This window comes from Streptomyces sp. NPDC045022, from assembly GCF_056432605.1.
The window spans coordinates 1-57484 of sequence record NZ_JBWKIR010000020.1; the positions used below are offsets into that span (position 1 = coordinate 1).

The following is a 57484-nucleotide window of genomic DNA, read 5'->3' on the forward strand; positions in this document are numbered from 1 at the left end:
CATCGCTTTCCCGTGCGGAGGTTGATGCCGACGACCCTGGCCGCCTCCGTGTAACTCACGCCTTGCTGCATGAGCCGGAAGTATTCCTCCCGCTCACGGGTCAGCTTCCTGCGGCCCTGGGCCACCGTCCGGGTCTTGCGGATCTCGAACATCGCACCCCTTGAGCTGGGGTGTTGCGACGACCACTAGAACTCAAGGAGCGGCCGCGGGGCCCTTCTTCCAGTCAGCACCGGCGTCAGGGCGGCGCCGGTGCCGGGGTGCGGCGCCGGGGGGTCGCGCCGCTTGCTCGTGTTCCTCGTGGCGGACGGCCGCGCCCGCCGGCGGTCGGCCGGTGCACCCGACGCCGGGGCTCGCGCCGGGACTCGGGGCTGGTGCGCATCGTGCTGGAGGAACGCGTCATCCCCCGCCATGTGACCCGGCACCGGTGCATATGTGCATGTTCCGCCGGCCGGCCCCGGGCGTCCCCGGAGCCGACCGTTCTCTTGGGTGACCGGGCTGCTGTCCCCTGCCGTCCGGTCACTTCCCTGGAGCGAGGTCCCACGGCGTACGGCACGACCCGTACACCTCGTCGCTCCAGCAAGCCACGCGTGGTTCTGTCGGGCCCGCCCCTGGCTGGCACGGACACCCCCTCAACGAAGCGGTGCCCGAGCCGGTCACGCGCCGTACGGGTGAGAGCGGCACCGAACTCAGATGCGACCCCGGCTCAGCTCCAGCAGGGTCATGGCGAGAGCGGTGCCGGGCTTGCCGAGGGCGTCACGGTAACGGCCGAGGATCTCCATCTCGCGGGACAGGTTCACCCGGCGGCCGCCGGACGCGATCCGGGTCTGCTGGACGACGGCTGAGACGGCCATCCGCTCCTGGACGAGGCCGATGATCCGGTCGTCGAGCGCGTCGATGCGCTCCCGGGCGTCGGCGATGGTGGCTTCCGGGGTGGTGGTGGTCACGTCGGGCTCCTTGATCGGAAAGGTGGATGCCCTGGAGCGGCAGAACCCGGAAAACGACAGGCGCCCCGGGCCTTGTCGGCCCGGGGCGCCTGGGAAGTCGCTTGGCGTTTCGCTCAAGCAGCACGACCATGGCAGCCGGCGGGCCGGATGCCATAGGTAAAGAAGCGGGTCGTCTGCGTGAGCATGGGGCCAGTATGCCACGGCAGGTCAGGGGACCCCACCGGGCCGGGCCGTCCCGCCTTCCGTCCCACGGGCCGGGCGCGGGTGGGCGGCGGCGGGGGTCCGGGGCGGCCCCACGGGAGGACGACGAGGTCACCCACGGCCACCCCGGTAGAATCGGTCGTACAAGACCCCGCCCCACCGCCGGAAGGCATCCCGTGTCATCAGCGACTCAGTCTGCCGCCACCCCCGACACCGTCCTGGTCGTCGACTTCGGCGCGCAGTACGCCCAGCTCATCGCCCGTCGCGTCCGCGAGGCGCGGGTCTACAGCGAGATCGTGCCGAGCTCCATGCCGGTCCGGGAGATGCTCGCCAAGAACCCCGCGGCGATCATCCTCTCCGGAGGCCCCTCGTCGGTGTACGAGGAGGGTGCCCCCCGCCTCGACGGCGAGCTGTTCGACGCCGGCGTCCCCGTCTTCGGCATGTGCTACGGCTTCCAGCTCATGGCGCAGACCCTCGGCGGCACCGTCGACAACACCGGCGCCCGCGAGTACGGCCGTACCGACCTGCACGTCTCCAGGAACTCCTCCACTCTCTTCGAGGGCACCCCGGACGAGCAGCACGTGTGGATGTCGCACGGCGACGCCTGCTCCGCCGCCCCCGAGGGCTTCTCGGTCACCGCGTCCACGGACGTCGTCCCGGTCGCCGCGTTCGAGAACGACGCGAAGAAGCTGTACGGCGTCCAGTACCACCCCGAGGTCATGCACTCCACGCACGGCCAGCAGGTGCTGGAGCACTTCCTGTACCGCGGTGCCGGCCTGAAGCCGAACTGGACCACCGGCAACGTGATCGAGGAGCAGGTCGCCGCGATCCGCGAGCTGGTCGGGGACAAGCGGGCGATCTGCGGGCTGTCCGGCGGCGTGGACTCCGCCGTCGCCGCCGCCCTCGTCCAGAAGGCCATCGGCTCCCAGCTGACCTGCGTCTACGTCGACCACGGCCTGATGCGCAAGGGCGAGACCGAGCAGGTCGAGAAGGACTTCGTCGCGGCCACCGGCGTGCAGCTGAAGGTCGTCGACGCCGAGGAGCGCTTCCTCACCGCGCTCAAGGGCGTCTCCGACCCCGAGGAGAAGCGCAAGATCATCGGCCGTGAGTTCATCCGCGTCTTCGAGCAGGCGCAGGCCGAGATCATCGCCGACGAGGGCCCGGCCGTGGAGTTCCTGGTCCAGGGCACCCTGTACCCGGACGTCGTCGAATCCGGCGGCGGCACCGGCACCGCCAACATCAAGTCGCACCACAACGTCGGCGGCCTGCCCGAGGACCTCGAGTTCCAGCTGATCGAGCCGCTGCGCAAGCTGTTCAAGGACGAGGTCCGGATGGTCGGCCAGGAACTGGGCCTGCCGGAGGAGATCGTCCAGCGCCAGCCGTTCCCGGGCCCGGGCCTCGGCATCCGCATCGTCGGAGAGGTCACCAAGGAGCGCCTGGACCTGCTGCGCGACGCCGACGCCATCGCCCGCGAGGAGCTGAGCGCGGCCGGCCTGGACCGTGACATCTGGCAGTGCCCGGTGGTCCTGCTTGCGGACGTCCGATCCGTCGGCGTCCAGGGCGACGGCCGCACCTACGGCCACCCGATCGTCCTGCGCCCGGTCTCCTCCGAGGACGCCATGACCGCCGACTGGTCCCGGCTGCCGTACGACGTCCTCGCGAAGATCTCGACCCGGATCACCAACGAGGTCCGGGACGTCAACCGGGTCGTGCTCGACGTGACGTCGAAGCCGCCGGGCACCATCGAGTGGGAGTGAGCCCCACCCGGGCTCAGGTCCGGCGGAGCGTGCGCACCGGCTCCCCGGGCTTCCAGACCTGGACGACCAGGTACTTCTCGTCCTCGACGTAGGTCCGCACGACCTCCGTCAGCTCGGTGCGGAAGAGGTGGAACGGCTGCGGCGGTTCCACCTCTTCGATGTACGCCCCCTTCACGGCCGCATCGACGACCTCGAACGCCCGCCCGCTGATCCGGACGTCCCCACTGCCCAGGTCGTCGCCCGGATTGGCCTGGAGCGCGAAACGCGGGTCGCGGAGCAGGTCGCGGGCCTTGAGCGAGCCCGGCATCATGCCGAGCCACAGCCGCCCGCCCAGGAAACGGACCTCCAGACCGCTGGTGCGCGGCGAGCCGTCCTTGCGCAGGGTCGCGAGGATGTGATGCCGGTGGGCGCCGAACTGCTTCTCGGCGATCCTGGCCAGTTCGGGTGCGGCGGTGCTGAAGGCTTCCCAGTTCATACGCGCCAGCCTCGCGGCCAATCCAGACACCTTCTGTCGTGTATTTCGCGCGTACGTCAACTTCACAGAACTGCTCCGCCTGTTTGCTCTGCCCTTTTGCGCCGACCGGCGGTAACTTCCGGCCCGTACCGCACATCCCACGCTGGAGGATCTATGCACGGGCCCAACCCGCCCCTGCCGCTGCCCACCGACCAGCTGCAGTTCGCCATGCCACCGATGCACGAATCGGTCGAGGACGAACGCCGGCACCGCAAGGAGCGGCTCACCGGCGCCCTGCGGATCTTCGGGCGCAGCGGCTTCGAGGACGGGGTGTCCGGGCATATCACCGCCCGCGATCCCGAATTCACCGACTGCTTCTGGGTCAACCCGTTCGGGATGCCGTTCAGGCACGTCACCGTCAGCGATCTCGTGCTCGCCAACCAGGACGGGCAGGTCGTCGAGGGCCGCTACCACGTCAACCAGGCCGCGTTCACCGTGCACGCCCAGGTCCACGCCGCCCGTCCGGACGTCGTCGCCGTCGCCCACTGCCACTCGGTGCACGGCCGCGCCGTCGCCGCGCTCGGCGAGCTGATCGACCCCATCACCCAGGAGAGCTGCGCCTTCTACGAGGACGTGGCGCTCTACGACGCCTACAGCGGTGTCACCGTCGACGCCGAGGAGGGCCGCCGGATCGCGAACGCCCTCGGCTCCCGCAAGGCGCTCGTGCTGCGCAACCACGGGCTGCTGACCGTCGGCGACTCCGTGGACGCGGCCGCCTGGTGGTTCCTGTCCATGGAACGGTCCTGCCAGGTGCAGCTCATGGCCCGGGCGGCCGGGCGCCCGGTGCTCATCGACCACAAACAGGCCGTCGCCACCCGCGAACAGCTCGGCGGCGACCTGGTGGCCTGGATCAACTACCAGCCGATGTGGCAGGACATCAGCCGCAGCGAACCCGACCTGCTCAGCTGAACCCCCGGAGCACGGCCGCCTTCGTCATCGCGAACTCCTCGTCGGTGAGCACCCCTTCCCGGTGCAGCTCCCCCAGCTCCCGCAGCCGGCGCAGCAGCACGTCGTGCCGGCCGCCCCGCGCCGGTACGACGGCCCGCCGCCGGTACCGGCCGTCGTACGTACCGCCCGTGCGGGTGGAGGGATGCGGCAGCCGGGCGGTGACGGCCGCCGCGACCAGCGCGGTCAGCAGATCCCGCCGCACGCTGCCCCACAGGTCCAGGGTGTGGGGGTCCCGCTCGGGCGGCAGCTTGGAGAACACCGTCTCCGGGGTCACGAACCGCAGGAAACCGTCCTCGTGGCCGGTATTGGGCAGCCACTCCACCCGCACCAGATCGCCGAGGCCGATGATCCGCGGGCCGGTCGCGCGCTTGACCCGGTCGGAGGTGTCCGTCCAGTCGATGCGCACCTGGCTGCCGTCGAAGGAGACGGTGCCGTCGGAGGACCGCACCGACACCGGCACCGGGGGCCCCGGCAGCAGATAGGCGGTCGTGGGCTCCTGGGGAACCTCCTCGAGAAGCAGCGCCTGCCGGATCTCCTCGGCGACATACTCCGCGACCCCCGAGCGGTCCGCCTCCACCGTCAGCCGGTAGGGATCCGCCGCGTCCGGCAGCCGTCCGCCCGTGGCCTGCAGCAGCGGGTCGGCGCCCTCGCGCAGCCGCATCCGCAGCCGGCCACGTCTGCGCTCGGGTTCGTGGACGACGCCGGCCACCGCCTCCAGGGGGACGGAGATCTCCCCGTACGTCTGCCGGAACAGCGCCACGGAGCGGTGCAGCCCGGGGGTGATCCGGATCGTGCTGCCGTCGAAGGCCCAGGTCCCGTCCCGCTGGATGATCTCGGCCATACGGGAATTCTCGCAGCCGGGTCAACACGTCGGCCCCGGCTTCACCCGCGGTCACCCGGACCGGCGCCCCCAGAGGCCCTGGGGGTAGGGCACAATGCGCACTCGGCACAGGGGAGTTGCGCGGCCCCGGCACGCCCGTCGCGGGTGTCGGCGGCCGTGCCGGAGGGTCGTGGGGAAGGCGGGCGTCGGGCGTGGCGGTGCAGGAAGCGAGAGGGGGCACGGGCCCCGAGGGGACCCACGAGGGCGGCTGCACCTGCGGGGACTGCCCGCACGGCGCCCGGGCGGGACACCGGCGGGCCGTCGCCGCGTTCCTGCGCCGGCGCGACGAGTTCGCGGCCGGGCAGGGCCTGCCGGCGGCCGTGGCGCACTCGGCCTCGGCGTCCCGCCAGTGGGTCTCCGAGGAGCTGACCCAGTGCGCGGAGGCCGTCGCCGAACGCGGCCGCGCGGAGGGCGAGGCGTGGCTCGCGCGGCTGTGGCTGCGGACGGTGTGCGTGGTGTGGGGCTCGGTCACCGTCCTGCTGCTCACCGAGGCGCTCACCGCGATCGGACCGGGCTGGACCGACGCCCGCACCGCGGCCCTGCTCGCCGCGCTGGCCGTCGCCGGCGCGCTGACCGCCGCCTGCCGGCTCCACCGGGCGCGCGGCGGGGCACTCGCGCCGGTGATCGGCGAGGACAACCGGATGTCCACCTCCCGCACGGTGGCCGCCTGCTGGGTGCTGTTCGTCGCCTACGCGGTCCTGCTGCTGGCCGCCCGGCTCGCCGCCGCCTCCGACCACACCGAACGCGACGCGCTGATCTCGGGGCTCGATCTCGCGCGCGGCGCGGGCGTGGTGACCGTCCTCTCCGTGGTGTGCGGCATCGCCGTCCTGGTCCGCCGGGTGGTGGGCCTGCGTATCCTCGCCCAACGGCTGCAGAAGGTACCGGCCCACCGGCCGCGCGCCGCCGACCTGCTCACCGACGACTCCGGCCGGGGCACCTTCGCCGACATCCAGTACGTCGTCATCAGCGCCGTCGCCCTGCTGTTCGCCGCCGTACGGCTCGCCCGCCGCCCCGACCAGCTGCCCGACCTGCCCTGGGGACTGGGCGTGATCGTGCTGATCTCGGCCGCGACCTACCTGGCCGGCAAGTACGCCGAGGGCGGCCGCCCGGCCATCCTCTCCGTGGTCCGCGCCCGCGAACCCGGGGACCTGGACGGGCCGATCCGCACCGGCGACGACATCGAGATCCGCGGCACCGGCTTCGTCCCGCCCGGCGCGCAGAGTCCCGACCGGCTCTCGCGTACGGTCGTCCGCATCGGCTCGGTCGACGTCCATGTGCCGCTCGTCCCCGTCGCGGGCGGCTTCCGCAACCCCACGGACACCGTCCTGACCGTGCCCGTACCGGCCGATGTCGAGCCCGGCTCGGTGGAGGTACAGGTGGTGACCGCGGCCGGAGCGGCCACCAACCGGTGCGTCGTCGAGGTGACGGAGTGAACGACCGGGGAGACGGGGGAGCGGCAGCGGGCCCCCGTACCCCTCATGGCCGACGCAGTCGACGGCCGACGCAGTGGACAAGGACCCGCCCCGCCGTTCGCACCGGGATCCGAAATCCGGAAAATCATCCGGGACAGGATTGAACGGGCCGCCCGCGTCATACGTATCGTCAGGTGAGGGGGCGGCACGGGGGCGAGAGGCGGCTGACAGCGATGACTCACGGTATTCGGACGGACACACCCACCCCCCGGCTCGACGGCCGCCGCAGCCGACGGGACACCGCCACCCACTACGCCCTGCTGCCGCTGCGCATCTTCCTCGGGGTCACCTTCGTCTACGCCGGCCTGAACAAGCTCACGGACAGCGCCTTCATGAAGTCCGGGGGCACCGGATCCATCGGCGAGACCATCCGTGCGGCCCGTGGCTCCGCCGCCATCCCGGCCCTGGTCGACCTGGCCCTCAAGAACCCCGTCGGCTTCGGCTACGCCATCGCCCTCGGTGAGCTGGCCGTCGGCATCGGCACCCTGCTCGGTCTGTTCGGCCGGCTGGCCGCGCTCGGCGGCGCACTGATCTCGCTCAGCCTGTGGCTGACGGTCAGCTGGGCGACGACCCCCTACTACTACGGCAACGACCTCGCCTTCCTGATGGCCTGGCTGCCCCTCGTCCTCGCCGGCGCCCCCTACCTCTCCGTGGACGCGGCCTGGCGCGCACGACGCCGACAGCGATCCGGCGGCTATCGCTACTGAGCGCCCCGGAAAGCCCCACGGCCACCGCCCCGGAAAACCTCATGATTGCGGAGGGGGGCGTCCGGCGTCAGGGGCACGTCCCGGCCTCGCCCCTCAGGTTCCGTAGCCGCCCTCGGCGCCGCCCCGGCCGCGTATCCGGCGGGTCAGGGCGGCTGTGACCCCGGCCAGGCACAGGCCGCCCACGACGAGCGGGACGACCACGAACCACGGCGTCTCCCACAGGCCGCCCGCGTCCCCGGCGTAGACGGCACCGGCGGCGGTCAGGAAGAGCCCGGCGACCAGCTTCCCGGGCTGGAACTCATGACGCAGCACGGCTGACCTCCACCTGTCCCGCACCGACCTCGAGCGTGAGGTCCAGCGTGCCGGAGTCCCCGGCGCCCCTGGCCGGCGCCAGTGTCACGTCCTTGTGCCTGCCCGGCTGCACATCCACGTCCTTCCTGTTGTCCCCGGGCAACCGGATGTCGCCCACTCCCACGTCGATGCTCATCCGCACGGTCGCGTCCGCCGGCACGACCACCTTCAGCCGGCCCGCGCCCACATGGGCGCTCGTGGCGACCTTCTGCCCCCTGGCCGGATGCACCAGGGCCAGGTCCAGCGTGCCCCGCCCGGTGCCGAGCTCGTAGGCGGGCCGCACCTGCGCCGCCGCGGCGGGCTTCCAGGACGTGTTCCGCCAGTGCGTGGTGATGTCCTTCGGCAGGGCCGACGCCCCGGCGAGCAGTCCCGCCGTGACGATCGCCAGGAACACCGTCCCGGCCCCCGTACGGCCCAGGAAGGCACTGGCCGCGACGCCCAGGCCGAAGACCGCCAGCGCGCAGGCCAGGCCGGTCTGCAGGCTGGTGCCCAGCGGGTGCGTGTGCCAGGTCAGCCCGCTGCCCAGGCCGCCCGCAAGCAGGGCGAGCAGGAACACCCAGCCGCCGATCCAGCGCGGGCCGCGGGGTCTCGGTGGCGCGGCGCGCGGCGGCTGTACGGGGCCGTGGTGGGTCCACGGGAGGGCGACGCCGACGTCGGGGCCCGAGAGGAGGTCCCGCTCGCGGGCTTCGTCGGGACCCCACAGGTAGCCGGTGCCGCCGACATGGGTGCCGTCCTTGACGACGGGGTCCCGCCACCAGGACGGGTAGAAGGTGACGACCGGCGGCGCCTGGGCCTCCGGCGGCGCGTCGGCGGCGGCCTGCGCCGCGAGCGGGTCGGGATCGGCGGCGCCACGGCGGCGCGACCAGTACCCGGCCCCCGCGAGCAGCAGGGAGAGCACCACGGCGAACGTCAGCACCCCGCCGTTTCTCAGCATGGTCAGGAAGATTCCGCAGCCGACCAGGGCGAACAGCACGGCGGTCAGCGCCTGGCCGTCCACGCGGCCGGTCAGCAGTTTGCGGATCTCGTTCTCCTCGTCGTCCTCGTACGGCACCAGGAGCCAGGCGAAGCCGTAGAAGATCAGGCCGATGCCGCCGGTCGCCGACAGCACGGCCAGGGTGATACGGAAGATCACCGGGTCCATGTCGGTCTGCCGACCGAGACCCGCGCACACGCCCGCGATCATCTTGTGCCGGCGGTCGCGCCGGAACCGGGCGGGGGCCTCGGCGGTGTCGTGCTCCTGCTCGTGCTCCTTTTCCGGCTGCTGCCCTGGCCCGGCAGCGCCGGTGCTGCCGCCGACACCCGTTTCCGCGCCGGGGCGGGTGTTGCCGGCGGTGCGGGTGTCGGCGCTGGTGTCCGTGCCGGCCGCTCCCGCCCTTCCCGTCGCGGCGGGCGCGGCATCCGTCGGTCCGGTGCCCGGGGCCGGGCGCGGGCCGGTGCCGGGTCCCGGACCCGTCGCGGCGTGCTCGTGATCCGTCATGCGTCCATGGTGACGGCCCGGTCGCCGCGACGGCAGTCGGGACGACCCTGGGCGAACCCTGAAATCGGCCCTGAGGCGGGGCGGGGAAGCGTTCGAGGGGCAGCGGATCGCCTGGTGCGGCGCTCCCCGAGCCGGCCCCGCTGAAGATCAGGGGCGTCTCGGGGGCCGACCCTGATGCTCTGCCCCGCCGGCCATGTGACCATCGTTGCCATGCCGGAAGCCGCAAGCCTGCCACTCGACGACCCGCGGCCGCCGCGCAAGCTCTACCGCAGCAGCGACGGACGCTGGCTCGGCGGAGTGGCGCGGGGCCTCGCCGGGCATCTCGGGCTGCCCGTCGTCTGGGTGCGGCTGGTCTTCGTCGGCCTGTTCATGGCCGACGGACTCGGTGCGCTGCTGTACGCGGCGTTCTGGTTCTTCGTCCCCCTGGGCGTCGGCGGTGTCGGCGATCAGAAGCCGCCGACACTGGTCGGCACCGAGACCTCGCCGGAGGGCCGCCGCAGACTGGTGGCCCGCAAGCCGGACCGGGGACAGATCGTCGCGCTGCTCCTCATGGTCATCGTGTCCATGGTCTTCGTCGGCAGCGTCAACCTGGGCAGCGCGGCCAAGGCGTATCTGCTGCCCGCCGTGCTCGTCGCGGCCGGTGTCGCCCTGGTCTGGCGGCAGGCGGACAACGCCCGCCGGGCCCGCTGGGTCGAGGTCGGCCGGCGGCGCCGCACTCTCACTCTGCTGCGCGCGGCCGGTGGCGTCCTGCTCGTCACGGCCGGTGTCTCGGCCATCTTCGTCCTGCAGGGTTCGGCCGCGCACCTCGGCGCCGTCCTCCAGGCCGCGCTCGCCGTCCTCGTCGGCATCACGCTGCTCGCCGGCCCCTACCTGGTGCGCATGACGCAGGATCTGTCCGAGGAACGCCTCATGCGCATCCGCGCCCAGGAGCGCGCCGAGGTCGCCGCCCACGTGCACGACTCCGTGCTGCACACCCTCACCCTGATCCAGCGCAATGCCGACAACGCCAACGAGGTGCGCCGCCTCGCCCGCGCCCAGGAGCGCGACCTGCGCACCTGGCTGTACAAACCGGAGGGCACCGGCAAGGACGAGGCCGACGAGCCGGACACGGTCGCGGAGGCGGTGCGGCGCAACGCCGCCGAGGTGGAGGACAAGCACGGCGTGCCCATCGAGGTCGTCATCGTCGGCGACTGCCCGCTGGACGAGAAGACCAGCGCGCAGATGCAGGCCGCGCGCGAGGCGATGGTGAACGCCGCCAAGTACGGTGGCGAAGGCGGTGCCGTACAGGCCTATGCCGAAGTCGAGGGAAAGACGGTCTTCGTGTCCGTGCGCGACCGCGGTCCCGGCTTCGACCTCGACTCGATACCCGCCGACCGCATGGGCGTCAGAGAATCGATCATCGGCCGCATGGAGCGCAACGGCGGCACGGCCCGGCTGCGGGCGGTGCCGGACGGCGGCACGGAGGTCGAGCTGGAGATGGAGAGGGCGGAGAAGACGTCATGAGCGACGCGACCGAGATGAACGGCACGGCGGAGGCGGCGGAGGCGGCCGAGTCCGGCCCCGCCGGCGGCGCGGGCGGGCGGCACGTCCGGGTGGTGCTCGTGGACGACCACCGGATGTTCCGCACGGGCGTCCAGGCCGAGATCGGCCAGACCGCCGAGACCGGGGTCGAGGTGGTCGGTGAGGCCGCGGACGTCGACCAGGCGGTCACGGTCATCACCGCGACCCGGCCCGAGGTGGTCCTCCTCGACGTCCACCTGCCGGGCGGCGGCGGGGTCGAAGTACTGCGCCGCTGCGCGGCGTTGACGGCCGACGCCGAGCGGCCCGTGCGCTTCCTCGCACTGTCCGTGTCGGACGCGGCGGAGGATGTGATCGGCGTGATCCGCGGCGGCGCCCGCGGCTACGTCACCAAGACCATCACCGGCGCCGACCTGGTCGACTCGATCTTCCGCGTGCAGGAGGGCGACGCCGTCTTCTCCCCGCGGCTGGCCGGGTTCGTCCTCGACGCCTTCGCCTCCACCGACGCTCCGCCCGTGGACGAGGACCTCGACCGCCTCACCCAGCGCGAGCGCGAGGTGCTGCGCCTGATCGCCCGTGGCTACGCCTACAAGGAGATCGCCAAGCAGCTGTTCATCTCGGTGAAGACGGTCGAGTCCCACGTCTCGGCGGTCCTGCGCAAGCTTCAGCTGTCCAACCGCCATGAGCTGACCCGCTGGGCGACCGCGCGCCGCCTCGTCTGACCCTGCGGGGCCGCCCTCACGCCACCCGGGTGGCCCCGGCGAACGGCATCTGGTCGATCGGGGCCAGCCGGACCGGTGCCGACGGGTTCGGGGCGTGGATCATCTGGCCGCCCCCGACGTAGAGCCCGACGTGACTGATGCCGGAGTAGAAGAAGACCAGGTCGCCGGGCTGGAGTTCGGAGCGGGAGACGCGGCGGCCCGCGTTGATCTGGGCGTAGGTGGTGCGCGGCAGGGAGATGCCGGCGGAGCGGTAGGCGGCCTGGACCAGGCCCGAGCAGTCGAAGGCGTTCGGGCCCGTCGCACCCCACACATAGGGACTGCCGAGCTTGGCGTAGGCGAAGGAGACGGCCGCCGCCGCGCGCGCGTTGGGAGGTGTGACGGACCCGGCCCGCTCCAGTGCCGACCGCGCGGAGGAGGCCGACCGGGACACGTGCCCGGCCGGGGCGCTGTCACCGGTGACCTCGGTCCGCTGCCGCGGGGTGAGCCGCGCCAGCAGCCGCCGCGCCTCGTCGAGCTTTCCGGTGATGGTCTTCTTCTGCCGTTTCAGCTCCGCCTGCCGGGAGCGCAGGGAGGTCAGCTCGATGCGTGCGGCGCCGCGCAACCGCTCGATCTCCCGCAGCTGTTCGCGCACCCGTGACACGGCGGCGGCCTGCCGGTCGCCCGCCCGCTCCGCGAACGCGGCGCCGTCCAGGTACTGGTCGGGGTCGCTGGACAGGGCCAGTTGCCAGGCCGGGTCGATGCCGCCGTCGCGGTACTGGGCCGCCGCGATGGAACCCAGTGCGTCGCGGGCCGAGTTGAGCTTCTGCTGCTTGCGGGCGGCCTGGTCCTGCAGCGCGGTCACCCGCCGCTGGGCCGTTTCGGCTCTCTCCTTCGCCCCGTTGTACTTCTCGGTGGCGGCCTCCGCGTCCTGGTACAACTTGTCGACTCTGTCCTTCGCCTGCGCCGGCGTCAGCTGTGGCTCGGCGTGTCCCGTCCCGTCGAAGCCCGCCGCGGTGGCCACACCCGCCAGGGCGAGAGTGGCGGCCGTCCGGGCCGTATGGCCACTGAGCGGGCCTTGCCGGGGCTTGCGGTGCGCTGCCACCTGGACCGTCACGTCCTTTCGTAGGACTCGTGCGACCGAGCGGTCGGTGCGCCCGGCGGTGGCCCGCACAGGGGGAGCGGGCCACCGCCGGGCCTTTCTCGGCGGAGGTGGCCGACTGCCGCCCCTGGCCCGGGCGGCGGTGGGAAGCCGGTCACCTGGGGGAGGACGCTAGGCCGGTCTGTGACGAGTGGGTAACGCGGTGTACGAAACTGGCCTCGACGGACCAAGGTGTGACCGGATGTGACCGTGTTGCCCGGGCTGAGTCGTCGTCTTCACGGAGCGTGCTGACCGAAGCGCCAAAAGCGGGACAGCTCGGAGATGTGGGCTGCTATGGGTCGCATATATGCAAGATCCACGGCCTCGCGGACGGACCGCTGGGACATCGGCGTCGGGCCCGGTCACGGAAGACGAGAACGCCCTCGTTAGGCTCCGGCTCCATGGACCTACTCATCCATCTCTTCGTCGGCCTGCACATCATCGGCATCGCCGCACTGCTCGGCGGTTTCCTCACCCAGATGAAGGCCATGGGGCAGGGCACGGCCCGGTTCGTCCCCGGCATGCTGCACGGCGCACTGACCATGCTCGTCACCGGCGTGGCCCTGGTCGGCCTCAACCAGGCCGACGACCACCATGTCAACAACATCAAGATCGGCGTGAAGCTGGCCCTGCTGATCGTGATCCTCGGCCTGGTCTACGTGAAGCGCGACGAGGAGCGGGTCGACAAGCGGCTCTTCGGGCTGGTCGGCCTGCTGACGACGGCGAACATCTTCATCGCCGTGCTGTGGACCTGACGGTCGGTCCACGTGGTCGCCGGCACGGGCCGCGAGCACCGCACCGGTGGCGGCCGCGAGCCACGCCGCCACCGCCACCCACACCAGCACCCGTCCCGGCCCCTTGAGCCACGGGACGTCCACGGTGGCCGCGACGGACAGCCTCGCCGCCGCCGTCATTCCCATCGGGAACACCGTCGCCCACCAAGCACGTCGTAACCGGGCCGCGGCCCGGGCCGCCTCGGCCGCCAGCGAGATAAGCCCGAGATAGCAGACGAGGTCCGCAGGACGAAGTCGGCGCCCAGCGCCACCCAGGCGACGCCGGCCATCGCCGGCGCCACCCGCGAGACCGTCTCGTCGCCGGCCAGCTGCAGACCAACCGACAGGATGCCGGCCGCCAATCACGGCGGCCCCGGACGCGGGAGGCCGCCCCGCCCACCACGCGCGCAGACCTGAGATGCCGGGCATGCGCCCGATGCCAGGCAGCCGCGCGCACCCAGCCGGGCCGGGCACGCGCGCGTGGAACGCAAACCGCCGGTACGCGCGCGTGGAGCGGACCCGCCGGTACGCGCGCGTAGGCCCGACCACGTGAGGCGCGCTCAGGCCGGCCGCACCACGCTGTGGATGATCGATTCGCCACCGCGGTCCACGGATTCCTCGCGGACGTACGCGCCGGGTTCCGGGGCGTGGATCATCATCCCGTCGCCCGTGCAGAGGCCGACATGGCTGCTGTCGTCGTGGAAGAAGACCAGGTCACCGGCGCGCGCCTCGGTGACGGGGACCGGGCTGCCCGCGGCGGCCTGGGCCTGGGCGGTACGCGGGAGGGTGACGCCGGCGGCCTTCCACGCGGCCTGGGTGAGGCCGGAGGAGTCGTACGAGCCGGGCCCGCTGGCACCGCTCACGTACGGCTTGCCGATCTGGGCCCGGGCGAAGGCGATCGCCTTCTCGGCCTTGGTTTCCTGCCGCGGGCCCGGGGATCCGTAGGCCCGTGGACCGGGCTCCTCCAGGCGCCGTCGGCCGAGCCCGGCCGGCCGCGCGCCCTGCTGGGCCGTGAGCCGGGACAGCAGCTCGCGCGCGGTGGCGAGCTTGTGCTGGACGGTGGCCTTCGCGGCCTTCACGTCGTAGTGCGAGGACGCCGGCGCCTCCGGGCTCCTGGTGGTCTTGCCCCGCTCGGCCGCGTCCTTCACGCGCGAGGCCAACCGGTTCATCACCCTGCTCTGGGCGAAGTGGTCCTGCGGATACTCCGAGAGGAGAGAGGCGGCCGTGTCCGGGGTGGCCGCGAACGGAACCAGCCCCTCCCGGGCCTTGGCGAGCCGGCTCGCGCGCCGGGCGCCCTCCTGACGTGGGTCCTCGCCGTGCGGCCGCCGGGCGGCCGCCGGTTCCTCCTCCGGCGCCGAGTCGGCCTGGCGGTAGAACTCGTCGATCTTCTTCTCGATCTCCTCCAGGCTCGGCCTGCCGTCGTCGGCGGCGGCCTCGGCCGTCTGGGTCAGGACGGCCACGGAGGTGAATGCGGCGGTGGCGAGGGCGGGGCCGCGCAGGCCCGGTCCACGGGTGCCGCCGGGGCGCGGCTTGCGGTGCGACGCCAAGGGAGGCGACTCCTTCCAACGTGCCGCCTACCGGGTTAGCTGTCGGGTTCGGGCGCGTGCTTCGGAAGGGTTGCCCTACGGCGTCGTCCCGGGCGGGAGTCGGCCGATTCACCCCAGGATCGGTGGGTCCCCGGCTCCGGGCACCGTGGGGGGCGCACCGGACTCGGCGGAGGCCGCGCGGCCCGGCGACGTTCGCCGGAGAGGGGTCGTGCGGCCTGACGGAAACCTAACCAACTCGTGTGTCTCTTGTGAAGGTTGGTGCGCAGTATGTCCGATACATTTCTGTGACCTGATGCAGGTTTCATGTGGGCGTGACCAGGTGCTTCCTCAGCGTGAGGGGAAAAGGGGGCAGGTGGGGCGAGGATCCCACTCCGGGACCGCACCCCATGCGGACCCCACCCGAGACGTCCGTGTTCCGGGGACCGCGACCGGTTGTCGGTGGGGAGCCCTAGACTCGTAGAGCGATGAGCAGCCTTTTTGACGACAGCTTCCTGGCGGACCTCCAGCCCCCTCGCGGGCACGAGGAGGAACCCCCGCCACCGCCCGAGGACGATCACGCTCCGGACGCGCTTCCGGACGATCTGTTCGGCGGGAAGTTCGACGTGCCGCCGGACCGGGACGCCTACTACCGCGACGGCGCCCCCCGCCCGGCGATCGACGCGGCGGCACTCCTGGAGGGGCTGAACGACAACCAGCGCGCCGCGGTGGTGCACGCCGGCTCCCCGCTGCTCATCGTCGCCGGCGCCGGCTCCGGCAAGACGCGCGTGCTCACCCACCGCATCGCCCACCTGCTCGCCGAGCGGAACGTACACCCGGGCCAGATCCTCGCGATCACCTTCACCAACAAGGCCGCGGGCGAGATGAAGGAGCGCGTCGAGCAGCTCGTCGGCCCGCGCGCCAACGCGATGTGGGTGATGACCTTCCACAGCGCGTGTGTCCGGATCCTCCGGCGCGAGTCGAAGAAGCTCGGCTTCACCTCGTCCTTCTCGATCTACGACGCCGCCGACAGCAAGCGCCTGATGGCCCTGGTCTGCCGCGACCTGGACCTCGACCCCAAGCGGTTCCCGCCCAAGTCCTTCAGCGCCAAGATCAGCAACCTGAAGAACGAGCTGATCGACGAGGAGGACTTCGCCGCCCAGGCCACCGACGGCTTCGAGAAGACCCTCGCCCAGGCCTATGCGCTCTACCAGTCGCGGCTGCGCGAGGCGAACGCGCTCGACTTCGACGACCTGATCATGACGACGGTCAACCTGCTGCGTGCCTTCCCGGACGTCGCCGAGCACTACCGCCGCCGCTTCCGGCACGTCCTGGTCGACGAGTACCAGGACACCAACCACGCGCAGTACGCGCTCGTGCGCGAACTGGTCGGCACCGGCGAGCGCGCCGCCGAGGACGTCGACACCCCGCCCGGCGAGTACGACCTCCCGCCCGCCGAACTCTGCGTGGTGGGTGACGCGGACCAGTCGATCTACGCTTTCCGCGGCGCGACGATCCGCAACATCCTCCAGTTCGAGGAGGACTACCCGAACGCGACGACGATCCTGCTGGAGCAGAACTACCGCTCCACGCAGACCATTCTGTCCGCCGCCAACGCGGTCATCGAGCGCAACGAGTCCCGCCGCCCGAAGAACCTGTGGACCAACGCGGGCCACGGCGCGCGGATCACCGGCTACGTCGCCGACACCGAGCACGACGAGGCCCAGTTCGTCGCCGACGAGATAGACCGCCTCACGGACACGGGCGAGGCGAAGGCCGGGGACGTCGCCGTCTTCTACCGCACCAACGCCCAGTCCCGTGTCTTCGAAGAGATCTTCATCCGCGTCGGCCTGCCCTACAAGGTCGTCGGCGGCGTCCGCTTCTACGAGCGCAAGGAAGTCCGGGACGTCCTCGCCTACCTGCGCGTCCTCGCGAACCCCGAGGACTCGGTGCCGCTGCGCCGCATCCTCAACGTGCCCAAGCGGGGCATCGGCGAGCGTGCGGAGGCGATGATCGACGCCCTCTCCCAGCGCGAGAAGATCAGCTTCCCCCAGGCGCTCAAGCGGGTCGACGAGGCGTACGGCATGGCCGCGCGCTCCACCAACGCGGTCAAGCGGTTCAACGCGCTGATGGAGGACCTGCGCACGATCGTCGAGTCCGGCGCGGGACCGGCGACCGTCCTGGAGGCGGTGCTCGAGCGCACCGGCTATCTGGCCGAGTTGCAGGCCTCGACCGACCCGCAGGACGAGACCCGCATCGAGAACCTCCAGGAACTCGCGGCCGTCGCCCTGGAGTTCGAGCAGGAACGCGGTGAAGGTGAGACCGGCACCCTGGCCGACTTCCTGGAGCAGGTCGCCCTGGTCGCCGACTCCGACCAGATCCCCGACGAGGAGGACGGCGACGGTGTCATCACGCTGATGACCCTGCACACCGCCAAGGGCCTGGAGTTCCCGGTCGTGTTCCTGACCGGCATGGAGGACGGCGTCTTCCCCCACATGCGCGCCCTCGGCCAGACCAAGGAGCTGGAGGAGGAGCGGCGCCTGGCGTACGTCGGCATCACACGCGCCCGGGAGCGGCTGTACCTGACGCGGTCGACGATGCGCAGCGCCTGGGGCCAGCCGTCGTACAACCCGCCCTCCCGCTTCCTGGAGGAGATCCCGGCCGCCCATATGGAGTGGAAGCGGACGGGTGCGTCGGCGCCGTTCTCCTCCGGCCCGGCCTCGGGAATCGCGGCCTCGCTGTCCTCGAGCCGCTCGCGCTCCTCGGCGTCGGGCGCATCCGGGTTCGCCACGCGGCGCACCGCGGAGAAGCCGGTGGTCGCGCTGGCCGTCGGGGACCGCGTCACCCACGACCAGTTCGGGCTCGGCACGGTCGTCGGGGTGAAGGGCACCGGCGCGAACACGGAGGCGACGATCGACTTCGGTGACACCAAGCCGAAGCGGCTGCTGTTGCGGTACGCGCCGGTGGAGAAGCTCTAGACGAAGTGAGCCCCGCCGGTCCGGCGGGGCCCGTACCGGCAGTGGCTCAGGTCGGGTCCAGCCCGTGGCTGCGCAGCCACGGCAGGGGGTCTATGGCCGCCCCGGCCGCCGGCCGTACCTCGAAGTGCAGGTGCGGACCGGTGGAGTTGCCGGAGTTGCCGGAGTAGGCGACCGGCTCGCCGGCCTTGACGGTCGTACCGGAGGCCACGCGGTAGCTGGACAGGTGGCAGTACCAGGTCTCCGTGCCGTCCTTCGCCGTCACGATCAGCATGTTGCCGTAGGCACTGTTCCACTTGGTGGTGACGGTGCCGTCGGTGGCCGCCATCACCGTGGTGCCGTAGGAGACGGGGAAGTCGATGCCGGTGTGCACCGACATCCAGTTCACGCCCGCCTGGCCGAAGTAGGCGCTGAGCCCTCTCTGCGCGACCGGCAGCACGAACTTGGGGCGCAGCCGCTCCTTGAGCGCGGCCTCCGCCGCGGCCTTCTTCTTCTCCAGCTCCTGCTGCGCCTTGAGGTCGATCCGCTCCTGGGTGCGGCTGGCCCGGTCGGCGAAGTCGTCGGCCCCGGCGGAGAGGGTCTTGAGCTGGGTGTCCAGCTTGCTGTTGGCGACCGACGGCTGCACCCCGTGCGCGTCCGAAGCGGAGGCGGTGGCGGTGGCGTCATGGGAGTCGTCGGCCAGGGCACCGACCGAGGCCGCGGCGATCCCGGCCACCCCCATCACACAGGCCGAGGGCACCGCGACGGTGAGCAGCGCTGAGCGCTTGGCGGGCGTACGACGCCGGGAACGCGCCGCGCTGCGCGAGCCCGCGCGGGTCACCGGGGCCGGGGTGACTTCTTCCTGCCCGTCCAGCAGGCCGTGCGTCACGGGCAGTTCACCGGTGGTGGTCGACTCGTCCTCGTCGCCGTGCTGTTCCTCGCACGCGGTTTCCCGGTACGCCGACTGCGCGAAGGCCGCGGTCGCCTGCGCGTCGCCGACCTGCTCGAACGTGGCGGTGGCCTGCTGGTCGAACGGTTCGGCAACCTGCTCGGGCTCCGTCGGCACGGCCTGGCCGGCCGCGTTCCACTGCGTGGCGTCGTACGCACCCGTGTCATAGGTCTGGGTGCCCCACTCCCACTGCTGGGTGGGGTCGGCGCCGGTGGACTGGTCGGGCTGGAGCCAGGCGCTCGCGTCCCACTGACCGCTCACGTCGTTCCCGGTGGACTGCGCGGGGACCGTCCAGGCGGTGGTGTCGTACCCACCGGAGTCGTAGGCGGTGTGGTGCTGGGCCGCGTACGGGTCGTGGGTCAGGGTCTGGCCGGTGCCGGTCTGCCACTGCGTGGTGTCGTACGCGCCGGTGGTCTGCTCGCTTCCCGGAAGACTGCCGAAGAGGGGGTCGTTGGCGAAGGCCGTGGTGCCGGTGGAGCCGCTCGCAAAACCCGTGGCGTCGTAGCCACCGTACGTGGTGAGGTCGTCGTAGGGAGCTTCCGGTGTGCCGTACGGCGCGTGGTGCGCGGTGGAGGCGTCGGAAGCCGGGGCCGGGGTGGTCATGATCCCCGACGGGTGACGGTCGTTCACCAACTTCTCTTTCGCCTCGACAACAGGGGCTGCCAGAGCAGTGCGGCGACTGTACCCGGCGGTACGCGGGCGCGACAATCTTCGGCTGGTTTCGTGTGGGCCGGAAACGGGCATTCGGCCGTGTTTCGGGGGACGCCGGACGTGAGTTTGGCCTGGTGTTCGAAGGATGTTCGATGACGGGTGACAGCGAGTCACCTGTGCACCGGCTGTGCAGCGCCTCAGTCCCGTCCCTCCGACGCCGCCCGTTCGGTGGTCCGGCCCTAGGGCCTCTCGTTTGGATCATGCCGGGCTCGCGGGGCCTGGCACCGCACCTCGCCGCGTTGTCGTCGGTTGCCATGGCTCCGCCATGACGCCCTCCTCCGCCTTGCGATGCACGGCGCCAGGCCCCGCTCCCTGATCCGGCATGATCCGAACGAGAGGCCCTAGGCCACCGTCAGACCGCCGGCGAGCCGGTCCCCGGGGTGCGCGGTGTCGAGGGCCTCGCGTATCCCGGCCGCGACGGCGGGGTGCACGGGCAGGGCGAGATGCCCGATGCCGTTGACCCGGATGTTCTGCGCGTCGAGATCGGGGTGCTCCAGGCAGGCCGTCTCCAGCGGGACCATCAGGGAGTCCAGGTCGCTCCAGAAGCTGACGAACCGCGTACGGCAGCCGGGCGCGGGCCGGCCCAGCGCCTCGATCACCTCGGAACCCGGCCGCATCTGGCGCACGATCGGATGCGCGTTGGCCAGCGGCGCCACCCGCGTTCCGGAGTGCGGGGTGCCCAGGGTGACGAGCGTGCGCACCCGCAGGTCACCGCCGAGACACTGCACGTAGTAGCGGGCGATCAGTCCGCCGAGGCTGTGCCCCACGATGTCGATCTGCCTGCTGCCGGTGCGCTCGCAGATCTCCTCGACGTGCCGGCCGAGCAACTCGGCGGCGGCGCGGATGTCACAGGTCAGCGGAGAGTAGTTGAGCGATTCCACCCGCTGCCTGCCGTGCTGGACGAGGCTGCGGCGCAGCAGTAGGAACACCGAGCGGTTGTCGATGAAACCGTGCAGCAGCACGACCGGTGGACCGGGCCGCACCGGCAACTGGGTGGTGCCGTCGCCGGCGGGCGACGCGTCTCCGGCGGGCAGGGCGGCCGGGCGGCGCTCCTGGGTGAGGCCCGTCGGATACAGCAGGAGGTGGCCGGCCAGGATCGCGGCCTCCAGCGCGGTCGCCTTGAGCAGCGCCATGGACAGACCGGCCAGTCTGCCTGGCCACAGCCGGCGGCACAGCGGGAAGAAGAGTGGCACTATCCCGGTCACCTTCATGGCCGACCTCCTGTCGGCACGCCGGAGACGGCTCCATCCCCCGTGCCCTCATGTCCCATCATGTGATTTCCCCCTCCCCGCGCACCGTAAAACTGCCGGTTGCGGGATGCTGGAGATAACGTTCGTTCACTTCACGACGGGTGGCGGAACGCGCCAAAAGTGCGGTACTTGTCGTTACGGACGGAAGCGATCGCTTCCGTGATCGTTTGATGGAGGCAGTGATGGGTGTGGCAGCCGGTCCGATCCGTGTGGTGGTGGCCAAGCCGGGGCTCGACGGCCACGATCGCGGTGCCAAGGTCATCGCGCGCGCCCTGCGCGACGCCGGTATGGAGGTCATCTACACCGGGCTTCACCAGACGCCGGAGCAGATCGTCGACACGGCCATCCAGGAGGACGCCGACGCGATCGGCCTGTCCATCCTCTCCGGCGCGCACAACACGCTGTTCGCCGCGGTCATCGAGCTGCTCAAGGAGCGGGACGCCGAGGACATCCTCGTCTTCGGCGGCGGCATCATCCCGGACGAGGACATCCCGCCGCTGAAGGAGAAGGGCGTCGCGGAGATCTTCACGCCCGGGGCGACGACCGGGTCGATCGTGGAGTGGGTCCGGGAGAACGTCCGTCAGCCGGCCGCGTCCGGCGGCTGAGCCGGCGCCTGCCGCGGTTGAGCGGGTGGGGCGGTGCTGAGTTCGGCCGCCATCTCCGCCCGCAACCGCAGCGTGGTGACCAGACGCTGAAAGGCCTCCGCCCAGTACCCACCGGCCCCGGGCGCCGCGTCCTCCCGCTCGTCCGGTATCGCCAGCAGCACCTCCAGCCGGGTCGTCTCCGCCGGGTCCAGGCAGCGCTCCGCCAGTCCCATCACCCCGCTGAAGCTCCACGGGTAACTGCCCGCGTCCCGTGCGATGTTGAGGGCATCCACGACCGCCCGGCCCAGCGGCGGAGCCCAGGGCACCGCACACACGCCGAGCAGCTGGAAAGCCTCCGACAGGCCGTGGGCCGCGATGAACCCGGCCACCCACTCGGCTCGTTCGGCCGGCTCCAGGGCGGCCAGCAGCTTCGCCCGCTCCGCCAGGGAGACCGCTCCCGGGCCGCCTGCCTCCGGCACCGACGGCGAGCCGAGCAGCGCCCTCGACCAGGAGGCGTCACCCTGCCGTACCGCCGCCCGGCACCAGGCCGCGTGCAGCTCGCCCTGCCAGCCGTCCGCCACCGGCAGCGCCACGATCTCCCGCGCGGCCCGTCCACCGAACCGCGCCGGCCACGTACCGAGTGGCGTCGCCTCCACCAACTGACCCAGCCACCACGACCGTTCCCCTCTGCCCGCGGGCGGATTGGCCACCATGCCGTCCCGCTCCATGCCGGAGTCGCACTCGAGCGGCGCCTCCACCACGATCGTCGGCGAGTTCGCCATACGGTCCAGGGCCACACACGCCGCGGCCCGTACGGCCATGCGGGTGGCGAGCGCCGAATCGGGCAGCGCCGACAGCAACTCGGCGGCCGTCGCCCGGACATTGCGGCTGCGGTCTCCCAACGCCTGCTCCAGGAAGGGCTCGTCCTCGGCGGCCAGGCCGGTGCGCAGCGAGTCGAGGAACATCAGCCGGTCCTCCGCCCGCTCCGTCGACCAGGTCGAGATCAGCAGGTCACGCGCCGACGCGGGCGTACGGGCGCGCAGCATCCCCAGCAGGGCCACCCGCTCGGCGAACAGCCCCTCCTGCCACAGCCGGAGCACCGCCTCGGCATCCTCGGGGTCGGGCAGTGCCGCGCCGCCGCCGGGGGCCGCGCGCAGGGCGAACCGCCAGTCCGGGTTCAGCCGGGCCAGCCACAGTGCCCGGGGGCCCGCGAACGCCAGCGCCGCCGGGCGCAGGTCCGTACGGCCCCGGGCCGCGTCCAGCAGCACCGGAAGCGTCTGCGGGGGCGCCGCATATCCGTGGGCGTTGGCCGCCGCGAGCCACTGCGGGAGCAACTCCATGAGGTCCGGGGAGCTGCCCCGTCGGCCGCCGGCCGTGCCGCCGGAACGGTCGGCCAGCAACATGGCGAGTCTGCGGGCCGCCGCGGCGGGCAGCGCCGGGCGCGGGTCCTCGGGGGCCGGCTCCGGCCGCCGCGCCGCCCGCGCGGGCCGCAGCCCGGCCCGGCGCCGTACGGTCGCCACGGCGGCCGCGTCCAGCAGTGCGACGGGTGCCGCACGGTCGGACGACCCGTGCGCCGGAGGGCGCCGGTCGGTGCCCAGCAGGGCGCTGGTGACCAGGTCTTCCCAGGAGGCCGCGGGGGGCGTCGCGGAGGCCGGGGCGGGGCTGGCGGGAAGTGTCGTGGGTGTCCGTGCGGAGTTCGGGGGAGGTGCCGCGGGGGCCGCGGGTGCCGGGGTGGGGCGGGTGGGAGGTGTCGCGGCCGGGGTCGCGTTCATGACCGTCCCTTCCAAGAGGCGTTTCCGAGCGGCTGCCGGGAGCGGGTGCGGATGTGGTTGGCGGGTTGCTGGGTGTGGCTGTCGGTGTGGTGGGCGGGTTGCTGGGTGTGGCTGTCGGTGTGGTGGGCGGGTTGCTGGGTGTGGCTGTCGGTGTGGTGGGCGGGTTGCCGGGAGCGGGTGCCGGTGCGGTTGGCGGGTGGCCCTGTGTGCCTTCCGCCGCTGTGCCGGGTGTGTCCGATGTCCTTCGAGGGCGGCCCGGTCAGCACAGCGTCACCGCCTCGCCCGCCCCCTCCGGCCAGGCCGTGAGCGGGGTGAAGCCGCGGTGGCCGCACTCGCCGAAGACCGTGACGGGGGCGCCGCCGGACAGGGCGACCAGGCGCCACAGACCCGGGCGGGAGCGGGCGGCCCGGGACAGCGGCAGGGCCGCGTCCGTGTCGGCCAGCTGCCACCGGTCGCCGTCCGGGACCGGTGTCACCCGCTCCAGGGTCACCGGGACCGACTCCAGCCAGGGGTCGCCGCGCAGGGCCTCGCCATACCCTGCCGCCGCCTCGGCCGTGGTCACCCCCGGGGGCCGGAAAGCGGCCGGCACGGGCGGGGCGAACCGCTCGCCCAGGGCCGCCCGGGACTGACCGGCGCCCGGGTAGACGGACAGCTCCGCATCCAGGGCCGAGCCGACCGGCAGGGCCGGCTCGGGCGCCCGGCCGGCCGCGCCGTAGGAGAGGAGCAGCCGCGTGTGGCCCGACTCGGCGCCGTGCAGCCATATCCGGCGCGTCGTCAGTTTCGCGTCCACCGTGTCGTACTGGGCGAGGACCAGCCAGTGGTCGCGCACCGCCGGTCCGTCAGCCGAGGCCGGCAGGCCGAGCCGGGAGCGGACGGTGGCCGCCAGGGCGTCCGGCAGCCGGTCACGCCGCAGCCAGCCCTGGTCGAGCAGGTGCAGCAGCGCGCACTCCTCCAGCAGCCGCGCCGGCCAGCCCGCGCCCGATGCCGGGATCGCCCCCAACTCCCTGACGCGGGCCGCGAGGCCCGGAGCCTGGGCGTCGACCATGCGGGCCGCCGTCTCGTCCCACAGGCCGTACCCCGCCTGCTCGGCCGAGGCCAGGCCGCCACGCAGCAGGTCGGCCAGGCGCTGCTCCAACTCCGTGGCGCCGGCTGTGACCCGCTCGGCGCGGCGCTCGGCCCGTCGCCGCGCCGCCTCGGGATCGGCGGATCCGGCCGCGGAACTCCCCGCGGCGGGTGTCCGCTTGGTCTCGGCGCGCCGGCGTCTGCCCGCCAGCCACTGCTCGGCCCAGTCCGGCGGCTGCGCGGACGCGGGCACCGAGCCGTCGTCGCCCGCCCACAGCAGAAGCAGGCCGAGCGCGTGTTTGCACGGGAACTTACGGCTCGGGCAGCTGCACTTGTACGCCGGTCCGTCCGCGCCGGCGAGGTCCACCACCGTCTGGTACGGCCTGCTGCCACTGCCCTTGCACAGCCCCCATACCGCCCCCTCTCCGCTTCCCGCCTCGGACCACGGCCCGGCCGTGCCCAGCTTGCTTCCCGCTGTGCGTGACGCGGCGTCAGGCGCCAGTGCCAGCACCTGGTCCGCGGTCCGGCGCACCCCCTGCTCAGTCATGCCAACGACGGTAGGTCCCACCACTGACAATCGGCCGGACTAGCGTGTCTGTGCAGGTCAGGGTGATTGTCAGTGGCGTGGTGCACGGTGGATGCCAGATCCGAACCGGCCGAGCTGGAGGGGGCCTCAGCCATGTCTGTGCCCGTGCAACCGACGACCGCCGAACCGAGCCGCGAAGAGAGCGCCCAGGCGTTGCGGCCGCACGCCGAGCACGCCTTCGCCACCGAACTCGCGGCGCTGGCCGCGCAGGACGACCGCCCACGTCCGGCCCGCTGGAAACTGTCACCGTGGGCGGTGGCGACCTATCTGCTCGGCGGCACCCTGCCGGACGGCACGGTGATCACACCCAAGTACGTGGGCCCGCGCCGGATCGTCGAGGTCGCCGTCACCACGCTCGCCACCGACCGTGCCCTGCTCCTGCTCGGCGTTCCCGGCACCGCCAAGACGTGGGTGTCGGAGCATCTGGCGGCGGCTGTCAGCGGCGACTCGACGCTGCTGGTTCAGGGCACCGCCGGCACCCCCGAGGAGGCGATCCGGTACGGCTGGAACTACGCGCGGCTGCTCGCGCACGGCCCGAGCCGCGACGCCCTCGTCCCCAGCCCTGTCATGCGCGCCATGGGCGAGGGCATGACAGCCCGCGTGGAGGAGCTGACCCGCATACCGGCCGATGTGCAGGACACGCTGATCACGATCCTGTCCGAGAAGACCCTGCCCATCCCGGAGCTGGGTGAGGAGGTCCAGGCGGTCCGCGGCTTCAACCTCATCGCCACGGCCAACGACCGCGACCGGGGTGTCAACGAGCTGTCCAGCGCGCTGCGCCGCCGCTTCAACACCGTGGTGCTGCCGCTGCCGGAGAGTGCCGACGCCGAGGTCGACATCGTCACGCGCCGCGTCGAGCAGATCGGCCGCTCCCTCGACCTGCCGGCCGCGCCCGACGGCATCGACGAGATCCGCCGGGTCGTGACCGTCTTCCGCGAGCTGCGGGACGGCATCACGGCCGACGGGCGCACGAAGGTGAAGTCACCGAGCGGCACGCTGTCCACGGCGGAGGCCATCTCCGTCGTGACCAGCGGCCTCGCTCTCGCCGCGCACTTCGGCGACGGGGTACTGCGGCCGGGCGACGTCGCCGCCGGCATCCTCGGCGCCGTCGTCCGTGACCCGGCGGCCGACCGGGTCGTCTGGCAGGAGTACCTGGAGACCGTCGTCCGCGAGCGCCAGGGCTGGACGGACTTCTACCGCGCCTGCAGGGAGGTGAGCGTATGACCGACGCCGGCCGGAGCCCGGCCTACGACGTCGGGCCGCTGCTGCTCGGTGTGCGGCATCACGGGCCCGGTTCCGCGCGTGCGGTGCGGGCCGCGCTGGACGCCGCCCGCCCCGGCGTCGTCCTCATCGAGGGCCCGCCCGAGGCGGACGCGCTGATCCCGTTGGCCGCCGACCCGGACCTGCGGCCCCCGGTCGCCCTGCTCGCCCACGCCGTGGACGAGCCCGGCCGCTCGGCCTTCTGGCCGTTCGCCGAGTTCAGCCCCGAATGGGTGGCCATCCGCTGGGCCCTGGAGCATGGCGTCCCGGCCCGCTTCATCGACCTGCCGGCCACGCACACGCTCGCGTGGGAGCAGAAGGAAGAGAACCCCGCCGCCGGTGACCGAGCCCCTGCGCAGTCCGGTCGGGCGGCCGGGAGGCGCGCCCCTGCCGAGCCCGGCTCCGTCGGCGAGGGCCGGGTGCCCGGCGAGTCCGGCCCGGCCGCCGGTCACCACACCCCTACTGGGCCTGTCCCTTCCGCGCAGGACCACGCCGCCACTGGGCCTGTCCCTTCCGCGGAGGATCACACCCTTACTGGGCCTGTCCCTTCCGTGGAGGACCACGCCGCCACTGAGACGGCCCCCGCCGCTGAGTATCGAGTCCCTGCCGAGTCCGGAGTCCCTGCCGAGTCCGCCTTCGCCGTCGAGGGCAGGGTCCGTGTGGATCCGCTCGGCGCGCTTGCTGAGGTCGCCGGGTATGACGATCCCGAAAGGTGGTGGGAGGACGTCGTCGAGCACCGGGGAGCGGGCGAGCGGGATCCCTTCGCTCCGTTCGCCGCGCTGGCGGAGGCCATGGGAGCGCTGCGCGAGCGGTTCGGCGCAGCCGGAGACTCCCGGGACGCCGTGCGGGAGGCACACATGCGGCTCCGGCTGCGTGAGGCGCGCAAGGAGTTCGGGGACACGGTGGCCGTGGTGTGCGGAGCCTGGCACGTGCCGGCGCTGCGCGAGAAGACCACCGTCGCCGCCGACCGGGCGCTGCTCAAGGGGCTGCCCAAGGTCAAGACGGAGCTGACCTGGGTGCCGTGGACGCACCGCCGGCTGGCCCGGTCCAGCGGATACGGCGCGGGCATCGACTCCCCGGGCTGGTACGGGCACCTGTTCCGGGCCCCGGACCGGCCGGTCGAGCGCTGGCTGACCAAAGTGGCCGGGCTGCTGCGCGAGGAGGACCGGCCCGTCTCCTCCGCGCACGTCATCGAGGCCGTACGGCTCGCCGAGACCCTGGCGGCGATGCGCGGCCGCCCGCTGCCCGGCCTGGGTGAGACCACCGACGCGGTGCGCGCGGTGATGTGTGACGGCTCGGATGTGCCGCTGGCGCTGGTGCACGACCGGCTGGTGGTCGGCGACGTCCTGGGTGAGGTCCCGGAGTCGGCCCCCGCGGTGCCGTTGCAGCGCGACCTGGTCCGGCAGCAGCGCTCACTGCGGCTCAGACCGGAGGCGCTGGAGCGGGAGCTTGAGCTGGACCTGCGCGGTGACACCGACGCGGGCCGCAGCAGGCTGCTGCACCGGTTGCGACTGCTCGGCGTCCGCTGGGGCGAGCCGGCCGAATCCCGGGGGAGTACGGGCACCTTCCGGGAGACCTGGCGGCTGCGATGGGAGCCGGAGCTGTCGGTACGGGTCGCCGAGGCGGGCGTGTGGGGGACGACCGTGCTCGCCGCGGCACAGGCCAAGGCCGAGGCGGACGCGACCGCAGCGCGTGCCCTGGCCGAGGTCACCGCGCTCGCCGAGCAGTGCCTGCTGGCCGGCCTGCCGGACGCCCTGCCCGTGGTCATGCGGGTGCTCGCCGACCGGGCCGCCCTCGACGCGGACGTCGGACACCTCGCACAGGCCCTGCCCGCGCTGGTCCGCTCCCTGCGCTACGGCGACGTGCGCGGCACCGACACCGGCGCGCTGACCGGGGTCGCGGCGGGCCTCGCTGAGCGGATCTTCGTCGGCCTGCCCCCGGCCTGCGCCGGGATCGACGCGGACGCGGCGGAGGAGATGCGCGGCCATCTGGACGCCGTGCACACGGCGGTGGGCCTCCTGGCGGAAACCCCGGCCGCCGCCTCCACCACGGGCCATGGTGAGACCGGTGCCTCCATCACGGCCCATGGCGACGCCGACACCTCCATCACGGGCCCCGGGGTGGCCGGTGCCCCTGTCGCGGGCCACGGTGACTCTGTGGCCTCCACCGAAGGCCACAGTGAGGCCGGTGCCTCCACCAGGGGCCACAGTGAGGCCGGTGCCTCTGCCACGGCCCGGGGCGAGATCAGCGTCTCCGCTGCGGACTGTGGCGAGGCTGGACCGCTTACCGCGCGCCACGGTGGTGCCCCCGCCACGGACGCCGGCGAGGCCAGTGCCTCCGCCACGGCCCGGGGTGAAGCTGGGACCCCCGCCGCGCGTCACGACGACGCCGGCGCCTCCGCTACGGACCACGGCGCCCGCGGTGCCCCTGCCGCGCGCCACGGCGCGGCCAGTGCCCCCGCCACGGCCTGGGGTGAGGACGGGACCCCCCTCGTGGGCCACGGCGAGGACGAGGCTCCTGGCGGAAATCCCGCCGCGGGCCACGGTGAGGCCGGGGCCCCCGCCGTCGGTCGTGGGGGCCTGCGGGGGCGGTGGTGGGGGGTGTTGCGGAGGCTGTCGCTGCGTGACACCGCGCCCGGGGTCATCCGGGGCCGGGCCGTGCGGCTGTTGCTCGACGGCGGCGAGCTGGATGCCGAGGAGGTGGCGCGGCTGATGGGGCTCGCGCTGTCGCCGGGGACACCGCCGGCCGACGCGGCCGCCTGGATCGAGGGCTTCGTCGGTGGCGGGGGCGGCCTGCTGCTGGTGCACGACGAACGGCTGCTCGGCCTGGTCGACACCTGGCTGACCGGGGTGCCGACGGAGGCGTTCACGGATGTCCTGCCGCTGCTGCGGCGCACGTTCGCGGCATATGAGCCGGGTGTGCGCAGAACCCTCGGCGAACTGGTCCGGCGCCGACCGGGAGAACGCGCGGGACGCGACGGCCGGGAGGCCATGACGCCCGGCTTCGCCGCCGAACCGGACACCGAGCGGGCCGACGCCGTGCTGCCGGTGCTGCGGCTGCTGCTCGGCCTGGCAGCCGATCAGGACACGACCGACGACAACAGCCTCGTGGGGGTGGGCACATGACGACCGAGTCACCGCTGACGGACGCGCCCGACACGACCCGGGAGCGGCTGCGGCGCTGGCGGCTGGTGCTCGGCGGCGACCAGGCCGACGGCACCGGATGCGCGCTGTCCGGCCGGGACGCGGCGATGGACGGCACGCTGGCCGCGCTCTACGGCAAAGGGGACAAACCGCAGGCAGGACGGGACCGTTCGGCCGGGCTCGGCGCCTCCGCGCCGTCCGTGGCGCGCTGGCTCGGGGACATCCGCACCTACTTCCCGTCCTCCGTCGTCCAGGTCATGCAACGCGACGCCATCGACCGGCTCGGGCTCTCCTCCCTGCTGCTGGAGCCGGAGATGCTCGAGGCGGTCGAGGCCGACGTGCACCTGGTCGGCACCCTGCTCTCGCTGAACAAGGCGATGCCCGAGACGACGAGGGAGACGGCACGCGCGGTCGTGCGCAAGGTGGTCGAGGACCTGGAGAAGCGGCTCGCGACCCGCACCCGGGCCACCCTCACCGGTGCCCTGGACCGCAGCGCCCGCGTCAGCCGGCCGCGCCACCACGACATCGACTGGAACCGCACCATCGCGGCCAACCTCAAGCACTACCTGCCCGACTACCGCACGGTCGTACCCGAACGCCTCATCGGGTACGGGCGGGCCGCCCAGTCCGTGAAGAAGGAGGTCGTCCTCTGCATCGACCAGTCCGGTTCGATGGCCGCGTCGGTGGTGTACGCGTCCGTGTTCGGGGCGGTCCTCGCCTCCATACGGTCGATCAGCACCCGGCTGGTGGTGTTCGACACAGCGGTGGTCGACCTCACCGACCAGCTGGACGACCCGGTCGACGTGCTCTTCGGCACCCAGCTCGGCGGCGGTACGGACATCAACCGGGCGCTCGCCTACTGCCAGTCGCAGATCACCCGGCCCGCCGAGACCGTGGTCGTGCTGATCAGCGACCTCTACGAGGGCGGCATCCGCGAAGAGATGCTCAAGCGGGTGGCGGCGATGAAGGGGTCCGGGGTGCAGTTCGTGGCGCTGCTCGCCCTGTCGGACGAAGGAGCGCCCGCATACGACCGGGAACACGCGGCGGCGCTCGCCGCGCTCGGCGCACCGGCCTTCGCCTGCACGCCCGACCTGTTCCCGGAGGTGATGGCGGCGGCACTGGAGAAGAGGCCGTTGCCGATACCGGACACCGCGTGACGCCGGGCAGGAAACAGGCAGGAACACGGACATGACTACCCATCGGTAACAGGGGGCTTGCGCAACCTCGGGCCGACCGTGCGAGGATCGACGCCGCCCGTGCCGACCCGAGGAAGCTCCGTCTCTTGACCTTGCCCGCCGCTCTGTTCGGTACCGCTGTGCGCCTGCTGCGTACGGCGGCCGGGCGGCGTGCGCTGCAACTCGCTCTGCTGGTCGGCGGACTGTTCGTGGCCGGGTTCCTGTGCGGGGAACAGGCCCACGCGGCCGAGGGAACGCCGGTGAGTCGGGTGAGTTCGGTGAACTCCGTGGCCGGGCACGAGGACGCGGTACGAACCGTGCGGACGGTCACAGAACGGATCGTCAGCCCCGCAGGGGACGTCGCGCGGACGGCATCCAGCACCGTCGCGGAAACGCGGACCAAGGTGCCGACGCTGCCCGCCGTGCCCTCCGCTCCCGCCGTGCCCTCCGCTCCCGCCGTGCCCTCCGCTCCCGCCGTGCCCTCCGCTCCCGCCGTGCCCTCCGCTCCCGCGGTGCCCTCTCCTCCCTCTCCTCCCTCCGCTCCTTCCGTGCCGCTGCCTCTGCCGGAACTCCCCGGAGTCTCCGAGCGGCTGCCCGTGCCTGCGTCGCCCGCACCGTCCACGCCGGAACCCCGGCCGCACCGGCAGGACAGCACGGCGCCGGCGGCGGGCAAGGACGACCAGGCCCGCGCCGAGACGCGTACCGCCGTACCCGCACGGCCGTCGGCGACCGCGTACGGACCGGACCTCTGGTCAGCCACGCCTCAGGCCCCGGCGCACCCGGCCACCCACCACACCACCGCACGCGGCGGCGCCCCCGAGCAGCAGCCCGCGCCCACCGGAGACCCGGACGGCGTCCTCGGCAAGCAGGCGGCCGACGGCACCGCCTCCCGTCACGGTGACGCGCATGCCGTCACGCCCGGCGGCCGGGCGCCCGTGCGCCTCCTGCCCGGCACCGCCGCGCGCGTCGACGCACCACGTACCCGGGAACGGCACCGGGACATCCCCCTCTTCCCCGGCTAGGCCCCAGGGCCGACCTCCCCGCCACAGACCTGTCGCGCGGGGGCGGAACAGGTCTGCCCGCTCCGCCGGACCCGCCGGCCTCCCCGGCGCTTCCCGGACGGAATCCCCTAGCCGTTCTCCGAAGGACTTGACGCACGCATGAACAAGAACATCCGCCGCTCGATCGTGATAGCCGCCGGTGTCACCGGCGCATGGGCGCTCGGCTCGGCCGTGGCCAGCGCCGACGAGCTGTCCACCCCGGCACTCTCCGTGCCGGACGCCGACAGCGGTACCGGCATCAGCACCGGCACCGGCACCGGCACCGGCACCGGCCTCGGCGTAGTCACCGACACCGTCGACGGTCTCCTCACCGACGTCGACGGCACCCTCACCGGCGTCCACGACACCGTCTCCGGCCTGACCGGCACGGCCGCGTCGGCCACCTCGACCGTCTCGGACACGGCCGCCGAGGCACGGCAGCAGGGCGGGACCGTCACCGGCACGGCCGACCAGGCCCGCCGCCACGCCGAGGCGAAGGCCCCGGCCGCCGCGAAGATCCGGGGTGGCCAGGCCATCCAGGGCGCCCGCACCGCCCGTGCCACCCAGTCCCGGGCCGAGGCGCCCGCGCGGCACGCGCGGGCAGTGGGCGACGGGCTCACCGGCGGGACCACGGCCAGGGCCGGCCGGGCGGCCGAGGCGACCCACACCGCCTCCCACCTCTCGGTTTCCGCCGCCCAGGACCAGATCGACTACCTCTTCGGCCCCCTGTCCTCCTTCGCCCCGGAGGTGGAGGAGGCCCTGGCCGCCGCCCAGGCCAAGCTGCAGGCCACCCAGTCGGCCGTGCGCCGGCAGGCCGAGGGCGTCCCGGGTGCCGCGCGCACGACGGCTCAGCAGACCGTGGCCGGGACACAGGGCCGGACCGCCGGTGCGGCCGTCCTCGCGCGCGGTGAGGCGGGCCAGGTGGCCGGCGCCGGGGAGGCGGCCGTCGCCGCCGTGCCCGGGCACGTCACGGGTACGGCCACCGATGTCGGACAGCGGGTCGTCGGCACGGTCCGAACGGTTCCGGGCTCGGTCACACCGGTCGTCGACGAGACGGCCACCGCGGCTGTGCCGCCGGCGGCGTCCGCCGCCGTGAACGGCGCCCTGCCGGTGGCCGGCCATGCGGTGGCGGGCGTGCACGGTGTCGCCACCGGCGCACTCGCCGACCTGCCGCCCTACGCCACCGGCCTGGTCGGACAGGTGGCCCCCGACGCCGTCCACGCCGTGCTGCCGCCCGTCGCCGGGACGGCCGTGCACGGGGTCGTGCCGGTGGCCGGGCAGGCCGTGGGGGACGCGGGGACGCTCGCGTACGGCGTCGTCGGTGACGTGGAGCCCTTCGCGGGCGGTGTGACCGGCGCCGTACCGCCGCTCGCCCAGGGGGTGACCGGGCAGACCGGTGTCTTCGCGGAAGGCGTGGCCGGGCAGGTCCCGCCGTTCGCGGCCGGGGTCACCGGTACCGTGCGGCCGGTCGTGGACACGGTCACGGGCACCGTGCGGACGGTCGTGGACGGTGTCGACGGGAGCGTGCTGCCGGTCGTGGACGGTGTCGGCGCCGGCGCGAGCGGGCTGGCGTACGGCGTGACCGGCGATGTGCAGCCCTACGTGAGCGGGGTCGTCGGCGAGACCGGCCCTCTCACGCAGCAGGCCGGGCCGTTCGCGCAGGACCTCGGCGGAACCGCGCAGGCCACCGGCGGACCGCTGGCCGGGCATGCCGTCGCCGGAGCCCAGGGAGTCACCCGGTCCGTCACCCCGGCTTACGCCCAGGACCTGACGTACGCCCACGGCGTGCAGCAGGCCTGAGGCGCGTCCGGCTCCGCGGGGGGCGAACGGACCCGGACGGCCGAACGCCGTCGGTGCGTCCGGCCGGGCCCCCGCGGGAAGGGGTGGGTGGTCCCCATTGGGGTGGGGATCAACCGCCCCGGGTCCCTGGAGGGCCCGCTCAGAGGCCTCACCGGGTCGACCCCAGCCCGGTGAGGCCTCGCACTTCGCCCCTACGTCGCCCATATGTCGGCACGCCGTGCCAGCAGTCACGGCATCATGTGACAGGTATCACCGCTCAGGTGTGACCCGCGATTTAGAGGCCCCCCGCAAGCAGAGATAACCTGCGAGACGGACATGCCGCGCGCTCGGACACCGTGTGCGCTTCCCTTGTGACATAGCGGACGTCACGTTGCCCTTCGCGGCACGCCCACGCATCCAACGAACCGCGAGATCACTGATAGGGACGGAAGCGCGTGGACCTGTTCGAGTACCAGGCGAGGGACCTCTTCGCCAAGCACGATGTACCGGTGCTGGCCGGTGAAGTCATCGACACGCCTGAGGCGGCGCGCGAGATCACCGAGCGTCTGGGCGGCAAGTCCGTCGTCAAGGCGCAGGTGAAGGTCGGTGGTCGCGGCAAGGCCGGTGGCGTCAAGCTGGCCGCCTCCGCGGACGAGGCCGTCGCCCGTGCGACGGACATCCTCGGCATGGACATCAAGGGCCACACGGTCCACAAGGTCATGATCGCCGAGACCGCCCCGGAGATCCTCGAGGAGTACTACGTCTCCTTCCTCCTCGACCGGGCCAACCGCACCTTCCTCTCCATCGCCTCCGTCGAGGGCGGCATGGAGATCGAGGAGGTGGCGGCCACCCGTCCGGAGGCCGTCGCCAAGACGCCGATCGACGCCATCGACGGTGTGGACGAGGCCAAGGCCCGCGAGATCGTCGCGGCCGCCAAGTTCCCGGCCGAGGTCGCCGACAAGGTCGCGAACGTCCTCGTCAAGCTGTGGGACACCTTCATCAAGGAGGACGCCCTCCTGGTCGAGGTGAACCCGCTCGCGAAGGTCGCCTCCGGTGAGGTCATCGCCCTCGACGGCAAGGTGTCGCTCGACGACAACGCCGAGTTCCGTCACCCCGACTTCGAGGAGCTCCACGACAAGGCCGCGGCCAACCCGCTCGAGGCCGCTGCCAAGGAGAAGAACCTCAACTACGTCAAGCTCGACGGCGAGGTCGGCATCATCGGCAACGGCGCGGGTCTCGTCATGAGCACCCTGGACGTCGTCGCGTACGCCGGTGAGCAGCACGGTGGCGTCAAGCCCGCCAACTTCCTGGACATCGGCGGTGGCGCCTCCGCCCAGGTCATGGCGAACGGTCTGGAGATCATCCTTGGCGACCCGGACGTCAAGTCCGTGTTCGTCAACGTCTTCGGTGGCATCACCGCCTGCGACGAGGTCGCCAACGGCATCGTGCAGGCCCTGAAGCTCCTTGAGGACCGCGGCGAGAAGGTCGAGAAGCCGCTCGTCGTCCGTCTCGACGGCAACAACGCCGAGCTGGGCCGGAAGATCCTCACGGACGCCAACCACCCGCTGGTGCAGCGCGTCGACACCATGGACGGCGCGGCCGACAAGGCCGCCGAGCTGGCCGCCGCCAAGTAAGCACGAGGACGAGGACACCGACACACCATGGCTATCTGGCTCAACAAGGACAGCAAGGTCATCGTCCAGGGCATGACCGGCGCCACCGGCATGAAGCACACCAAGCTCATGCTCGGTGACGGCACCAACGTCGTGGGCGGCGTGAACCCGCGCAAGGCGGGTCAGACCGTGGACTTCGACGGCACCGAGGTACCTGTCTTCGGCACCGTCAAGGAGGCCATCGAGAAGACCGGCGCCAACGTCTCCGTCATCTTCGTGCCGGAGAAGTTCACCAAGGACGCGGTCGTCGAGGCCATCGACGCCGAGATCCCGCTGGCCGTCGTGATCACCGAGGGCATCGCCGTGCACGACTCGGCGTCCTTCTGGGCGTACGCCGGCAAGAAGGGCAACAAGACCCGCATCATCGGCCCGAACTGCCCCGGCATCATCACCCCGGGCCAGTCGAACGTCGGCATCATCCCGGGCGACATCACCAAGCCGGGCCGCATCGGCCTGGTCTCGAAGTCCGGCACGCTGACGTACCAGATGATGTACGAGCTGCGTGACATCGGCTTCTCGACGGCCGTCGGCATCGGTGGTGACCCGATCATCGGCACCACCCACATCGACGCCCTCGCCGCCTTCGAGGCCGACCCCGAGACCGACCTGATCGTGATGATCGGTGAGATCGGCGGCGACGCCGAGGAGCGGGCCGCGGACTTCATCGCGAAGAACGTGACCAAGCCGGTCGTCGGCTACGTCGCGGGCTTCACCGCGCCCGAGGGCAAGACGATGGGCCACGCCGGTGCCATCGTCTCCGGTTCGTCCGGCACCGCCCAGGCGAAGAAGGAGGCCCTCGAGGCCGCCGGCGTGAAGGTCGGCAAGACCCCGACCGAGACGGCGAAGCTCGCCCGCGAGATCCTGGCCGGCTGAACTCTCGGCTGAACGCAGGTAGGCCCGTCCCCTTCGCTGGGGCGGGCCTACGGCGTTTCCGCCCGCCGTCCTGGGTGGGTGCCGCCTTTCTTCCCGAACGGGCCGCCCGCCCTCGGCCGCCTGGGCACGAGCCCCTGGGAGGAGACGCGGGGAGCCCCCTGTGAGGGGGCGCGGGGAACCGCGCGACCGGCCGCGGCGGCCCCGCGGAACGGGCGACGCCCCGAGGCGCGACGGCGGGCCGCCCAGCGGTGACCGCGTCCGCGGTCACCGCGTCTCCGGCAGCAGCCTGTCCGGGCCGTTCGCCTCCGACCGGTGCAGCTTCGCCCGCAGGGCCAGTTCCGCCCAGGACAGGGGGCCCAGCGCGGGCCGGGGCGGTACGCCCCCTACCGCCTGCGCCGGGGCGACCGGTGCCTCGTAGTGCGTCGGCGCTGTCCGCAGCGTCAGCGTGGTCGCCCCGATGATCGTCACCGTGAACGCGATGGCCGCCCGGGTCCAGAAGACGTTCCGCCGTTCGCTGCCGGTCCGCACCACCGTCGGCTTGGCCGCGGGCAAGCGCTCCGCCGAGGCCAGTTCGAGCAGGCGGCGGTGGAGTTCGGCGGGATCGGCCAGCTCCGGCAGGCGCGCGGCCAACGCCTCGCGGGCGTGGGTCAGCCGTTTGGCGGTCGCCGGAGTGCTGGCCTCCGTCTCCGCCGCTGTCTCCGGCAGGTCGAGGCCCACACCGTCGTAGAGGACGAGCGTGCGCCGGTAGGCCGGCGGGAGATTGAGCAGGGCATGCAGCAGGGCACGATCGGCCGGGTCGGCCGGCGGGGGCTCCGGGTGCCGGTACCGGGGGCGGAAGCTGTGCCAGGGGGAGAGCGCGCAGTCGTACGCCACTGCCCGCACCCATCCGGCGGGATCGCGGTCCCGCGCCACCTCGGGCCAGCGCTGCCAGGCCAGTTGGAAGGCCTGCTCGACGACCTCGCGGGCCAGCTCCCGGCGCCCGGTGAGCAGATAGGTCTGCCGTACGAGGGCGGGGGCGCAGAACGCGTACAGCGCGTCGAATGCCTGAGCGGGCGTCAGCGGCTCGGGCATGGCCGGTGTGCGGGCGGATCCGGTCCCGTATCCCCTCCCTGCCGGTTCCTGGGCGGCCACCGGCTCGGCGAGCGTGGTCAGCAGCCGGGCATACGTCTCGCCGTCGCTTCCGTCGGGAATACGCCGGCCGGACTCCCACGCGCGCACCGTGGCGCGGCTGACGCCGAGTCGCTCGGCGAGCTGATCCTGCGTCAGCGAGTGGGAGACGCGCAGGCGTCGGCGTTCCTTCGGCGGTGGCAGCGGGGTGGCAGAGCTCTGCGTCGTCACCATGCACCCTTTCGTGCGAAAAAGAACATAAACATATATTGAGCGACACTTCGGAGGTTCGCCTGTTACGACGGGAAAGAGCGTGTCGTTGGGAACATGGCTTTCGTGACCCAGATGACCGCTCGCCGCCCGTCGTCGCCTCTGCTCGCCCGGCTGCGCGACCGTTCGCCCGGACTGGCCGCGAGCCTCCTCGGCGGTGCGGTCGCGGCCGGACTCGGGCTCGGTTCGCTCGCCGTACTCGTCCTGGGTATGTGGATCAGCTCGCCGTACCCCGACAGCGGGCCGGACGGCGCGCTGCACATCGCCGCCGCGTTGTGGCTGCTGGCGCACGGGGTCGAACTGATCCGCACCGACACGCTCTCCGGCGCGCCCCTGCCGGTGGGCGTGACCCCCCTGCTGCTGCTCGCACTGCCGGTGTGGCTGCTGTACCGGGCGGCACGCGACGCGTCGGACGTCTCCGCCGACCCCGACGGGCCACCGCCGGTGCCGGCGCTCACGGTGTGGACGGGCGTCGTCCTCGGCTACCTCGGTGTCGGCGGCGCGGCCGCGCTGTACTGCTCCAGCAGCGAACTGCGCCCCACGTGGATCTGGGTGACGGTGTGTCTGCCGCTCGTCGCGGTGGTCGCGGCGGGCGCCGGGACGTGGTCGGCCCACCGCCGCCCGCGAGGAGGGCAGCTCCCTGCCGGAACGGAGCCGAGAACCGGGGTGACGGTGCAGAGCGTGCTGGTGGTGCTTCCGGGGCCGGTGCGGCGGCTGGTGCCGGCGGCGGGGGCGAGGGCACTGCTGGGCGCGGCCGTACGGGCCGCCGGTGCCGCGACGGCGGTGCTCTGCGGGGGCGGCGCGCTGCTGGTCGCGGTGTCGCTGGTGTGGCACGGTGACGCGGCGCGGGATTCCTTCCTGCAGTTGACGGAGGGCTGGACGGGACGGTTCGCCGTCCTGCTGCTGGGTGTCGCACTCGTCCCCAACGCGGCGGTGTGGGCCGCGTCGTACGCACTCGGCCCCGGATTTGTCCTCGGTGCCGGGCACCTGGTGCACCCGTTCGCCTCCGATCCGGCCCCGCTGCTGCCGCCGTTCCCGCTGCTGGCGGCGGTGCCGGACGCGGGCGCCGGGACGCTGCCGAACTGGGCGGCGGGGCTGGCGCCGGTGGCGGCCGGGGTGACGGCGGGGTGGTTCGTGGCGCGGGCGGCCGTGCGGCGGCGGGACCCCGGGGAAGCGGCACGGGCCCGCTGGTCGGCCGGCCGTACCGCCGGGATGGTCCTGCTGACGGCGGTGGTCTGCGCGGCGGTCGTCGGCCTGCTCGCCGAGCTGGCGGGCGGCTCGCTGGGCGTGGCCGCACTGGCCCGGCTGGGCCCGGTGTGGTGGCGGACCGGGGGCGCGGCCGGGGCCTGGACGGCGGTGTTCGGGATGCCGGTGGCGCTGGGCGCACGGGCCTGGCGGCTGCGGCGCCGGCGGAAGCGGCCGGACGCGATCCCGGCGCAGGGCGCGGAGCCGGAGAGGAAGACGGTCACGGGGGCGGAAGCGGCCCCGAAGAAGGACAGGCCGCGGGAGCCCGAGCAGGCGAAGGCACCGACACGGGCGACGGCATCGGCACGGGCGGACGCATCCGGGCAGGGGACGGGATCCGTGATGAACTCCGGGAAGCCGGAGGAGCAGGGGCCGGACACCGGGGAGGGCCAGGAGTCAGCGACGAAGACCCGGGGCGCCGGCAATTCCCAGGGCGCCGGCAACTCCCAGGACGGCACCGAGTCCGACGGCGCCACCCAGTCCGAGGACGGCACCTCCGAGAACGGTACGAAGCCCGAGCCCGCCGCCAAGTCCGAGAAGGCCGCCAAGCCACAAGACGCCACCAAGCCGAAAGACGCCGCCAAGCCGAAAGACGCCAAAACGAAGACGCCCGCTCGGCCCGGCACGGCCGGCGCCGCCGAGGACGAGCTGTACGACTTCCTCCCCGCCGACGACCCGCTCACCGCGGACTGGCACGACGAGCTGGCACGCGCCTCACGCTGGGCGGCCCTGAGGGAGGCCGCCGCCTCCCGTGACGTCTCCGACGAGCCCACGTGCCCGCCACCGGCGCGCAACGACCCGCCGCACGCCCCCGGCACGCCACCGCCCGCGCCCGAGGCAGGCCCTGCGGACCCGGAACCAAGCCCCTGACGTGCGGATACATGCCACCGCTGGTCACCTCACCGCACGGCGCGGCGCCGCTGGTCCACGGCCCCGACTGCGCGGCGCCGCTGCCTCACCGTCATGCGTGGGCCCCCCGTCGCGACGTCAGTCGTTCCCGACCCCCAGCACCCCCCGCAGCTCCTTCGGCAGGAGGCTGTCGCAGGACTGCTTGGCCTCGTGGGTGAGGGCGTCGCCGACGCAGGTGTAGTAGTCGCGGTAGACCAGCTGGACGGTGAAGGTCGAGGCCACCAGGACCAGGGCCAGGGACGCCGTGACCAGGCCGCCGATGGCCGCTGTCGTCTGGGGCCGGCCGCCGGGGGCCACCGGCGTGGCCGGGGTGGCCGCAGTGGTCGGGTCGGGAGTGCGCGGCTTGGCGCGCAGCGCGCTGATGCCCCAGTACAGGGCCAGCGCGCCCAGCAGCAGGGCCACGTACGGCCAGCTGAAGAGGGCGAAGAAGACCGCCCACATGCCCGACAGCAAGGCGTACCGGCCGCGCCGCTGGGCCGGGTCGGTCGGGTCCCAGCGCATGTCGGGGCCGGCCGGTCCGCCGGGTCCCGGTCCCTGGGGGCCGCCGCCGGGCCGCTCGCCGAAGCCGCCGGGGGAGCGGCCGGGCTGACGGTCGCTCCACCGGCTGCCCCAGGGGGAGCCGCCCCCGGAGCCGGGGGCGGAGCCGTGGCCGGAGGACCCTTCGGGGTGGCGGGGCTGCCAAGGGCGGTCCGGGGTGCCTTCCGGCGGAGGCGCGAACGGATTGTCGTCCTGCTGCTCGCCGCCCCGCCCGTCGCCGTCCCGGCCGCCCTGGGGTGCCTCGGGCGGCGAGGCCGGCCGCTCCCGAAGCAGCACGGCGCCCCGCTCGGCCCCCCGGGCGGGGCGCGGCGGGAACGTGAGGAGTCGCAGGCTGCGATCGGGCATCAAAAGAGCGTCTTCCCCTAAGTGGCTACGGCCGTCCGATGTGAGCTTCCACCCCGTGAACGCACCGCACGACGACCGCGTTCCCGAGGCTGCCCCTTCTCGATTCCCTGCGAACGCTACCTTCCGGCCAAGCCCCCGTCCCGTGGGGGGCTGGGCACAGTGCCGGTATCGTTGCTGACGGTCGGCCGCTTCGTAGACTTCCCCGTATCGGAATGTGCGAAGCATTCGTACGAACGTACAAGATGCCGGCCGGACACATCGCCACCCCGAGAAAGGGCCCCACCGTGGCCGCCACCCCCGCTGGCCCAGCGGTCAAGCGCCTCGTCGTGCTGGTCTCCGGATCCGGCACGAACCTGCAGGCGCTCCTGGACGAGATCGAGCGCGCCGGAGCCGAGTCGTACGGCGCTCGGATCGTCGCCGTCGGGGCCGACCGCGACGGCATCGAGGGGCTCGCCCGCGCCGAACGGGCCGGACTGCCGACCTTCGTGCGGAAGGTCAAGGACCACGGCACCCGAGAGGAGTGGGACGCCGCCCTCGCCGAGGCCGTGGCCGCCTACGAACCCGACCTCGTGGTCTCCGCCGGGTTCATGAAGATCGTCGGCAAGGAGTTCCTCGCCCGGTTCGGCGGGCGGTTCGTGAACACCCACCCGGCGCTGCTGCCCAGTTTTCCCGGGGCCCACGGCGTGCGTGACGCGCTCGCGTACGGCGCCAAGGTCACCGGCTGCACCGTCCACTTCGTCGACGACGGCGTCGACACCGGGCCGATCATCGCTCAGGGCGTGGTCGAGGTCCGGGACGAGGACGACGAGAGCGCGCTGCACGAGCGCATCAAGGACGTCGAGCGAAGGCTGCTCGTCGAGGTCGTGGGGCGGCTCGCCCGCAACGGCTATCGCATTGAGGGACGAAAGGTAGTTATCCAGTGACCGCCGAGAGCAACAAGCGGGCCATCCGTCGCGCGCTCGTCAGCGTCTACGACAAGACCGGTCTCGAGGACCTCGCGCGCGGGCTGCACGAGGCCGGTGTGGAGCTGGTCTCCACGGGGTCCACGGCCGGCCGGATCGCCGCCGCCGGCGTCCCCGTCACCAAGGTCGAGGAGCTGACCGGATTCCCCGAGTGCCTGGACGGCCGGGTGAAGACCCTGCACCCGAAGGTGCACGCCGGCATCCTCGCCGACCTGCGTCTCGACAGCCACCGCGAGCAGCTCGCCGAGCTGGGCGTGGAGCCGTTCGACCTGGTCGTCGTCAACCTCTACCCGTTCCGGGAGACCGTCGCCTCCGGCGCCTCGCCCGACGAGTGCGTGGAGCAGATCGACATCGGCGGCCCGTCGATGGTCCGCGCGGCCGCCAAGAACCACCCGTCGGTGGCCGTGGTGACCAGCCCGCGGCGGTACGCCGACGTCCTCGCCGCGGTGAAGGACGGCGGCTTCGACCTCGCCGCCCGCAAGCGCCTGGCGGCCGAGGCCTTCCGGCACACCGCGGAGTACGACATCGCGGTCGCCTCCTGGTTCGCCTCCGCCTACGCCCCCGCCGACGAGTCGCAGTTCCCCGACTTCCTCGGCGCCACCCTGGAGCGGGCCCACACCCTGCGCTACGGCGAGAACCCGCACCAGCCCGCCGCCCTCTACAGCTCCGGCGAGGGCGGTCTCGCGGCGGCCGAGCAGCTGCACGGCAAGGAGATGTCGTACAACAACTACACGGACACGGACGCCGCCCGCCGTGCCGCGTACGACCACGACGAGCCCTGCGTCGCGATCATCAAGCACGCGAACCCCTGCGGCATCGCGGTCGGCGCGGACGTCGCCGAGGCGCACCGCAAGGCGCACGCCTGCGACCCGGTCTCCGCATACGGCGGTGTGATCGCCGTGAACCGGCCGGTCACCAAGGAGATGGCCGAGCAGGTCGCCGAGATCTTCACCGAGGTCATCGTGGCGCCCGGCTACGAGGAGGGCGCGCTGGAGGCCCTCACCAAGAAGAAGAACATCCGCGTGCTGCGCTGCCCCGACGGCCCCGCCCACCCGGTCGAGGTCAAGCCGATCGACGGCGGCGCGCTGCTCCAGGTCGCCGACCGGCTCCAGGCCGAGGGCGACGACCCGGCCAACTGGACGCTGGCCAGCGGTGAGGCGCTCTCCCCCGAGGAGCTGGCGCAGCTCGCCTTCGCCTGGAAGGCGTGCCGTGCGGTGAAGTCCAACGCGATCCTGCTCGCGAAGGACGGCGCCTCGGTCGGTGTCGGCATGGGCCAGGTCAACCGCGTCGACTCCTGCAAGCTGGCCGTCGAGCGGGCCGGCGAGGAGCGCGCCCGCGGTGCCTACGCGGCCTCCGACGCCTTCTTCCCCTTCCCCGACGGTCCGGAGATCCTCATCGGCGCCGGTGTCCGGGCGATCGTCCAGCCGGGCGGTTCGATCCGTGACGAGCTGGTCGTCGAGGCCGCGAAGAAGGCGGGCGTGACCATGTACTTCACGGGCACGCGCCACTTCTTCCACTGAGCCGGTTCGCTGTCGGTCCGGTCGCTGAGCGTCAGCGGCCGGACCGTCGGCGTTCCGGTCCCGGAACGGGCAATACCAGGGCACCGTACGGAAACGGGCCGTCACCTCCGCCGTCCCGGCGGGGAGACTCGGCCCATGCCGGCGTGCGGATGCGGGGACCCGATCGACATCCTGGCGAGACTGGCCGGCTACGGCCTGCTGGGCATCGCCGGGCTGGTGCTGGGCTTCGTCTGCCTGATCGCGGTCCTGCTCGCCGCGATCGTCGTCCTGGCGAGCCTCGTCCGTCGCCGGCACCGGGACGCCCACGCCGCCGGCGCCGACGAGGAGACGGCCGGCCTCGAGTCGTTCCGGTGGGATGGCGACCCGGACCGCTGACGTGAACGGCGACTGGGCTGTGCCCCCTGCCGAAGGGGGGGCACAGCCCAGTGGGATACGTCGCCTGCCGCCGGCGCTCAGTAGCGCGGGCGGTTGAACCAGGCCGCGCCGGACGGGGCGATCATCGCCGCCGCCATGATGCCGCCGAAGCCGACCCACATCAGGGCCCACACCAGCGCGGCGCTGGAGTTGTTGTTGGCCGCGCCGACCAGGATCAGGAAGCCGACGACGGCACCGAGGATGCCGTAGATCATCGTGGTGATGCGGATGCCCTGACCGCCGCGGGAGAACTTCACGCCCAGCGTGATCGAGAGCCCGGCGAGCGCGAGGAAGATCAGCGCGATGACGAGGATGACGCCGGCTCCGTCGTGCCCGATGTCGGAGAAGCTGTTGTCGCCGAAGGTGTCCTCACCCGCGTTGGAGGCGTCGTTGAGCGTCGCGGCACCGAAGATGGCGAAGATGCCGATGAGGATCTGCACGGCCGCCACGATGTACAGCAGCACCCGCGCGGTGGTCACCAGACCGGGCATGGTCTGCGGCATCATGTTCGCGACCGGGTAACCGGGGTACGCGGGCTGCTGCGGGTAACCCTGCGGCGGAACACCGGGCTGCTGCGGGTAGCCGTAGCCGGGAGCGGTCGGCGGCTGGGACGGCGGCGGGCCGTACGGGTTGTTCGGGTCGCCAAAGCTCATGGCGGTCTTCCTCCGTTGCTTCAAGTGCGGGGACGACGCGCGGCACGGTTCGGAGGAGAGTTCTACAGATGCGGTCCGTCCCCCCGGCACTGCCCGCGGCACTGTGTGCTCATCGTTCTTTAGCGGGCTCTTACTTGTCCAGCCGGAATCGTGATGTGTTGTGCAAGTGCAACATCTTTGATCATGAGGCGGTACATCCCTGATCATCCGGTGACAGTCGGGGGAGGCGTCCCGGCCACCCGGATTGGAACCGGGGGCGGGTCATCCGCGAGGATGGGGGCATGACCGCCCAGATTCTCGATGGCAAGGCCACCGCAGCCGCGATCAAGTCCGATCTGACCGTCCGCGTGGCGGCGCTGAGGGAGCAGGGCGTCACGCCCGGCCTCGGCACGATCCTGGTCGGGGACGACCCCGGCAGCCAGAAGTACGTCGCCGGCAAGCACCGCGACTGCGCGCAGGTCGGCATCGCCTCCATCCAGCGCGAGTTGCCGGCCACGGCCACGCAGGAGGAGATCGAGGCGGTCGTACGCGAGCTGAACGAGGACCCGGCCTGCACCGGCTACATCGTCCAGCTGCCGCTGCCCAAGGGCATCGACGAGAACCGCATCCTGGAGCTGATGGACCCGGCCAAGGACGCGGACGGCCTGCACCCGATGAACCTCGGCCGTCTCGTGCTGAACGAGCCCGCCCCGCTGCCCTGCACCCCCAACGGCATCCTCTCCCTGCTGCGGGCCCACGGCGTGGAGATCAAGGGCGCCGAGGTGGTGGTCGTCGGCCGTGGCGTGACCATCGGCCGCCCGATGCCGCTGCTGCTCACCCGGCGCAGCGAGAACGCCACGGTGACCCAGTGCCATACCGGCACCCGTGATCTGTCCGCGCACCTGAAGCGGGCCGACATCATCATCGCGGCGGCCGGCTCCCCGCACCTGATCCGCGCCGAGGACGTCAAGCCGGGCGTGGCCGTCCTGGACGTCGGTGTCTCCCGCAACGCGGAGGGCAGGATCGTCGGTGACGTCCACCCGGGCGTGGTCGAGGTGGCCGGCTGGATCTCCCCGAACCCCGGCGGTGTCGGCCCGATGACCCGGGCGCAGCTGCTGGTCAACGTGGTCGAGGCGGCGGAGCGCAGTGCCGGCTGAGGACACCCGCGAGCCCGCGGAACCCACAGCGCGCGACGCGATCAGCGCCCCCGACGCGGACGGGCGCCCGCGGCGGGTCACCCGCCGCTTCCCGCTGTTCACCAGGGACACCGCGCGCCCCGAGGGGGGCGGCCGGGCCGCGTCCGGCGACGCCCCGGCGCCCGCCCGGCAGTGGCCCCTGCTGGTCGTGCTGTCGGTGGTCGCGCTCGGCCTGCTGCTGACCGCGCTCGACGTGTTCCGCTACGGCACCCTGCTGATCGGCGCCGGCCTGCTGGCCGGCGCGGTCATGCGCTGGATACTGCCCCGCGTCGGCATGCTCGCCGTACGCTCCCGTTTCACGGACATCACCACCTACGGCATCCTCGGGCTGGCGATCGTCCTGCTGTCGCTGATGGCCCAGCCCAATCCGTTGCTGGAGATCCCGGTCCTGAAGGACACCCTGCACTTCACAGTCACCAAGTAGCGCCGTCCGCGGCGCCGGTGGCCCGCGTCTCCCCCGGGGACGCGGGCCACCGGCACTAAGATCGCCGACCGCCCTCTACATCAGCGAGGCCACCGTCAAGACCCGCCTCGACCGCACGATGACCAAGCTCGAACTGAACAGCCGGGCCCAGGCGGTGGTGCTGGCGTACGGGGCGGGACTGGTGACCCCGGGCGGCTGAGGCCGCCGGTAGTGGGGGGCGACGGCGGCCCGTCCCCTCCCCCGAGCAAGGACGAGCCGCCGCCGGGATTCAGCCTTCCGTCCGCGAACTCCCTGTTCAACGCCTGTCCCCGCGCTGTGGCACGGAAGTGACCGTTCCGCTACGGTGTCCGCGCGCACCGCCGCATGTGCCGTTCCGGTGTGGATGTACTGACAGTTCGGGATACGTTACGAAGACCCCGTAGCGCCGGGTGCATCGCCGCGGCGGCCCATGCTCCCGTGCGCCCCCACTCCGGGAACTGGGATCCTTAGGCAGCGCATCCCTGTGGGTAGCCAGCACGGGTACCGGAACGCGGGGGGCGGGCCGGGGCGCCGCGCGCGAGACCAAGAGCACCGACCGGGGGAAGAGGGGGAATCGATGCCTCGTTGGAAAGCCTTGCCCGAGGATCTGGACCCGCAGATCAGGGAGTTCACGAGCCAGCTGCGGCGGCTCGTGGACCGCAGTGGCCTGAGCATCGCGGCGCTGGCCGACCGCACGGGTTACAGCAAGACGTCCTGGGAGCGTTATCTGGGCGGCCGGCTGCTCGCGCCCAAGGGCGCGATCGTCGCGCTCGCGGAGGTCACCGGCACCAGCCCGATCCACCTCACCACCATGTGGGAGCTGGCCGAACGGGCCTGGAGCCGGGCGGAGATGCGGCAGGACCGCACGATGGAGGCGATCCGGATCTCCCAGGCGCGTGCCGCGCTCGGGGAGTTCGGGGCGACCGGCGCGCCGTCCGCCCGCAAGGGCGGCAGCACCACCGTGACCCCGGGCATCGCCGGGCCCGCGGGTGTCTCCCCGACGATCCCCGCCCAGCCCACGGTCCCCGACGCCGACGCCCGGGAGGCCGCGGAGCGCGGCCCGGGCACGGGCGCGGACCGCCAGGGCCCGGCCGGGCCGGGGACGGCACCCGAGGGCACCGGCGGTTCCGCTCCGGGCGCCACGAACTCCTGGGGTGTGGCCGGGCGGACGGCCGGCGGCGGACTGCGCGAGGGCGCGGGGCGCGGTCCGGCTGCCGCTGACGACCAGGGCGCGGCCGGATCGCCGGACGGTGCGTCCTCCGGCCCCAACTCCTGGGGACTCGCCGGGTACCGGGGCCCGTCGCAGGCGGCCGGCCGCCCCGCCGCGCGGCCCCCGGCCCAGCCGGACGGCCCCCCTCGGACCCCGGACGTCCCGGGCCCCTACGCCGGACGGCCCGCGGCCCCGCAGCCGGGTCCGGCGGCCCGGGGATCCGCGGGCCGGCAGCGGCTGACGATGTTCCTCGCGGGCCTCGTCGGCGTGCTCGTCGTCATCGCCGCCGTCTTCTTCTTCACCGACCGGGGCGGCGGCGACAAGCACGGTGACGCCGCCAAGTCACCCTCCCCGTCCGCCGGCGCGCACGCGAGTCTGCCTCCCGGGGTGAAGTGCTCCGGCTCCGCCTGCGACGGCAAGGACGCCGAGGCCATGGGATGCAGCGGCGACCTGGTGACCACCGCCAAGTCCGCCACCGTCGGCACCACCACCCTGGAGGTCCGCTACAGCAAGGTCTGCGGCACGGCCTGGGGACGCATCACCGGCGGTGCGCAGGGCGACAAGGTGCAGGTGTCCGCGGGCAGGGTCCGGCACACGGGGGACATCACCGCCGCCGGGGACGCCATCGCGTACACGCCGATGGTCGCCGTGAAGGACGCGGCGGAGGCCAAGGCCTGCGCGACGCTGGCGTCCGGGGGGACGGGCTGCACCAGGTAGCCGCTGCACAGAAACAGAGGGGAAATTCCGGGAGGAGGCATGGCGGGCCCGATCCTGGGCAGGCGAACCGTACCCCCACGGGAGTCCGGCAAGCCGGTACCCCCCACCGGCGGCCGCCTCCGTCCACCCTCTCCCGGACGGGCGGCCGCCTTTCGCATCCGCTGACTCCGGGGCCACCTCCCTGGTGATCACCCTTGTGGGCTGAGCCACACGGCCCGGGACGTCTCGCATGCCGGATGCGCGATAGCCTGACCGCTGGATTCTCTTGACGCCAAGAGATCGATCATCCGCCGGGGCAGTGACGCCCCACCGCCAGCTGTCATACGGAGAACGCCATGACCCGCACTCCCGTGAACGTCACCGTCACCGGCGCGGCCGGCCAGATCGGTTACGCCCTGCTCTTCCGCATCGCCTCCGGCCAGCTGCTCGGCGCGGACGTGCCGGTCAAGCTGCGCCTCCTGGAGATCACCCCGGCGCTCAAGGCCGCCGAGGGCACGGCCATGGAGCTGGACGACTGCGCCTTCCCGCTGCTCCAGGGCATCGAGATCACCGACGACCCGAACGTCGCCTTCGACGGCGCCAACGTAGCCCTGCTGGTGGGCGCCCGCCCGCGCACCAAGGGCATGGAGCGCGGTGACCTGCTGGAGGCCAACGGCGGCATCTTCAAGCCGCAGGGCAAGGCCATCAACGACCACGCCGCCGACGACATCAAGGTGCTCGTCGTCGGCAACCCCGCCAACACCAACGCGCTCATCGCCCAGGCCGCCGCGCCGGACGTGCCGGCCGAGCGCTTCACCGCGATGACCCGCCTGGACCACAACCGCGCGCTGACCCAGCTGGCGAAGAAGACGGGCACCACGGTCGCCGACATCAAGCGCCTGACCATCTGGGGCAACCACTCCGCCACCCAGTACCCGGACATCTTCCACGCCACCGTCGCCGGCAAGAACGCCGCCGAGGTCGTGAACGACGAGAAGTGGCTGGCCGAGGACTTCATCCCGACCGTCGCCAAGCGCGGCGCCGCGATCATCGAGGCCCGTGGCGCGTCCTCCGCCGCGTCGGCCGCCAACGCCGCCATCGACCACGTGTACACCTGGGTCAACGGCACCGCCGAGGGCAACTGGACCTCCATGGGCATCCCGTCGGACGGCTCCTACGGCGTCCCGGAGGGCCTCATCTCGTCCTTCCCGGTCACCACCGAGGGCGGCACGTACGAGATCGTCCAGGGCCTGGACATCAACGAGTTCTCCCGCGCCCGCATCGACGCCTCCGTCAAGGAGCTGGCGGAGGAGCGCGAGGCTGTCCGCGGCCTCGGCCTCATCTGATCCCGCTTCCGGCGGTTACGCCGTAAAGCCCACGCGGGCCCGGTTCCGGTCGTCTCGGAGCCGGGCCCGCGTCCGTGTATGCCGTCCGCCGTCCGCGGTCCACTGGGCCTCCCGCCACCTCCGAACCTCCTTCCTGCCCTACTTTTGCCCGTTTTCGACCGCATTTTCAGTGACGCCGCGCACTTTCGGACACCGATTGCGCATGCGATCCGCGGCCTTGGGCAGGCGGCCACGGTCCCCGAGCGTGACACCCATGTCACACAGGGGAACGGAACAGGAACGGAAGGCAACACCGATCATGGCGGACAGAACGGAACGACAGACCCAGGCGACCATCCACGCGGGAGGGGAGTGGCTGGAAGCGATCTCCGGTGCGACCCGCGAGATTCTCGACCCCGCGGACGCCCGGCCGTTCGCCGTGGTCGCCGAGGGTGACGAGAAGGACGCGGAGCGGGCGGTCGGCGCCGCCCGGCAGGCGTTCGACCACGGCCCCTGGCCCGGCACCCCGGTCGCCGAACGCGCCGCACTGCTGCGCCGCGTCGCCGACCTCCTGGTGCGCGACCGCGAGGAACTCGGCCTGCTCGAGAGCCGGGACGCGGGCAAGACCGTCGAGGAGGGCCGGGTCGACATCGACTGTGTCGCCGACGCCTTCCGCTACTTCGCCGACCTGGTGGCCGCCGAGGCCCCGGGCCGGGTCGTCGACGCCGGCTCACCCGACATCCACAGCGTCGTCGTGCACGAGCCGGTCGGCGTCTGCGCGCTGATCACCCCCTGGAACTACCCGCTGCTCCAGGCCAGTTGGAAGATCGCCCCGGCGCTCGCGGCCGGCAACACCTTCGTGATCAAGCCCAGCGAGATCACCCCGCTGACCACCATCGCGCTGATCGGCCTGCTGGCGGAGGCCGGGCTGCCCGCCGGAGTGGCCAACATCGTCACCGGTCCCGGGCACACCGTCGGCGCCCGGCTCGCCGAGCACCCCGACGTCGACCTGGTCTCCTTCACCGGCGGCCTGGCCAGCGGCACCAAGGTCGCCCAGGCCGCCGCCCCCACCGTGAAGAAGGTCGCCCTCGAACTCGGCGGCAAGAACCCCAACGTGGTCTTCGCCGACGCCTGCGCCACCGAGGACGGCTTCGACACCGCCGTCGACCAGGCCCTCAACGCCGCCTTCATCCACAGCGGCCAGGTCTGCTCCGCCGGCGCCCGCCTCCTCGTCGAGGAGTCGGTCCGGGACCGCTTCGTGGCCGAACTCGCCCGCCGCGCCCGCCGGATCAGGCTCGGACGCGGCACCGAGGACGGCGTGGAGTGCGGCCCGCTCGTCTCCGAGCAGCAGCGCGCCAAGGTCGAGGCGTACGTCGCCTCCGCGCTGGCCGAGGGCGCGGTGCTGCGCTGCGGCGGCAAGCGGCCGGAGCCGGCACCGGAAAGGCCCGAGTCCGGCTACTTCTACGAGCCGACGATCCTCGACGCCTGCCACCGCGAGATGAGGGTCGTACGCGAGGAGGTCTTCGGACCGGTCCTCACCGTCGAGACCTTCCGCACCGAGGAGGAGGCCGTCCTCCTCGCCAACGACACCGAGTACGGCCTCGCCGGCGCCGTCTGGACCACCGACCCCGGCCGGGCCCGCCGCGTCGCCGGGCGGCTGCGGCACGGCACCGTCTGGATCAACGACTTCCACCCCTACCTGCCACAGGCGGAGTGGGGCGGCTTCGGCAAGAGCGGCACCGGCCGCGAGCTGGGGCCCGCCGGGCTCGCCGAGTACCGCGAGAGCAAGCACATCTACCAGAACCTCGCGCCGAAGCCGGTGCGCTGGTTCGCCGGCTGAGCCCCCTCGGCCTCCGGCTGAGCCACCGCGCCCCTTGCCCGAACCCTCTGGAGTAGGTACCCCATGTCCGACACCCCCCACGTCTACGACTACGTCGTCATCGGCGGCGGCACCGCGGGCTCCGTCATCGCCTCCCGCCTCACCGAGAACCCGGACGTCACCGTCGCCGTCATCGAGGGCGGCCCGAGCGACGTCGGCCGCGACGACGTCCTCACCCTGCGCCGCTGGATGGGCCTCCTCGGCGGCGAACTCGACTACGACTACCCCACCACCGAACAGCCCCGCGGCAACTCCCACATCCGGCACAGCCGCGCCCGCGTCCTCGGCGGCTGCTCCTCCCACAACACCCTCATCTCGTTCAAGCCGCTCCCGTCCGACTGGGACGAGTGGGAGGAGGCCGGCGCCAAGGGCTGGGGCGCCGTCCCCATGGAGGCCTACTTCGCCCGCCTGAAGAACAACATCGTCTCCGTCGACGAGAAGGACCGGAACGCCATCGCCCGCGACTTCGTCGACGCCGCCCGCTCGGCACTCGGAGTACCCCGGGTCGAAGGCTTCAACCGCAAGCCGTTCACCGAGGGCGTCGGCTTCTTCGACCTCGCCTACCACCCGGAGGACAACAAGCGCTCCTCCGCCTCCGTGGCCTATCTGCACCCGGTGATGGACGAGCGCCCCAACCTCCATGTGTTCCTGGAGACGTGGGCCCACCGGCTGGAGCTGAACGGCACCCGCGCCGAAGGCGTCCACGTCCGCACCAAGGACGGCGAGGAACTGCTGATACGGGCCCGGCGCGAGGTCGTCCTGTGCGCGGGCGCCGTCGACTCCCCGCGGCTGCTGCTGCACTCCGGCATCGGCCCCCGCCAGGACCTCGAGGCACTCGGCATCCCGGTCGTCCACGACCTGCCGGGCGTCGGCGAGAACCTCCTCGACCACCCCGAGTCGGTGATCGTCTGGGAGACCCACGGCCCCATCCCGGAGAACTCCGCGATGGACTCCGACGCGGGCCTGTTCGTGCGCCGCGACCCCGAACACGCGGGCCCGGACCTGATGTTCCACTTCTACCAGATCCCGTTCACGGACAACCCGGAGCGCCTGGGCTACGAACGCCCGCCGTACGGCGTCTCGATGACCCCCAACATCCCCAAGCCCAAGAGCCGCGGCCGCCTCTACCTGACCAGCGCCGACCCGTCCGTGAAGCCCGCCCTGGACTTCAGGTACTTCACCGACGAGGACGACTACGACGCCCGTACCCTCGTCGACGGCATCCGCATCGCCCGCGAGATCGCGAAGGCCGAGCCGCTGGCCGGCTGGCTCAAGCGCGAGGTGTGCCCCGGTCCCGAGATCGTCGGCGACGCCGAACTGAGCGAGTACGCCCGCAAGGCCGCGCACACCGTCTACCACCCGGCCGGCACCTGCAAGATGGGCGCCGCCGACGACGAACTGGCCGTGGTCGACCCGGAACTGCGCATCCGTGGCCTGGCCGGCATTCGCATCGCCGACGCGTCCGTCTTCCCCACCATGACCGCCGTGAACCCGATGATCGGGGTGCTCATGGTCGGGGAGAAGGCCGTCGACCTGATCGGAGGCGAGACCCGATGACACTCACCGTCCCCACTCGCAAGCCCCCCACCGACACCCCCGTCTTCTCCGTGGACGGCCTGTGGAAGGTGTTCGGCCCGAAGGCCGACCGCATCCCGGCCGACCCGGAACTCAGCGGCCTGGCCCCCGCCGAACTCCGCTCCCGCACCGGCTGCACCGCCGCCGTCCGGAACGTCTCCTTCGACGTCCGCAAGGGCGAGGTCTTCGTCGTCATGGGCCTGTCGGGCTCCGGCAAGTCCACCCTCGTCCGCTGTCTGACCCGGCTGATCGAGCCGACGGCCGGCACGATCGCCATCGACGGCGAGGACGTCCGCGCGATGGACCGGGCCCGCCTGCGCGAACTGCGCCGGCACCGCGCCGCCATGGTCTTCCAGCACTTCGGCCTGCTCCCGCACCGCACGGTCCTCGACAACGTCGCCTACGGCCTGGAGATCCAGGGCGTCGGCAGGTCCGAACGGCGCGAACGGGCCGCCGGGATCGTCGCCAAGGTCGGCCTCGAAGGCATGGAGAAGCGCCGCCCCGGCCAGCTCTCCGGCGGTCAGCGCCAGCGCGTCGGCCTCGCCCGCGCCCTCGCCGTCGACCCCGAGGTGCTGCTCTTCGACGAACCGTTCAGCGCCCTCGACCCGCTCATCCGGCGCGACATGCAGGAAGAGGTGGCCCGCCTGCACCGCGAGGAGGGCCGCACCATGGTCTTCATCACCCACGACCTCACCGAGGCCCTCAGACTCGGCGACCGCATCGCCCTGATGCGCGACGGCCAGGTCGTCCAGCTCGGCACCCCCGAGGAGATTGTCGGCTCCCCGGCCGACGACTACGTCCGCGAGTTCGTCCGGGACGTACCCCGCGAACAGGTGATGACGGTCCGCACCGCCATGCGCCCCGCGTGCGCGCAGGACACGGAGACCGGCCCGGCGGTCCGCCCGGAGGCCACGGTCGCCGAGGCTATAGAGGCAGTGGCCCGCGCGGGAACTGCGGCGCGGGTGATGGACGAGGGCCGCTGCCTCGGGGTGGTGGACTCCGACGCGCTCCTGGGAGTGGTCGCGGGAACGACCGAAGCGGGCGCCGGCGCCGGCACGGCCACGGGCACCGGCACCGTAGCCGGGGGCAGTCGTGCCGCCGGGCCGGCGCCCGTCCCCCAGCAAGCGGCATCCCACCGGCGCGGGCAGGCGACCCGACCGACCGCCGACGCCGACGCCGACGCGGAGGTCGTCTGATGGCAACCCTCACCGTCCCCACCTCCGGCACCCGCACCCCCCGCGTCCTCAGGAGCCGAGCCGCGGGCAAACTCCTCCTGCTCGCCCTCCTCGCCGCGGTCCTCGCCCCCTGGGCCGCCACCCACTGGCCCGGCGCCACCTGGCCCCACGCCCTCACCGTCGACCTCTCCCATCCGCTCGCCACCGCCAGCGACTGGGTCATGGACAACCGGGACAGCCACCCCCTGTTCCTGTACTTCTTCGGCTATGTCAGCAACGCGGTCGTCCTCTGCGTCCGCGCCGTCTACCTCACCCTCCTCGCCGCGGGCTGGGCAGGCGTCACGGCGTTCGGCGCACTCGCGGCCTGGCGCCTCGGCGGCGCCCGCCTGGCCCTCGGCACCACGGTCGCCCTCCTCAGCTGCGGAGCCCTCGGCATGTGGGTCCCGACCATGCAGACCCTGGCGCTCATGGTCGTCGCGGTCCTCGCCTCCGTGGCCGTGGGCGCGCTCCTCGGTCTCGCCGCCGGCCTGTCCGACCGCCTCGACCGGGCCCTGCGCCCCGTCCTGGACACCATGCAGGTGCTCCCGGCCTTCGCCTACCTCCTCCCCGTCGTCCTGGTCTTCGGCATCGGTGTCCCCGCGGCCGCCCTCGCCACCGTCGTGTACGCGGCCCCGCCGATGGCCCGCCTCACCGCGCTCGGCCTGCGCGGCGCCGACCCCGAGGTCCTGGAGGCCGTGGAGTCACTCGGCGCCACCCGCCGCCAGCGGCTGCTGACCGCCCGTATACCGCTGGCCCGCAAGGAACTCCTCCTCGGCCTCAATCAGACGATCATGATGGCGCTGTCCATGGCCGTCATCGCCTCGGTCATCGGCGCCGGCGGCCTCGGTGACCGCGTCTACCAGGCCCTCGCCTCGGTCGACGTCGGCGCGGCCCTCGCGGCCGGCATCCCGATCGTGCTGCTCGCGGTGGTCCTGGACCGGCTGACCGGAGCCGCCGGGGACGGCAGCCCCCGCACCCGGACGATCGGCTGGCCGTACGCCCTCGCCGTCACCGTCACCGTCGCCCTGGCCACCCGCCTCATCGGCCACCTCGACTGGCCGGCCGGCTGGACCCTGAACATCGCCGAACCGGTCAACCGCGCCGTCGACTGGATGACCGGCCACCTCTACTCCGGCGTCCCGGTCGTCGGCGGCACCGCGGACTGGGCGGGCCACTTCACCACCTGGGTCCTGGACCCCGTCCGCGACGGCCTGCAGTGGCTGCCCTGGTGGTCGGTGCTGCTGATCGTCGCCGCCCTGGCGTGGCTGATCGGCACCTGGCGCACCGCGCTGACCGCCGTCCTCGCCATGGCCGCGATCGGTGTGCTCGGGGTGTGGGAGCCGTCCCTCGACACCCTCTCCCAGGTGCTGGCCGCCGTCGCCGTCACCCTCGTCCTGGGCTTCGCGACCGGCATCGCCGCGGCCCGCAGCGACCGCGTCGAGCGCGCCCTGCGCCCGGTCCTGGACGTCTGCCAGACCATGCCGCAGTTCGTGTACCTGATCCCGGTCGTCGCCCTGTTCGGCGTCGGCCGTGCCCCCGCCGTCGCCGCGGCCGTCGTCTACGCCCTCCCGGCCGTCGTCCGGATCACCGCGCAGGGCCTGCGCCAGGTCGACCAGGCCGCGCTGGAGTCCGCGCGCTCGCTGGGCGCGACCGGCCGCCAGCAGCTGTGGCAGGTCCAGCTCCCGCTCGCCCGGCGCTCGTTGCTGCTCGCCGTCAACCAGGGCGTGGTCCTGGTCCTGGCCGTCGTCATCATCGGCGGCCTGGTCGGCGGCGGGGCCCTCGGCTACAACGTCACCTTCGGCCTCGCCCAGGGCGACCTGGCGACGGGCCTGGTGGCCGGCGCCGCCATCGTCTGCCTGGGCCTGATGCTCGACCGGGTGACCCAGCCGACCGAACGCCGCGCGAAGAAGGGAGCCTGACATGCGCATCCGTACGACCATCCCGGTGGCCGTCGCGGTCCTGGGCCTGACCACCGGTTGCGGCGCCGCCGACATGACCAAGCAGGCCAGCCCGTTCGCGAACGCCCGGGGCGCGAAGACGGTCACCCTGTCCGTGCAGTCCTGGGTGGGCGCCCAGGCCAACGTGGCAGTCGCCCAGTACCTCCTCGAACACAAGCTGGGCTACCGCGTCGACACCGTCCAGGTGGACGAGGTGCCGGCCTGGGACGCGCTCAGCCAGGGCCGGGTCGACGCCCTTCTGGAGGACTGGGGCCACCCGGACCAGGAGAAGCGGTACGTCACCGACAAGAAGACGATCCGGTCCGCCGGCGACCTCGGGGTGACCGGCCACATCGGCTGGTACGTCCCCACCTATCTCGTCAAGCAGCACCCGGACATCACGGACTGGAAGAACCTGAACAAGTACGCCTCGCTGTTCCGCACCGCGGAGAGCGGCGGCAAGGGCCAGCTGATGGACGGCTCCCCGTCGTACGTCACCAACGACAAGGCGCTGGTGCAGAACCTGAAGCTCGACTACCAGGTCGTCTTCGCCGGTTCCGAGGCGGCGCAGATCACCCAGATCAAGCAGTTCGCCAAGGAGAAGAAGCCCTTCCTGACGTACTGGTACGCACCCCAGTGGCTGTTCAAGAAGGTTCCCATGACGGAGGTGAAGCTGCCGCCGTACAAGGAGGGCTGTGACGCCGACACCGCCAAGGTCACCTGCGCCTACCCGCACACCCCGCTGCAGAAGTACCTCAACGCCGGCTTCGCGAAGTCCGGCGGCGAGGCGGCGGCCTTCCTGAAGAAGTTCAGGTGGACGACGGAGGACCAGAACGAGGTCTCGCTGATGATCGCCGAGCAGAAGCTGAGCCCGCAGGAGGCGGCCCGGAAGTGGGTGGACAGCCACCCCGCCGTGTGGAAGAAGTGGCTGTCCTGACCTGCCCTACCCGATGAGGTCGCCGGCGATCTCCCGCAGCGCCCCGGCCGCTTTCCGCTGCAGTCCGGGCCCGAACGTGACCCGGGTGGCCCCGAGTTCGCCGAGCGCGGCGGGCGAGGGGCCGCCCCCGTCCAGCCGGGCCAGGGCGTTCAGCGGCCCCTGGATCCCGGCCCGCAGCAGGGGCAGCACCTCCGGCGGGGCGAGGATCGGATAGACGCAGTCCGCGCCCGCCGCCACGTACAACGCGGCCCGCTCGATGACCCGTTCGGGATCCCGGTCGCCATGGACGAAGGTGTCGACGCGGGCGTTGACGAAGAGCCCGTCGGCGGCGGCCGAGCGGACCTCGGCGAGGTACTCGGCGTGCGCGTGCGGATCCTTGAGGACACCCCCGGGTCCCGAGTCCTCGAGGTTGCAGCCGACGGCGCCCGCCTCCAGCAGCCGCTCGACCAGCTCCTTCGGGGCGAGCCCGTAGCCGTCCTCGACGTCCGCCGACACCGGCACGTCCACCGACCGGGTGATCCGGGCGACCGCCGCGAACATCTCGTCGGCCGGAGTGGCCCCGTCCTCGTACCCGAGCGAGGCGGCCACCCCGGCGCTCGGCGTGGCCAGCGCCGGGAATCCGGCGGCCACGAACACCCGGGCACTGGCCGCGTCCCAGGGGCCGGGCAGGATCAGCGGATCGCCCTGGGCGCGCTTGAGATGCAGTGCGCGGAACTCGTCCACCTTGCTCACGGCTGGTAACCCCCCGGTGGGATGCGACGGCTGACCATCAGGCGGTTCCAGCCGTTGACGGCGGTGATGAGGCCGATGAGGTGGGCGAGTTCGGCCTCCTTGAACTGCTCGGCGGCCCGCTCGTACACCGCGTCCGGCACGAAGCCGTCCGTGACGACCGTGATCGCCTCGGTCAGTGCCAGCGCGGCCCGCTCCCGCTCGCTGTAGAGGTCCTCGGCCTCCTCCCAGGCGTTCAGCAGCTGGACGCGGTCCTCCGACTCCCCGTTCTTCCGGGCCACTTCGAGGTGCATGTCGAGGCAGAAGGCGCAATGGTTGAGCTGCGAGGCGCGGATCATCACCAGCTCGGCGAGGACCGGATCGCCGAGCCCCCGCTTCGCCGCCGCGCTGAGCGCGGACATCGCCTGGCCGACCTCCCGGTCCAGCAACCGCGTACGGCTCACTTGTGCCGCCCCGGCTGGTAGTGGCCCGGGGTCATGCGGGTGGTCACACCGAACCGGTTCCAGGCGTTGATCACCGTGATCGCGGCGATCAGCTGGGCCAGCTCGGCCTCCTCGAAGTGCTCCGCGGCCCGGTCGTACACCGCGTCCGGCACGAAGCCGTCCGTCAGGACGGTGATCGCCTCGGTCAGCTCGATCGCGGCCAGTTCCTTCGCGGTGTAGAAGTGCCGCGACTCCTCCCACGCGCT

At 72.7% G+C, this 57484-nt stretch carries 47 protein-coding genes, 2 pseudogenes and 1 riboswitch (1 of these 50 cut by a window edge); of the genes and pseudogenes, 30 read left to right on the forward strand and 19 right to left on the reverse strand.

Features of this window, described 5'->3' with window-relative positions; genetic code table 11:
• Positions 1-152 (reverse strand): annotated as a pseudogene (locus AC07C1_RS29040) (IS30 family transposase); the annotation flags it as partial.
• 534 nt (positions 153-686) lie between these two features.
• Positions 687-944 (reverse strand): chorismate mutase, encoded by a 258-nt coding sequence (locus AC07C1_RS29045; RefSeq protein ID WP_478943708.1) that lies wholly within the window; start codon positions 942-944, stop codon positions 687-689.
• Between the two features lie 377 nt (positions 945-1321).
• Here AC07C1_RS29045 and guaA point away from each other — a divergent pair, with 377 nt between their 5' ends.
• A complete protein-coding gene (guaA, locus tag AC07C1_RS29050) occupies positions 1322-2902 on the forward strand; it encodes a glutamine-hydrolyzing GMP synthase (protein ID WP_478943710.1) in 1581 nt (526 codons plus the stop codon).
• 13 nt (positions 2903-2915) lie between these two features.
• Here guaA and AC07C1_RS29055 read toward each other — a convergent pair whose 3' ends face one another.
• On the reverse strand, positions 2916-3377 hold the full coding sequence (locus AC07C1_RS29055) for a pyridoxamine 5'-phosphate oxidase family protein (protein WP_478943712.1): 462 nt from the start codon (positions 3375-3377) through the stop codon (positions 2916-2918).
• Positions 3378-3530: 153 nt separating this feature from the next.
• On the opposite strand from AC07C1_RS29055, the gene AC07C1_RS29060 reads away from it, so the two are divergent.
• Positions 3531-4325: a class II aldolase/adducin family protein gene (locus AC07C1_RS29060; RefSeq protein ID WP_478943714.1), complete on the forward strand. Its 795-nt coding sequence runs from the start codon at positions 3531-3533 to the stop codon at positions 4323-4325.
• Here AC07C1_RS29060 and AC07C1_RS29065 read toward each other — a convergent pair.
• Positions 4318-5205, reverse strand: a complete 888-nt coding sequence (locus AC07C1_RS29065) for a DUF4429 domain-containing protein (protein WP_478943716.1) — start codon at positions 5203-5205, stop codon at positions 4318-4320. The two genes, AC07C1_RS29060 and AC07C1_RS29065, sit on opposite strands and share 8 nt — an antisense overlap.
• A gap of 191 nt (positions 5206-5396) precedes the next feature.
• Between AC07C1_RS29065 and AC07C1_RS29070 the strand changes: the two genes are divergently transcribed.
• On the forward strand, positions 5397-6677 hold the full coding sequence (locus tag AC07C1_RS29070; RefSeq protein ID WP_478943718.1) for a hypothetical protein: 1281 nt from the start codon (positions 5397-5399) through the stop codon (positions 6675-6677).
• Between the two features lie 212 nt (positions 6678-6889).
• Positions 6890-7423 (forward strand): DoxX family protein, encoded by a 534-nt coding sequence (locus AC07C1_RS29075; RefSeq protein ID WP_478943720.1) that lies wholly within the window; start codon positions 6890-6892, stop codon positions 7421-7423.
• 93 nt (positions 7424-7516) lie between these two features.
• Here the strand turns inward: AC07C1_RS29075 and AC07C1_RS29080 are convergent, their stop codons facing one another.
• Together AC07C1_RS29080 and AC07C1_RS29085 are read right to left on the reverse strand one after the other, a co-directional pair.
• Positions 7517-7735 (reverse strand): hypothetical protein, encoded by a 219-nt coding sequence (locus tag AC07C1_RS29080; RefSeq protein ID WP_478943721.1) that lies wholly within the window; start codon positions 7733-7735, stop codon positions 7517-7519.
• Positions 7722-9251, reverse strand: a complete 1530-nt coding sequence (locus AC07C1_RS29085) for a PspC domain-containing protein (protein ID WP_478943723.1) — start codon at positions 9249-9251, stop codon at positions 7722-7724. Before AC07C1_RS29085 ends, AC07C1_RS29080 begins: the two co-directional genes overlap by 14 nt.
• A gap of 210 nt (positions 9252-9461) precedes the next feature.
• Here AC07C1_RS29085 and AC07C1_RS29090 point away from each other — a divergent pair, with 210 nt between their 5' ends.
• Both AC07C1_RS29090 and AC07C1_RS29095 read left to right on the forward strand, forming a co-directional pair.
• Positions 9462-10754: an ATP-binding protein gene (locus AC07C1_RS29090; protein WP_478943724.1), complete on the forward strand. Its 1293-nt coding sequence runs from the start codon at positions 9462-9464 to the stop codon at positions 10752-10754.
• On the forward strand, positions 10751-11491 hold the full coding sequence (locus AC07C1_RS29095) for a LuxR C-terminal-related transcriptional regulator (protein WP_478943726.1): 741 nt from the start codon (positions 10751-10753) through the stop codon (positions 11489-11491). The genes AC07C1_RS29090 and AC07C1_RS29095 overlap by 4 nt, the downstream gene beginning before the upstream one ends.
• Positions 11492-11507: 16 nt before the next feature.
• Here the strand turns inward: AC07C1_RS29095 and AC07C1_RS29100 are convergent, their stop codons facing one another.
• Entirely contained in the window at positions 11508-12572 is a 1065-nt protein-coding gene (locus AC07C1_RS29100) for a C40 family peptidase (protein ID WP_478943728.1), read from the reverse strand.
• Between the two features lie 437 nt (positions 12573-13009).
• On the opposite strand from AC07C1_RS29100, the gene AC07C1_RS29105 reads away from it, so the two are divergent.
• Positions 13010-13363, forward strand: a complete 354-nt coding sequence (locus tag AC07C1_RS29105; RefSeq protein WP_478943730.1) for a hypothetical protein — start codon at positions 13010-13012, stop codon at positions 13361-13363.
• A 578-nt stretch (positions 13364-13941) separates the two neighbouring features.
• On the opposite strand, the gene AC07C1_RS29110 is transcribed toward AC07C1_RS29105, so the two are convergent.
• Entirely contained in the window at positions 13942-14928 is a 987-nt protein-coding gene (locus tag AC07C1_RS29110; RefSeq protein WP_478943732.1) for a C40 family peptidase, read from the reverse strand.
• A gap of 8 nt (positions 14929-14936) precedes the next feature.
• Positions 14937-15107, reverse strand: a riboswitch (cyclic di-AMP (ydaO/yuaA leader).
• 285 nt (positions 15108-15392) lie between these two features.
• Here AC07C1_RS29110 and pcrA point away from each other — a divergent pair.
• Positions 15393-17882 carry a DNA helicase PcrA gene (gene pcrA, locus AC07C1_RS29115; protein ID WP_478943734.1) on the forward strand — a complete coding sequence of 830 codons (2490 nt, stop codon included), beginning with the start codon at positions 15393-15395 and terminating at the stop codon, positions 17880-17882.
• A gap of 46 nt (positions 17883-17928) precedes the next feature.
• On the opposite strand, the gene AC07C1_RS29120 is transcribed toward pcrA, so the two are convergent.
• Both AC07C1_RS29120 and AC07C1_RS29125 read right to left on the reverse strand, forming a co-directional pair.
• Positions 17929-19437, reverse strand: a complete 1509-nt coding sequence (locus AC07C1_RS29120; RefSeq protein WP_478943735.1) for a M23 family metallopeptidase — start codon at positions 19435-19437, stop codon at positions 17929-17931.
• Positions 19438-19859: 422 nt separating this feature from the next.
• Positions 19860-20729 carry an esterase/lipase family protein gene (locus AC07C1_RS29125; RefSeq protein ID WP_478943737.1) on the reverse strand — a complete coding sequence of 290 codons (870 nt, stop codon included), beginning with the start codon at positions 20727-20729 and terminating at the stop codon, positions 19860-19862.
• A gap of 221 nt (positions 20730-20950) precedes the next feature.
• Here AC07C1_RS29125 and AC07C1_RS29130 point away from each other — a divergent pair, with 221 nt between their 5' ends.
• Positions 20951-21373 (forward strand): cobalamin B12-binding domain-containing protein, encoded by a 423-nt coding sequence (locus tag AC07C1_RS29130; protein ID WP_478943738.1) that lies wholly within the window; start codon positions 20951-20953, stop codon positions 21371-21373.
• Here AC07C1_RS29130 and AC07C1_RS29135 read toward each other — a convergent pair.
• From AC07C1_RS29135 to AC07C1_RS29145, 3 genes are read right to left on the reverse strand one after another with little or no spacing between them, the layout of a single operon-like run.
• The gene (locus AC07C1_RS29135) at positions 21349-23124 is read right to left on the reverse strand and encodes a DUF5691 domain-containing protein (protein ID WP_478943739.1); all 1776 of its coding nucleotides are present in this window, start codon (positions 23122-23124) and stop codon (positions 21349-21351) included. The two genes, AC07C1_RS29130 and AC07C1_RS29135, sit on opposite strands and share 25 nt — an antisense overlap.
• Positions 23121-23390: a hypothetical protein gene (locus AC07C1_RS29140; protein WP_478943741.1), complete on the reverse strand. Its 270-nt coding sequence runs from the start codon at positions 23388-23390 to the stop codon at positions 23121-23123. Before AC07C1_RS29140 ends, AC07C1_RS29135 begins: the two co-directional genes overlap by 4 nt.
• Entirely contained in the window at positions 23384-24733 is a 1350-nt protein-coding gene (locus AC07C1_RS29145) for an SWIM zinc finger family protein (protein WP_478943742.1), read from the reverse strand. Before AC07C1_RS29145 ends, AC07C1_RS29140 begins: the two co-directional genes overlap by 7 nt.
• Before the next feature lie 132 nt (positions 24734-24865).
• On the opposite strand from AC07C1_RS29145, the gene AC07C1_RS29150 reads away from it, so the two are divergent.
• The 7 genes from AC07C1_RS29150 (at position 24866) to sucD (ending at position 35715) form a co-directional block, all read left to right on the forward strand.
• Positions 24866-25996, forward strand: a complete 1131-nt coding sequence (locus tag AC07C1_RS29150; protein WP_478943744.1) for an ATP-binding protein — start codon at positions 24866-24868, stop codon at positions 25994-25996.
• Complete coding sequence (locus tag AC07C1_RS29155) at positions 25993-29157, forward strand: DUF5682 family protein (RefSeq protein ID WP_478943746.1); 3165 nt, start codon at positions 25993-25995, stop codon at positions 29155-29157. The genes AC07C1_RS29150 and AC07C1_RS29155 overlap by 4 nt, the downstream gene beginning before the upstream one ends.
• The gene (locus tag AC07C1_RS29160; RefSeq protein ID WP_478943748.1) at positions 29154-30332 is read left to right on the forward strand and encodes a VWA domain-containing protein; all 1179 of its coding nucleotides are present in this window, start codon (positions 29154-29156) and stop codon (positions 30330-30332) included. The genes AC07C1_RS29155 and AC07C1_RS29160 overlap by 4 nt, the downstream gene beginning before the upstream one ends.
• 125 nt (positions 30333-30457) lie before the next feature.
• Positions 30458-31372, forward strand: a complete 915-nt coding sequence (locus AC07C1_RS29165; RefSeq protein ID WP_478943750.1) for a hypothetical protein — start codon at positions 30458-30460, stop codon at positions 31370-31372.
• 138 nt (positions 31373-31510) lie between these two features.
• The gene (locus AC07C1_RS29170) at positions 31511-33190 is read left to right on the forward strand and encodes a hypothetical protein (RefSeq protein ID WP_478943752.1); all 1680 of its coding nucleotides are present in this window, start codon (positions 31511-31513) and stop codon (positions 33188-33190) included.
• Positions 33191-33624: 434 nt separating this feature from the next.
• Entirely contained in the window at positions 33625-34803 is a 1179-nt protein-coding gene (gene sucC, locus AC07C1_RS29175; RefSeq protein ID WP_478943754.1) for an ADP-forming succinate--CoA ligase subunit beta, read from the forward strand.
• 27 nt (positions 34804-34830) lie between these two features.
• Positions 34831-35715 (forward strand): succinate--CoA ligase subunit alpha, encoded by an 885-nt coding sequence (sucD, locus tag AC07C1_RS29180; protein ID WP_324939438.1) that lies wholly within the window; start codon positions 34831-34833, stop codon positions 35713-35715.
• Positions 35716-35979: 264 nt separating this feature from the next.
• On the opposite strand, the gene AC07C1_RS29185 is transcribed toward sucD, so the two are convergent.
• Positions 35980-37056, reverse strand: coding sequence for a helix-turn-helix domain-containing protein (locus tag AC07C1_RS29185; protein ID WP_478943756.1), 1077 nt, complete (start codon positions 37054-37056; stop codon positions 35980-35982).
• A gap of 93 nt (positions 37057-37149) precedes the next feature.
• Here AC07C1_RS29185 and AC07C1_RS29190 point away from each other — a divergent pair, with 93 nt between their 5' ends.
• On the forward strand, positions 37150-39207 hold the full coding sequence (locus tag AC07C1_RS29190) for a cell division protein PerM (RefSeq protein ID WP_478943758.1): 2058 nt from the start codon (positions 37150-37152) through the stop codon (positions 39205-39207).
• A gap of 117 nt (positions 39208-39324) precedes the next feature.
• Here AC07C1_RS29190 and AC07C1_RS29195 read toward each other — a convergent pair whose 3' ends face one another.
• Entirely contained in the window at positions 39325-40128 is an 804-nt protein-coding gene (locus AC07C1_RS29195) for a hypothetical protein (protein ID WP_478943760.1), read from the reverse strand.
• Positions 40129-40370: 242 nt separating this feature from the next.
• Between AC07C1_RS29195 and purN the strand changes: the two genes are divergently transcribed.
• From purN to AC07C1_RS29210, 3 genes are all read left to right on the forward strand, one after another.
• Entirely contained in the window at positions 40371-41051 is a 681-nt protein-coding gene (gene purN, locus AC07C1_RS29200; RefSeq protein ID WP_478943928.1) for a phosphoribosylglycinamide formyltransferase, read from the forward strand.
• Positions 41048-42610, forward strand: coding sequence for a bifunctional phosphoribosylaminoimidazolecarboxamide formyltransferase/IMP cyclohydrolase (gene purH, locus AC07C1_RS29205; protein WP_478943761.1), 1563 nt, complete (start codon positions 41048-41050; stop codon positions 42608-42610). Before purN ends, purH begins: the two co-directional genes overlap by 4 nt.
• Positions 42611-42745: 135 nt before the next feature.
• On the forward strand, positions 42746-42985 hold the full coding sequence (locus AC07C1_RS29210; RefSeq protein WP_478943763.1) for a hypothetical protein: 240 nt from the start codon (positions 42746-42748) through the stop codon (positions 42983-42985).
• Positions 42986-43062: 77 nt separating this feature from the next.
• On the opposite strand, the gene AC07C1_RS29215 is transcribed toward AC07C1_RS29210, so the two are convergent.
• Positions 43063-43677, reverse strand: a complete 615-nt coding sequence (locus AC07C1_RS29215) for a hypothetical protein (RefSeq protein WP_478943765.1) — start codon at positions 43675-43677, stop codon at positions 43063-43065.
• A 281-nt stretch (positions 43678-43958) separates the two neighbouring features.
• On the opposite strand from AC07C1_RS29215, the gene AC07C1_RS29220 reads away from it, so the two are divergent.
• The 10 genes and pseudogenes from AC07C1_RS29220 (at position 43959) to AC07C1_RS29265 (ending at position 56067) form a co-directional block, all read left to right on the forward strand.
• Complete coding sequence (locus tag AC07C1_RS29220) at positions 43959-44813, forward strand: bifunctional methylenetetrahydrofolate dehydrogenase/methenyltetrahydrofolate cyclohydrolase (protein ID WP_478943767.1); 855 nt, start codon at positions 43959-43961, stop codon at positions 44811-44813.
• Positions 44803-45276, forward strand: coding sequence for a DUF3017 domain-containing protein (locus AC07C1_RS29225; RefSeq protein ID WP_478943769.1), 474 nt, complete (start codon positions 44803-44805; stop codon positions 45274-45276). Before AC07C1_RS29220 ends, AC07C1_RS29225 begins: the two co-directional genes overlap by 11 nt.
• Positions 45277-45349: 73 nt before the next feature.
• Positions 45350-45475 (forward strand): annotated as a pseudogene (locus AC07C1_RS29230) (LuxR C-terminal-related transcriptional regulator); the annotation flags it as partial.
• Between the two features lie 396 nt (positions 45476-45871).
• Entirely contained in the window at positions 45872-47221 is a 1350-nt protein-coding gene (locus tag AC07C1_RS29235; protein WP_478943771.1) for a helix-turn-helix domain-containing protein, read from the forward strand.
• Positions 47222-47556: 335 nt separating this feature from the next.
• Positions 47557-48546: a malate dehydrogenase gene (locus tag AC07C1_RS29240; protein ID WP_478943773.1), complete on the forward strand. Its 990-nt coding sequence runs from the start codon at positions 47557-47559 to the stop codon at positions 48544-48546.
• Between the two features lie 298 nt (positions 48547-48844).
• Positions 48845-50365, forward strand: coding sequence for an aldehyde dehydrogenase family protein (locus tag AC07C1_RS29245; RefSeq protein ID WP_478943774.1), 1521 nt, complete (start codon positions 48845-48847; stop codon positions 50363-50365).
• A gap of 63 nt (positions 50366-50428) precedes the next feature.
• Positions 50429-51961 carry a GMC family oxidoreductase gene (locus tag AC07C1_RS29250; protein WP_478943776.1) on the forward strand — a complete coding sequence of 511 codons (1533 nt, stop codon included), beginning with the start codon at positions 50429-50431 and terminating at the stop codon, positions 51959-51961.
• Positions 51958-53175: a quaternary amine ABC transporter ATP-binding protein gene (locus AC07C1_RS29255; protein ID WP_478943778.1), complete on the forward strand. Its 1218-nt coding sequence runs from the start codon at positions 51958-51960 to the stop codon at positions 53173-53175. Before AC07C1_RS29250 ends, AC07C1_RS29255 begins: the two co-directional genes overlap by 4 nt.
• Entirely contained in the window at positions 53175-55112 is a 1938-nt protein-coding gene (locus AC07C1_RS29260) for an ABC transporter permease (protein WP_478943780.1), read from the forward strand. The genes AC07C1_RS29255 and AC07C1_RS29260 overlap by 1 nt, the downstream gene beginning before the upstream one ends.
• Position 55113: 1 nt before the next feature.
• Positions 55114-56067 carry an ABC transporter substrate-binding protein gene (locus AC07C1_RS29265; RefSeq protein WP_478943782.1) on the forward strand — a complete coding sequence of 318 codons (954 nt, stop codon included), beginning with the start codon at positions 55114-55116 and terminating at the stop codon, positions 56065-56067.
• A gap of 6 nt (positions 56068-56073) precedes the next feature.
• On the opposite strand, the gene AC07C1_RS29270 is transcribed toward AC07C1_RS29265, so the two are convergent.
• The 3 genes in view from AC07C1_RS29270 to AC07C1_RS29280 are tightly spaced (each overlapping or abutting the next) and all read right to left on the reverse strand, a layout consistent with a single transcriptional unit that may run on beyond the window.
• Positions 56074-56799 carry an isocitrate lyase/PEP mutase family protein gene (locus AC07C1_RS29270; RefSeq protein ID WP_478943783.1) on the reverse strand — a complete coding sequence of 242 codons (726 nt, stop codon included), beginning with the start codon at positions 56797-56799 and terminating at the stop codon, positions 56074-56076.
• On the reverse strand, positions 56796-57239 hold the full coding sequence (locus AC07C1_RS29275) for a carboxymuconolactone decarboxylase family protein (protein ID WP_478943785.1): 444 nt from the start codon (positions 57237-57239) through the stop codon (positions 56796-56798). Before AC07C1_RS29275 ends, AC07C1_RS29270 begins: the two co-directional genes overlap by 4 nt.
• Positions 57236-57484: the 3' end of a carboxymuconolactone decarboxylase family protein gene (locus AC07C1_RS29280; RefSeq protein ID WP_478943787.1), read on the reverse strand. Its footprint extends 252 nt past the window's final position; 249 of the gene's 501 nt are visible here — the last part of the coding sequence; its start codon lies off the right edge, out of view; the stop codon is at positions 57236-57238. Before AC07C1_RS29280 ends, AC07C1_RS29275 begins: the two co-directional genes overlap by 4 nt.

Coding starts and splice junctions, on each gene's coding strand:
- AC07C1_RS29220 (WP_478943767.1), top strand. CDS start 43,959: ATGACCGCCCAGATTCTCGATGGCAAGGCCACCGCAGCCGCGATCAAG.
- purN (WP_478943928.1), top strand. CDS start 40,371: ATGCCGGCCGGACACATCGCCACCCCGAGAAAGGGCCCCACCGTGGCC.
- AC07C1_RS29260 (WP_478943780.1), top strand. CDS start 53,175: ATGGCAACCCTCACCGTCCCCACCTCCGGCACCCGCACCCCCCGCGTC.
- AC07C1_RS29135 (WP_478943739.1), bottom strand. CDS start 23,124: ATGAACGCGACCCCGGCCGCGACACCTCCCACCCGCCCCACCCCGGCA.
- AC07C1_RS29155 (WP_478943746.1), top strand. CDS start 25,993: ATGACCGACGCCGGCCGGAGCCCGGCCTACGACGTCGGGCCGCTGCTG.
- AC07C1_RS29150 (WP_478943744.1), top strand. CDS start 24,866: ATGTCTGTGCCCGTGCAACCGACGACCGCCGAACCGAGCCGCGAAGAG.
- AC07C1_RS29060 (WP_478943714.1), top strand. CDS start 3,531: ATGCACGGGCCCAACCCGCCCCTGCCGCTGCCCACCGACCAGCTGCAG.
- AC07C1_RS29075 (WP_478943720.1), top strand. CDS start 6,890: ATGACTCACGGTATTCGGACGGACACACCCACCCCCCGGCTCGACGGC.
- AC07C1_RS29090 (WP_478943724.1), top strand. CDS start 9,462: ATGCCGGAAGCCGCAAGCCTGCCACTCGACGACCCGCGGCCGCCGCGC.
- AC07C1_RS29265 (WP_478943782.1), top strand. CDS start 55,114: ATGCGCATCCGTACGACCATCCCGGTGGCCGTCGCGGTCCTGGGCCTG.
- AC07C1_RS29215 (WP_478943765.1), bottom strand. CDS start 43,677: ATGAGCTTTGGCGACCCGAACAACCCGTACGGCCCGCCGCCGTCCCAG.
- AC07C1_RS29130 (WP_478943738.1), top strand. CDS start 20,951: ATGGGTGTGGCAGCCGGTCCGATCCGTGTGGTGGTGGCCAAGCCGGGG.
- AC07C1_RS29195 (WP_478943760.1), bottom strand. CDS start 40,128: ATGCCCGATCGCAGCCTGCGACTCCTCACGTTCCCGCCGCGCCCCGCC.
- AC07C1_RS29105 (WP_478943730.1), top strand. CDS start 13,010: ATGGACCTACTCATCCATCTCTTCGTCGGCCTGCACATCATCGGCATC.
- AC07C1_RS29145 (WP_478943742.1), bottom strand. CDS start 24,733: ATGACTGAGCAGGGGGTGCGCCGGACCGCGGACCAGGTGCTGGCACTG.
- AC07C1_RS29160 (WP_478943748.1), top strand. CDS start 29,154: ATGACGACCGAGTCACCGCTGACGGACGCGCCCGACACGACCCGGGAG.
- AC07C1_RS29240 (WP_478943773.1), top strand. CDS start 47,557: ATGACCCGCACTCCCGTGAACGTCACCGTCACCGGCGCGGCCGGCCAG.
- AC07C1_RS29170 (WP_478943752.1), top strand. CDS start 31,511: ATGAACAAGAACATCCGCCGCTCGATCGTGATAGCCGCCGGTGTCACC.
- AC07C1_RS29185 (WP_478943756.1), bottom strand. CDS start 37,056: ATGGTGACGACGCAGAGCTCTGCCACCCCGCTGCCACCGCCGAAGGAA.
- AC07C1_RS29210 (WP_478943763.1), top strand. CDS start 42,746: ATGCCGGCGTGCGGATGCGGGGACCCGATCGACATCCTGGCGAGACTG.
- sucD (WP_324939438.1), top strand. CDS start 34,831: ATGGCTATCTGGCTCAACAAGGACAGCAAGGTCATCGTCCAGGGCATG.
- AC07C1_RS29255 (WP_478943778.1), top strand. CDS start 51,958: ATGACACTCACCGTCCCCACTCGCAAGCCCCCCACCGACACCCCCGTC.
- AC07C1_RS29065 (WP_478943716.1), bottom strand. CDS start 5,205: ATGGCCGAGATCATCCAGCGGGACGGGACCTGGGCCTTCGACGGCAGC.
- AC07C1_RS29125 (WP_478943737.1), bottom strand. CDS start 20,729: ATGAAGGTGACCGGGATAGTGCCACTCTTCTTCCCGCTGTGCCGCCGG.
- pcrA (WP_478943734.1), top strand. CDS start 15,393: ATGAGCAGCCTTTTTGACGACAGCTTCCTGGCGGACCTCCAGCCCCCT.
- AC07C1_RS29250 (WP_478943776.1), top strand. CDS start 50,429: ATGTCCGACACCCCCCACGTCTACGACTACGTCGTCATCGGCGGCGGC.
- AC07C1_RS29245 (WP_478943774.1), top strand. CDS start 48,845: ATGGCGGACAGAACGGAACGACAGACCCAGGCGACCATCCACGCGGGA.
- AC07C1_RS29190 (WP_478943758.1), top strand. CDS start 37,150: ATGGCTTTCGTGACCCAGATGACCGCTCGCCGCCCGTCGTCGCCTCTG.
- AC07C1_RS29235 (WP_478943771.1), top strand. CDS start 45,872: ATGCCTCGTTGGAAAGCCTTGCCCGAGGATCTGGACCCGCAGATCAGG.
- AC07C1_RS29085 (WP_478943723.1), bottom strand. CDS start 9,251: ATGACGGATCACGAGCACGCCGCGACGGGTCCGGGACCCGGCACCGGC.
- AC07C1_RS29055 (WP_478943712.1), bottom strand. CDS start 3,377: ATGAACTGGGAAGCCTTCAGCACCGCCGCACCCGAACTGGCCAGGATC.
- AC07C1_RS29095 (WP_478943726.1), top strand. CDS start 10,751: ATGAGCGACGCGACCGAGATGAACGGCACGGCGGAGGCGGCGGAGGCG.